The sequence below is a fragment of the Collinsella sp. AF18-8LB genome (assembly GCF_003459795.1).
Taxonomy (GTDB): domain Bacteria; phylum Actinomycetota; class Coriobacteriia; order Coriobacteriales; family Coriobacteriaceae; genus Collinsella.
Map to the genome: position 1 here is coordinate 365 of NZ_QRWU01000009.1, position 57671 is coordinate 58035.

General features: G+C 59.2%; 47 protein-coding genes and 1 pseudogene. 31 read left to right on the forward strand and 17 right to left on the reverse strand.

Going from position 1 to position 57671, the window contains the following annotated elements; all coding sequences use genetic code 11:
• Nucleotides 1-215: pseudogene (locus tag DWX25_RS08000) on the forward strand (IS110 family transposase); the annotation flags it as partial.
• Between the two features lie 209 nt (nucleotides 216-424).
• On the opposite strand, the gene DWX25_RS08005 reads toward DWX25_RS08000, so the two are convergent.
• The 3 genes from DWX25_RS08005 to DWX25_RS08015 are packed head-to-tail and all read right to left on the reverse strand — an operon-like array spanning nucleotide 425 to nucleotide 4659.
• Nucleotides 425-2344, reverse strand: a complete 1920-nt coding sequence (locus tag DWX25_RS08005; protein WP_117799136.1) for an ABC transporter ATP-binding protein — start codon at nucleotides 2342-2344, stop codon at nucleotides 425-427.
• Nucleotides 2337-4160: an ABC transporter ATP-binding protein gene (locus tag DWX25_RS08010; protein ID WP_233505622.1), complete on the reverse strand. Its 1824-nt coding sequence runs from the start codon at nucleotides 4158-4160 to the stop codon at nucleotides 2337-2339. The genes DWX25_RS08005 and DWX25_RS08010 overlap by 8 nt, the downstream gene beginning before the upstream one ends.
• Complete coding sequence (locus tag DWX25_RS08015) at nucleotides 4153-4659, reverse strand: MarR family winged helix-turn-helix transcriptional regulator (RefSeq protein WP_117746998.1); 507 nt, start codon at nucleotides 4657-4659, stop codon at nucleotides 4153-4155. Before DWX25_RS08015 ends, DWX25_RS08010 begins: the two co-directional genes overlap by 8 nt.
• A 425-nt stretch (nucleotides 4660-5084) precedes the next feature.
• Between DWX25_RS08015 and DWX25_RS08020 the strand changes: the two genes are divergently transcribed.
• Nucleotides 5085-5909, forward strand: coding sequence for a PfkB family carbohydrate kinase (locus DWX25_RS08020; protein ID WP_117743457.1), 825 nt, complete (start codon nucleotides 5085-5087; stop codon nucleotides 5907-5909).
• Nucleotides 5902-6231 (forward strand): TIGR04076 family protein, encoded by a 330-nt coding sequence (locus DWX25_RS08025; RefSeq protein WP_117743458.1) that lies wholly within the window; start codon nucleotides 5902-5904, stop codon nucleotides 6229-6231. The genes DWX25_RS08020 and DWX25_RS08025 overlap by 8 nt, the downstream gene beginning before the upstream one ends.
• 170 nt (nucleotides 6232-6401) lie before the next feature.
• Here DWX25_RS08025 and DWX25_RS08030 read toward each other — a convergent pair whose 3' ends face one another.
• From DWX25_RS08030 to DWX25_RS08070, 9 genes are all read right to left on the reverse strand, one after another.
• Nucleotides 6402-6848, reverse strand: coding sequence for a low molecular weight protein-tyrosine-phosphatase (locus tag DWX25_RS08030; RefSeq protein ID WP_117743459.1), 447 nt, complete (start codon nucleotides 6846-6848; stop codon nucleotides 6402-6404).
• 161 nt (nucleotides 6849-7009) lie between these two features.
• Nucleotides 7010-8215 carry a site-specific integrase gene (locus tag DWX25_RS08035; RefSeq protein WP_199407132.1) on the reverse strand — a complete coding sequence of 402 codons (1206 nt, stop codon included), beginning with the start codon at nucleotides 8213-8215 and terminating at the stop codon, nucleotides 7010-7012.
• Nucleotides 8216-8287: 72 nt separating this feature from the next.
• Complete coding sequence (locus DWX25_RS08040) at nucleotides 8288-8893, reverse strand: hypothetical protein (protein ID WP_117734894.1); 606 nt, start codon at nucleotides 8891-8893, stop codon at nucleotides 8288-8290.
• 63 nt (nucleotides 8894-8956) lie between these two features.
• Entirely contained in the window at nucleotides 8957-9478 is a 522-nt protein-coding gene (locus tag DWX25_RS08045; protein WP_117743461.1) for a Rep family protein, read from the reverse strand.
• Between the two features lie 169 nt (nucleotides 9479-9647).
• Entirely contained in the window at nucleotides 9648-11039 is a 1392-nt protein-coding gene (locus DWX25_RS08050; protein WP_117743462.1) for a hypothetical protein, read from the reverse strand.
• Nucleotides 11040-11255 (reverse strand): hypothetical protein, encoded by a 216-nt coding sequence (locus DWX25_RS08055; RefSeq protein WP_117743463.1) that lies wholly within the window; start codon nucleotides 11253-11255, stop codon nucleotides 11040-11042.
• 154 nt (nucleotides 11256-11409) lie between these two features.
• Nucleotides 11410-11733, reverse strand: a complete 324-nt coding sequence (locus tag DWX25_RS08060) for a hypothetical protein (protein WP_117734898.1) — start codon at nucleotides 11731-11733, stop codon at nucleotides 11410-11412.
• A 361-nt stretch (nucleotides 11734-12094) separates the two neighbouring features.
• Nucleotides 12095-13633 carry an ATP-binding cassette domain-containing protein gene (locus DWX25_RS08065; protein WP_117743464.1) on the reverse strand — a complete coding sequence of 513 codons (1539 nt, stop codon included), beginning with the start codon at nucleotides 13631-13633 and terminating at the stop codon, nucleotides 12095-12097.
• 825 nt (nucleotides 13634-14458) lie between these two features.
• A complete protein-coding gene (locus tag DWX25_RS08070) occupies nucleotides 14459-15208 on the reverse strand; it encodes a MurR/RpiR family transcriptional regulator (RefSeq protein ID WP_158557586.1) in 750 nt (249 codons plus the stop codon).
• Nucleotides 15209-15506: 298 nt separating this feature from the next.
• On the opposite strand from DWX25_RS08070, the gene DWX25_RS08075 reads away from it, so the two are divergent.
• Both DWX25_RS08075 and DWX25_RS08080 read left to right on the forward strand, forming a co-directional pair.
• A complete protein-coding gene (locus DWX25_RS08075; RefSeq protein ID WP_089573127.1) occupies nucleotides 15507-16832 on the forward strand; it encodes a 6-phospho-alpha-glucosidase in 1326 nt (441 codons plus the stop codon).
• Between the two features lie 82 nt (nucleotides 16833-16914).
• Nucleotides 16915-18477, forward strand: a complete 1563-nt coding sequence (locus DWX25_RS08080; protein ID WP_117734901.1) for a PTS transporter subunit EIIC — start codon at nucleotides 16915-16917, stop codon at nucleotides 18475-18477.
• A 191-nt stretch (nucleotides 18478-18668) separates the two neighbouring features.
• Here DWX25_RS08080 and DWX25_RS08085 read toward each other — a convergent pair whose 3' ends face one another.
• The 4 genes from DWX25_RS08085 to DWX25_RS08100 all read right to left on the reverse strand — a co-directional run bounded on the left by DWX25_RS08085 (nucleotide 18669) and on the right by DWX25_RS08100 (nucleotide 23952).
• Entirely contained in the window at nucleotides 18669-19469 is an 801-nt protein-coding gene (locus DWX25_RS08085) for a MurR/RpiR family transcriptional regulator (protein WP_117743849.1), read from the reverse strand.
• Between the two features lie 77 nt (nucleotides 19470-19546).
• The gene (locus DWX25_RS08090; RefSeq protein WP_117799134.1) at nucleotides 19547-21127 is read right to left on the reverse strand and encodes a PTS transporter subunit EIIC; all 1581 of its coding nucleotides are present in this window, start codon (nucleotides 21125-21127) and stop codon (nucleotides 19547-19549) included.
• A 24-nt stretch (nucleotides 21128-21151) separates the two neighbouring features.
• A complete protein-coding gene (locus tag DWX25_RS08095) occupies nucleotides 21152-22477 on the reverse strand; it encodes a 6-phospho-alpha-glucosidase (RefSeq protein WP_117763852.1) in 1326 nt (441 codons plus the stop codon).
• Nucleotides 22478-22713: 236 nt separating this feature from the next.
• Nucleotides 22714-23952 carry an MFS transporter gene (locus tag DWX25_RS08100; RefSeq protein ID WP_233505621.1) on the reverse strand — a complete coding sequence of 413 codons (1239 nt, stop codon included), beginning with the start codon at nucleotides 23950-23952 and terminating at the stop codon, nucleotides 22714-22716.
• Nucleotides 23953-24202: 250 nt separating this feature from the next.
• On the opposite strand from DWX25_RS08100, the gene DWX25_RS08105 reads away from it, so the two are divergent.
• The 9 genes from DWX25_RS08105 (at nucleotide 24203) to prfA (ending at nucleotide 41831) form a co-directional block, all read left to right on the forward strand.
• Nucleotides 24203-25072, forward strand: a complete 870-nt coding sequence (locus DWX25_RS08105; protein ID WP_117807935.1) for a hypothetical protein — start codon at nucleotides 24203-24205, stop codon at nucleotides 25070-25072.
• 113 nt (nucleotides 25073-25185) lie between these two features.
• Nucleotides 25186-26079: an aldose 1-epimerase family protein gene (locus DWX25_RS08110; RefSeq protein WP_117763854.1), complete on the forward strand. Its 894-nt coding sequence runs from the start codon at nucleotides 25186-25188 to the stop codon at nucleotides 26077-26079.
• 84 nt (nucleotides 26080-26163) lie between these two features.
• Complete coding sequence (locus DWX25_RS08115; RefSeq protein ID WP_233514246.1) at nucleotides 26164-26985, forward strand: transporter substrate-binding domain-containing protein; 822 nt, start codon at nucleotides 26164-26166, stop codon at nucleotides 26983-26985.
• A 9-nt stretch (nucleotides 26986-26994) separates the two neighbouring features.
• On the forward strand, nucleotides 26995-28143 hold the full coding sequence (locus DWX25_RS08120; protein ID WP_117807931.1) for an amino acid ABC transporter permease: 1149 nt from the start codon (nucleotides 26995-26997) through the stop codon (nucleotides 28141-28143).
• 22 nt (nucleotides 28144-28165) lie between these two features.
• A complete protein-coding gene (locus DWX25_RS08125) occupies nucleotides 28166-28951 on the forward strand; it encodes an amino acid ABC transporter ATP-binding protein (protein WP_117793868.1) in 786 nt (261 codons plus the stop codon).
• A gap of 72 nt (nucleotides 28952-29023) precedes the next feature.
• Nucleotides 29024-30451 carry a M20/M25/M40 family metallo-hydrolase gene (locus tag DWX25_RS08130; RefSeq protein WP_117807929.1) on the forward strand — a complete coding sequence of 476 codons (1428 nt, stop codon included), beginning with the start codon at nucleotides 29024-29026 and terminating at the stop codon, nucleotides 30449-30451.
• A 297-nt stretch (nucleotides 30452-30748) separates the two neighbouring features.
• A complete protein-coding gene (locus DWX25_RS08135) occupies nucleotides 30749-38935 on the forward strand; it encodes a Spy0128 family protein (RefSeq protein ID WP_158558447.1) in 8187 nt (2728 codons plus the stop codon).
• 283 nt (nucleotides 38936-39218) lie between these two features.
• Entirely contained in the window at nucleotides 39219-40532 is a 1314-nt protein-coding gene (locus DWX25_RS08140) for an ATP-binding protein (RefSeq protein ID WP_158558442.1), read from the forward strand.
• 231 nt (nucleotides 40533-40763) lie between these two features.
• Complete coding sequence (prfA, locus tag DWX25_RS08145; RefSeq protein ID WP_006235697.1) at nucleotides 40764-41831, forward strand: peptide chain release factor 1; 1068 nt, start codon at nucleotides 40764-40766, stop codon at nucleotides 41829-41831.
• Nucleotides 41832-42325: 494 nt separating this feature from the next.
• Here the strand turns inward: prfA and DWX25_RS09560 are convergent, their stop codons facing one another.
• Nucleotides 42326-42589: a hypothetical protein gene (locus tag DWX25_RS09560; RefSeq protein WP_147336105.1), complete on the reverse strand. Its 264-nt coding sequence runs from the start codon at nucleotides 42587-42589 to the stop codon at nucleotides 42326-42328.
• Between the two features lie 36 nt (nucleotides 42590-42625).
• Here DWX25_RS09560 and DWX25_RS08150 point away from each other — a divergent pair, with 36 nt between their 5' ends.
• The 17 genes from DWX25_RS08150 (at nucleotide 42626) to DWX25_RS08230 (ending at nucleotide 57574) form a co-directional block, all read left to right on the forward strand.
• On the forward strand, nucleotides 42626-43876 hold the full coding sequence (locus DWX25_RS08150) for a HemK/PrmC family methyltransferase (RefSeq protein WP_117843244.1): 1251 nt from the start codon (nucleotides 42626-42628) through the stop codon (nucleotides 43874-43876).
• A gap of 68 nt (nucleotides 43877-43944) precedes the next feature.
• Nucleotides 43945-44130, forward strand: a complete 186-nt coding sequence (locus tag DWX25_RS09820; protein WP_117843243.1) for a type II toxin-antitoxin system HicA family toxin — start codon at nucleotides 43945-43947, stop codon at nucleotides 44128-44130.
• Nucleotides 44097-44588, forward strand: coding sequence for a type II toxin-antitoxin system HicB family antitoxin (locus DWX25_RS08160; RefSeq protein ID WP_117743856.1), 492 nt, complete (start codon nucleotides 44097-44099; stop codon nucleotides 44586-44588). The genes DWX25_RS09820 and DWX25_RS08160 overlap by 34 nt, the downstream gene beginning before the upstream one ends.
• Nucleotides 44589-44722: 134 nt before the next feature.
• The gene (locus tag DWX25_RS08165) at nucleotides 44723-45466 is read left to right on the forward strand and encodes an L-threonylcarbamoyladenylate synthase (protein ID WP_117858898.1); all 744 of its coding nucleotides are present in this window, start codon (nucleotides 44723-44725) and stop codon (nucleotides 45464-45466) included.
• A 13-nt stretch (nucleotides 45467-45479) separates the two neighbouring features.
• A complete protein-coding gene (gene glpK / locus DWX25_RS08170) occupies nucleotides 45480-47021 on the forward strand; it encodes a glycerol kinase GlpK (protein ID WP_117858901.1) in 1542 nt (513 codons plus the stop codon).
• Between the two features lie 123 nt (nucleotides 47022-47144).
• Nucleotides 47145-47792 (forward strand): uracil phosphoribosyltransferase, encoded by a 648-nt coding sequence (gene upp / locus DWX25_RS08175; RefSeq protein ID WP_117858904.1) that lies wholly within the window; start codon nucleotides 47145-47147, stop codon nucleotides 47790-47792.
• Nucleotides 47793-48073: 281 nt separating this feature from the next.
• Nucleotides 48074-48385 carry a hypothetical protein gene (locus tag DWX25_RS08180; RefSeq protein ID WP_117734915.1) on the forward strand — a complete coding sequence of 104 codons (312 nt, stop codon included), beginning with the start codon at nucleotides 48074-48076 and terminating at the stop codon, nucleotides 48383-48385.
• Nucleotides 48386-48388: 3 nt separating this feature from the next.
• Complete coding sequence (gene atpB, locus DWX25_RS08185; protein WP_022094263.1) at nucleotides 48389-49192, forward strand: F0F1 ATP synthase subunit A; 804 nt, start codon at nucleotides 48389-48391, stop codon at nucleotides 49190-49192.
• Nucleotides 49193-49316: 124 nt separating this feature from the next.
• Complete coding sequence (locus tag DWX25_RS08190; RefSeq protein WP_022094262.1) at nucleotides 49317-49511, forward strand: ATP synthase subunit C; 195 nt, start codon at nucleotides 49317-49319, stop codon at nucleotides 49509-49511.
• 15 nt (nucleotides 49512-49526) lie between these two features.
• Complete coding sequence (gene atpF / locus DWX25_RS08195; RefSeq protein WP_117858907.1) at nucleotides 49527-50129, forward strand: F0F1 ATP synthase subunit B; 603 nt, start codon at nucleotides 49527-49529, stop codon at nucleotides 50127-50129.
• Complete coding sequence (locus tag DWX25_RS08200; RefSeq protein WP_006235713.1) at nucleotides 50119-50595, forward strand: FoF1 ATP synthase subunit delta; 477 nt, start codon at nucleotides 50119-50121, stop codon at nucleotides 50593-50595. The genes atpF and DWX25_RS08200 overlap by 11 nt, the downstream gene beginning before the upstream one ends.
• Nucleotides 50595-52193: a F0F1 ATP synthase subunit alpha gene (gene atpA, locus DWX25_RS08205; RefSeq protein ID WP_117734916.1), complete on the forward strand. Its 1599-nt coding sequence runs from the start codon at nucleotides 50595-50597 to the stop codon at nucleotides 52191-52193. Before DWX25_RS08200 ends, atpA begins: the two co-directional genes overlap by 1 nt.
• A 5-nt stretch (nucleotides 52194-52198) precedes the next feature.
• Nucleotides 52199-53107 carry an ATP synthase F1 subunit gamma gene (gene atpG / locus DWX25_RS08210; protein ID WP_117734917.1) on the forward strand — a complete coding sequence of 303 codons (909 nt, stop codon included), beginning with the start codon at nucleotides 52199-52201 and terminating at the stop codon, nucleotides 53105-53107.
• Nucleotides 53107-54561: a F0F1 ATP synthase subunit beta gene (gene atpD, locus DWX25_RS08215; protein ID WP_117858910.1), complete on the forward strand. Its 1455-nt coding sequence runs from the start codon at nucleotides 53107-53109 to the stop codon at nucleotides 54559-54561. The genes atpG and atpD overlap by 1 nt, the downstream gene beginning before the upstream one ends.
• 3 nt (nucleotides 54562-54564) lie before the next feature.
• Nucleotides 54565-54957, forward strand: a complete 393-nt coding sequence (atpC, locus tag DWX25_RS08220) for an ATP synthase F1 subunit epsilon (RefSeq protein WP_006235718.1) — start codon at nucleotides 54565-54567, stop codon at nucleotides 54955-54957.
• Between the two features lie 88 nt (nucleotides 54958-55045).
• Nucleotides 55046-56329: a UDP-N-acetylglucosamine 1-carboxyvinyltransferase gene (gene murA, locus DWX25_RS08225; RefSeq protein WP_117734918.1), complete on the forward strand. Its 1284-nt coding sequence runs from the start codon at nucleotides 55046-55048 to the stop codon at nucleotides 56327-56329.
• A 12-nt stretch (nucleotides 56330-56341) separates the two neighbouring features.
• Nucleotides 56342-57574 (forward strand): LCP family protein, encoded by a 1233-nt coding sequence (locus DWX25_RS08230; protein WP_117793860.1) that lies wholly within the window; start codon nucleotides 56342-56344, stop codon nucleotides 57572-57574.
• The last annotated feature ends 97 nt before the right edge of the window (nucleotides 57575-57671 follow it).

Here is a 57671-nt window from a genome sequence, read left to right on the forward strand (position 1 = left end):
CGACGTCGCCGCAGCGCGGCGGGAACAGGCAGCTCAAGAACCTGCTCATATTCAGCTGCAACTCCCTCATCGGCACGGACAACAGGTTCGGGAGGTACTACGGGGAGTGCAGGGCGAGGGGGATGAGGCACAGCAAGGCGCTGAAGGCGGTCGCGAGGAAGAGGCTCAAGGTCATCTACGCGATCATGCGAGACGCCGTCCCGTACGCGGCCTAGCGGACGGCGAGGTCAACCGAAGAGGGAGAGGGGGCGCGAGGCGCCCGGATGCGCCATGCCGAAATGTCGCGAAGCAGGCGGTTGACAAAACTATAGAGACACGTCCCAAATGAGCTGCTTTGGGCACAAAAAAGCCGCCGACCCGATGGGGTCGGCGGCTCGTGTGACAAAGGGACTGTCCTTTGTCACATTCGGCGGGCGAAGCGGCTTTACTCCAGCTCAAACGCACCCGTGTACAGCTGGTAGTAATACCCGCGCTTGGCGATCAGCTCGTCGTGGTTGCCGCGCTCGATGATGCGGCCGTGGTCCAGGCAGATGATCGCGTCGGAGTTGCGCACGGTGCTCAGGCGGTGTGCGATGACAAACGTCGTGCGACCCTCCATGAGCTTGTCCATGCCTGCCTGCACGATGGCCTCGGTGCGGGTATCGATGCTCGATGTGGCCTCGTCCAGAATCATCGCCGGCGGATCGGCGACGGCGGCGCGCGCGATCGAGATCAGCTGGCGCTGGCCCTGCGACAGCTGCGCGCCGTTACCGGTGAGCATGGTGTCGTAGCCGTCGGGCAGGCGGGTGATAAAGTCGTCCGCTCCCGCGAGCTTGGCCGCCTTGATGCACTCCTCGTCGGTGGCGTCCAGGTTGCCGTAGCGGATGTTGTCCATGACGGTGCCGGTGAACAGGTTCACGTCCTGCAGCACCACGCCGAGCGAGCGACGTAGATCGGACTTGCGAATCTTGTTGACGTTGATGCCGTCGTAGCGGATCTTGCCGTCGGCAATGTCGTAGAAGCGGTTGATGAGGTTGGTGATGGTCGTCTTGCCGGCACCGGTGGCGCCGACAAACGCGACCTTCTGGCCCGGCTTGGCGTACACAGACACGCCGTGCAGCACCTCGTGGTCGGGCGTGTAGCCAAAGTCCACGTTGTCCATGACCAGGTCGCCACGCAGCGGCACGTACTCGATCTCGCCGGTCGCGCGGTGCGGGTGCTTCCAAGCCCACATACCGGTGTGGTGGTCGGCCTCCTCGAGCTGCCAGGTGTCGGGATTCACCTGTGCGTTGACAAGCGTCACGTAGCCCTCGTCGGCCTCGGGCTCCTCGTCGAGTAGCTCAAAGATACGCTCGGCGCCGGCAAGGCCCATGACCACGGCGTTGATCTGCTGCGAGATCTGGCCGATCTGGCCGCAGAACTGCTTGGTCATGTTGAGGAACGGCACCACGACGGCGATGGAGAGCGCCATGCCCGAGAGGCTCAGGTTGGGCACGCCCAGCGCCAGGAAGATGCCGCCGGTCAGCGCGACCAGCACGTAGAGCAAGTCGCCCAGGTTCCCGAGGATCGGCATGAGGATGTTGGCGTACATGTTGGCCTTCTGCGAGACCTCGAAGAGCTTCTCGTTGCGCTCGTCAAAATCGGCCTCGGCGGCGGACTCGTGACAGAACGCCTTGACGACTTTCTGGCCGTTCATGACTTCCTCGATATGGCCCTCGACCACGCCGAGCTCGGTTTGCTGCGCGATAAAGAAGCGCGCGGAGTTGGAGCCGAGCAGCTTGGTCATAAAGGTCATAAAGGCGATGCCGGCAATGATGACCAGGCACATCCACACGCTGTAATACAGCATGATGAAGAACACGGTGACGATGACGATGATCGTCATGAGCAGGTTGGGTAGCGACTGGCTGATCATCTGACGCAGCGTGTCGATGTCGTTGGTGTAGTGGCTCATGATGTCGCCGCGCTGGTGCGTGTCGAAGTAGCGAATCGGCAGGTCCTGCATGCGGTTGAACATCTTTTCGCGCAGCTTCTCGAGCGAGCCCTGCGTGATGACGGCCATGGCGCGGTTCCAGAAGAGCGAGGAGGCGACGCCCACGGCGTAGATGCAGCCGAGGGTGGTCACGAGCTTCAGAATCTTGGGCTGCGCGGCCGTCCAGTCGCCCGACTGCCACGATTCGCTAATGACCTGCAGCGCGCTCTGGAGAAACGTCGCGCCGATGGAGTTGATGATGGCGCAGAGCACAACGCCGGCGACGACGAGGGGCAAAAGCACCGGGTAGAAGCCAAAGAGCATCTTGATCAGGCGCGTCATGGTGCCGCCCTTGCGGCTGCGCGCGCGCTCGGCGGTAGCGGCCTTACTCATGTGCCTCGCCTCCTTCCTGGGTCTGAGCTTGCGGTGCGGATGCCTCGGTGTCGGCTGCGGCGGTCTCGCCCGCGTCCTCGCCTTCGGCACTCATCTTATTTTGCGAGGTAAAGGTCTCGCGGTAGATCTCGCTCGTCTTGAGCAGCTCATCGTGGTTGCCGATGTCCTTGATGCGGCCGCCCTCCATGACGATGATGCGGTCGGCGTCCTGCACGGAGCTGATGCGCTGGGCGATGATGAGCTTGGTCGTGTTGGGCAGGTAGCTCGCCAGGCCCTCGCGGATCTTGGCGTCGGTCTTGGTGTCGACGGCGCTCGTGGAGTCGTCCAGGATCAAGATCTTGGGGCGACGCAGCAGGGCACGCGCGATGCACAGGCGCTGCTTCTGGCCACCGGAAACGTTGGAGCCGCCCTGCTCGATCCAGGTGTCGTAGCCCTTGGGGAAGCCGTCGACGAACTCGTCGGCGCAGGCCAGATGTGCGGCCTCGCGGACTTCCTCGTCGGTGGCGTTCGGGTCGCCCCAGCGCAGGTTCTCGGCGATGGTGCCGCTAAACAGCACGTTTTTCTGCAGGACCATGGCTACCTGGTGGCGCAGCGCGTCCAGGTCGTAGTCGCGCACGTCTACGCCGCCGACGCGCACGGTGCCCTCGGTGACATCGTACAGGCGGGCGATCAGGTTCACGAGCGTCGACTTGGCCGAGCCGGTGCCACCGATAATGCCGATGGTCTCGCCGCTCTTAATATGCAGGTCGATATCGTCGAGCGCCTGGCGGCGGGCATACTCGGAATACTTAAAGCTCACGTGATCGAAGTCGATGGAGCCGTCGGCAACCTCGTGCACGGGCTCGGTCGGGTTGGCGATCGTGGGCTCGGCGGCCAGCACCTCGGTAATGCGGTGCGCCGACTCGTCTGCCATGGTTACCATGACAAAGATCATCGACAGCTGCATTAGGCTCATCAGAATCTGGAAGCCGTAGGTAAAGATGGAGGAGAGCTGGCCCACGTCGAACAGGGTGCCCTGGCTCGTGATGATGAGCTTGGAGCCCAGGTAGATGATGACGACGAACGCGCCGTTGACGCAGATGTTCATCATGGGGTTGTTAAAGGCAAGGAGCTTCTCGGCGCGGGTGAAGTCCATCTGGACGTCGCGCGCAGCGGTCGCGAACTTCTCCTTCTCAAAGTCTTCGCGCACATAGCTCTTGACCACGCGCATGCCGGTGACGTTTTCCTCGACGGATTCGTTGAGGGCGTCGTACTTGTGGAACACGCGGGCAAAGATCGGACGTACCTTGTAGATGATAAAGAACAGGCCAAAGCCCAGCAGCGGAATGATGACCAGGTAGACCATGGCGACGCTGCCGCCCATGGCGTATGCCATGGTAAAGGCAAAGACCAGCACCAGCGGCGAGCGCACGGCGATGCGGATGAGCATCATAAAGGCCTGCTGCACGTTGTTGATGTCGGTGGTGAGGCGCGTGACGAGCGAGGAGCTCGAGAACTCGTCGATGTTGGCGAAGCTGAACGTCTGGATCTTGTAGAACAGGTCGCGACGCAGGTTCTTGGCAAAGCCGCAGCTGGCATGGCTGCAGGTGATGCCCGCGGCGGCGCCAAAGGCGAGTGACGTCAGCGCGATGAGTACGAGAAGGCCGGCGGTGGGCAGCATCTCGGTAACGGCAGTGCCGTCCTTGATGGCATCGATCATGTCGGCGGTGATAAACGGGATCATCATCTGGCAGATTACCTCGCCAAGCACCAGCAGCGGCGTGGCGATCGTGACCTTCATGTAATCGCGGATGCTGCCCATAAGGGTTTTAATCATCCAGTTCCTCCCAGGTTACGCGGATTTTCTCGAGCATCTCGGCGAGCTGTTCACGCTCGTCGTGGTTGAGGGCACTAAAGGCCTGCTCTCTAAAGCGGATGCGGGCGGCTTGGTCGATGCGGGCCTTCTCCCAGCCGATCTCGGTCAGGCGAATGGTGAGCTGCCGGCGATCTTTTGGATTGCGGCTGCGCTCGATGATGCCGGCGCACTCGAGCTTGGACAAGATTTCGGAAAGCGACCCCGGCTTGAGGTCGAAGTGCATGCCGAGTTCCTGCTGCGACATCTCGCCGTTTTCCTGCTTGGCAAGCAGGCAGACGATGGGCGCCTTGCCGGACACGCCGCCGCCGTGAAAGTGCATGTAGTGGCCGCAAAAGCCTAGGCCGCTCAGGATGCGCTTGGCGAGCTTGTCTTCGCCGTTAACTGCTTCGGGCACGTCTGCCGGTTGCGACGGGTCGCCGCCGGGCTCGTGCGGACGAAGGTTAAGGGGTTCATCGCACATGAATTCGTATCGCTCCTTTCTTTAGTTAGGTAGTGGGATTGTTTTGTGCCTAACTAATCTAGGAGTGCCATACAGAAATGTCAAGGTACCAAACTTATTTGGTTACGGCGTTTTGCCAAACGCCGTAACCGCTCGACGCTGCAAACGTACCTAAGCGGCAATCTGGCGTTCAATCGTCGGGCATGGCCACAAGGCCTATGCCCTCCTCTTTCACGCCACCTTGCTCGCTTAGGAACGTTTTCGCTGTCCGTCCTCAACCTGCAGCGTTGCCCTGGTTGGCACTTGGGGACGTTCCTTTTCTGACGGCACCTAGGGACACTCCTTGTCAAGGCTTTGGTGCAAACTTCCGTCTGCAGCGTTCCCTGCGCTACACTTAGTCGCACTGTGGCGACTTTGCGCCGCTCCCGACCCAAGGGGGGACTCTCATGAAGAACACTCAGCTGCTGCTGATCAACGATATGTGCGGCTACGGCAAGGTCGCGCTTTCCGCCATGCTGCCGGTGCTGTCGCATATGGGCTACCGCATCCACAACCTGCCGACGGCGCTTGTGTCCGATACGCTCAACTACCCCAAGTTCTACATCCACGACACCACGGAGTACGTGCGTCAGAGTCTCGCCATCTGGGAAGAGCTCGGCTTTGAGTTCGACGCCATCTCCACTGGCTTTATCGTGACCGAAGAAGAGACGCGCATCATCTCAGACTTTTGCCACCGCCGCGCGCAAAAGGGCACCAAGGTATTCGTCGACCCCATCATGGGCGACAACGGCAAACTTTACGCCGGTGTGCCCGAGTCCACGATCGGTCTCATGAGGCATCTGCTCGAGTGCGCCGACTATGCGGTGCCCAACTATACCGAGGCGTGCCTGCTCACCGACACGCCCATTGCCGAGCAAATCACGCCTGACGAGGCCCACGCCCTTGTGGACGCCATGCGCGCGCTGGGCGCCAAGTCGGTGGTCATTACGAGCGCTGTGGTCGACGGCACGAACGCCGTCATCGGTTACGACCACGTGGCGGGGGAGTACTTCACGATTCCCTTCGACCTGATCCCGGTCTATTTCCCGGGCACCGGTGACACGTTCTCGGCGGTGCTCGTCGGTCGCGTTATGGCTGGCTGGAGCCTGCAGCACGCAACGGCCGATGCCATGCGTGTGGTGGCCGAGCTTATCGAGCGCAACGCTGACCAGGAGGACAAGTCTGCCGGCCTGCCCATCGAGGCCTGCCTGGATGTGATCGACCATGAGTAGCGCCAGCGAAAGCGGCCCCGAGCCCGCGAGCGAGGGCAAGTTGCTCGGCGCGCCACGCGGCAAGCGCCCACGTATCCGCATTAGCTGCGTGGACCAGCTGGGCACGTGCCGCTGCCACCATGGCCACAAGCCCGGCGACGTCTTCGACTTCGACCGCGATCGCGGCAAGATGTGCTCCATGGCCTGCCATGTGGGCTTTCCCTATATCGACATCCTGCGCTACGGCGGAACCGTGCCCGGCAACGAGCCCGGTACGGCAAAGTTCTGCTGCCCCGAGGTCGATACGTTGAACGTCTGGCTCGCCGAGATCGTCGACGAGTAATCGAGCGTGGATTTTCTCCCACCAAGATAATGAGCGTGGATAATCTCCCGTTTAGAGCGCCGTTTTGCGTTCAAAGTGGGAGATTATCCACGCTCAATTTGTATGCGGGAGATTATCCACGCTCATTTTATGCCGATGGCGTGGCTCACGCATCCGCGCCGCCCGGGCGCCTACAGTTGCTCGAGCATGGCCGTGCAGCCGGCGAGCACATCGCGGTAGGTGGCATCGAAGTTGCCGGTGTACCAGGGATCGGCGACGTCGCCGGGGCGATCGGTCCAATCCAGCAGCCGCGAAATCTTGCCGTCGGCATCGTCGCCGAAGATGCGACGCAGGCCGCGCGCGTTCTCGGCATCCATATAGACGATGTGGTCCCAGTCACCATACTCCGCGCGACGAACCTGGCGCGCGCGGTGCGCAACGACGGGAATCCCGACCTCGCGCAGCTTGGCGACGGTGCCATGATGCGGAGGGTTGCCAATCTCCTCGGTCGAGGTCGCGGCAGAATCAATGACGAACTCCGCCTCGCGCCCAGCACGGCGCACCAGCTCGGCAAACACCGACTCAGCCATCGTCGAGCGACAGATGTTCCCATGACAGACAAATAGGATTTTGCGCATTGGCTAAAACCTCTCGAATATCAGAGTTTTCGCAGATAATCGCACTGCTTTTTGATCCCTCGTCAAGGACAGAATATCAAATTGATTCATAAATGAGCGGATTATTCTTCTTTCCAGCGTCGTAAGAATTGTCGTAAAGAACGAGGGTTTACGACTTGTTGTCACAATGTTGACCGTCCTTTGCATCCAATTTTCAGCATATCCTCTCTGACGTCGTCGAAATCAAGATGGGTGTATGTGTTAAAAGTCACGTTGATGTCGGAGTGGCCCATGATGCATTTTAGCTTCGCAGGGTTCATTCCCCTGCGTGCCATCTTCGAGCAGAAGGTATGTCGGCAGACATGTGGTGTGATTTTGGGAAGCTCATCCTTGTAGATGCGATTATGTTTCTCTATCGCGTGGTGGAAGTACTTCTCCCAGTGCAGGGCAACACGCGGCATCTCGTTTTTATCAAGAAACAGAAAACCGCTAACACCGTCAACGACCGGCTCACTCGAAGGCTTTAGACGTTGCGCAAGGATACTCCTGAAACACTCTGTCACGGCTTGAGTCATGGGAACATAGCGGATCCCGCTCTCCGTCTTGGGACGTTCGATGTAGTATCGCATGTTGCTGGTCCGCTGAAGTTGCTTGTTTACCCGAATGCTTCCGTTTTTGAAATCAAGGTCTTCGACGGTAAGACCGCAGAATTCAGAAATGCGCAGGCCCGTATTTAGAAGGATGTAGATGGCGTCACGATAGCGGTGAAAGTGTTCATCGCCCTCCACGAAAGCAAGAAATCTGCGTTCTTGGTTAGTGGCCAAGGCCTTGCGTGTAACCATGTCGTTTGTCAGTATCGTTGCGAGCTCGAAATAGAAGGGATTTCGGCGAATCAGGCTGTTCTCCTCTGCCAGTTGAAACGCCGGTCTCAGAACACCACGGATGCTATGGATTGTGCTATAGCGCTTGCCGTGGATTTTTTGCAGGTTGATGAGCCATTCCTTGGCATCAAGGGAGGTGACACCGCATATTCGTCGCGAGCCGAATTCATCTGTAGCAAGAAAATTGAGGATTGTCTTGTAGGCGGCTCGAGTGGATTGTTTCACGGCAGTCTTTGTTTCAGTGTAACGAGATGCGAGTTCGTAGACTGTCATATTGTTCGGCGCGACCTTATCAAGCAGATCGCGCTGGATCTCATGCTCCAACGCGCGCAAGCACGGACTGGCTTTCTTCCCCTTCGGAGTTAGATCATGAGTTGTCAAGGTCCACGAGTAGACGCTCCGCGTTTTACCTCTTGCATCCACATACTTGAAGCAGTAACGGCCGTTTTTTCTCTGGCTTTCCCCGCGTCTGAGGATTCGCCCTTTGCTGTCTTTTCTCACAGTCACTAGCAGGCTCCTTCCTGTTCAGAAAAGAGCCCCGATGCGATATTTCAAGATTATCGCACGGGGCCCGATTGGTTAAGCTGTCAAGTGCGAAACGGTGTCGAGAAGCTCTTTATAAAGAGCGTTGGCGCAGGACGAGGGGGCGAGTCCTCGCGCATAACTCGAATATGGGTTTGTACGAGAGGAACCTTCGACCGGCCAGTATCCGTCGAGATCGTGCCTAAACTCAGAGAGACAGATCTCCCTCGTCTGCATCTCCGCAACGACGGAGAGGCGCCTCTCAAGTTGACCAAATCCGTCGACATCGTTTTGCGGACGATAAGTCGCGGATCGGCGCATCTGTTCTCCATAGAATTCCAAGGGGCTGTAGGGCGTCGTGACGATTACGAGATCGGCGGCTATCGCTTTGTCGGAATATCGGGACGGTGCCATCACCTCATGCTCCATCGCATAGGGATCCGTGATGCGAAGCAGGTCGGCGTAGGGGATGGATGAGGGACGAAGTTCGTCAAGAATCACCGTGTGCTTGCCCTCATACCCCTGAAAGATGTCTCTCGTAGATCCAGAGACGAAGAACGGTTCGCCCTTCCGCTTCGCATAGAGCTTTGCGAGGGTGGACTTCCCCGTTCCAGCAGGCCCGAAGATCCAAACTGATTCCACCCTTCTTTCGCCCTTGAGCATCAACCCCCGCCATTCCCGGGCCTGAACCTGAAGGCGGCGTGCATAAACGTCTTCGATCTGACGCTATGTCCGGGCATATTCGGATCCGGAGAGCTGAGAGATCAAGGACTCCTTGTCGATACGACCTTCGAGAAGGTCATCGAGAAGGACTTTGATGCTGCTATGGGACCTCGTTCGAGCAACGCGCGACTCAATAGAAGCAAGTAGCGCTGGGTAATCGAAATTGGAGCGCACGATTTTGGGGTCGTACTGATGCTTGGATCGTGCGCCATCCGTTCTGTGGCACAGGTAGGAAAAACCGTTTTCCACACCTGCCTTCCAAGCCTCGATGCGCTCAGGTTTATCTCCAAGGAGCTTCGCGATGCTATTGAGCGAGCGCGGATTCTGGAACTCCATCATCACGTGAAGATGCGCGGCTGCCGGACGTCCCGCGTCCGTCGTGTCGCTGTCGTGCACGATGCCCGCATAGCGCTTCGGGGCGAGTGTTTCGATTCTTCGGTACATTTCGTCCACAAGACGGGGCAGGTGATCGAGCTGCTGCTCGTACATCATCGCGCGGGTCTTCATGGGCAGAGAATTGGTCATGGTTCCGAGTCCTTTCTCGTAAATGAGCTATTTCGGGACGATTTTGGAACGCGCCCGAGGGTGCGCCTTGGGATAACAAGCTCCCCAAGGCGCATAAATGAGCAGAATTTCAAGTAATGGAACAATCGACGGGGTCCGCTTTTGCTGCGCGAAGCGGACCCCGCGGTGGTTATTCTCTGAAGTACAGGTCAAGGAGCCGCCCAAGCTCGCGGTACACGGGGAAGTCCATGATCGGAAAATGCACAAAGCCGATGCGGTCGTGCGCCCCGTCCGTACTGCTGAACCAAGCGTCGCCCGGGGAGAAGGTGCGAGGTGCACCGAGGTCGAGCAGGCGTTCCGCGCCCCATATGAGCCGCGCCTCGGGAAGCGTCGGCTTGAAGAGGACGCGGGTGCTGCACGCCGAGCGCAGCATCGACGGCAAGCCCCCCTCCTCAACAGACGCCTCGGCGATCGAGATGATGGCGTAGCAGCCCGCGCTCGCCCCCATCGTTACGATGCGCTTCACCAGCCCATCAAACGTCGCGAGGCAGTAATCGGGGTCCTCCTTGCTCGCGCGCTTGGGAAACAGCGTGCGGAGTGCCACGTACTCATCCATGAAGAGAAGCGAAACGTGAAGCCCCGCATCCCACCAGTGCACGGCGTCTCCCGTCTCTGTCGACCTGTCGTTGAGGAAGCTCTGTCGCTCTTTGATGCTGTCGGCGAACCGTGATAACGCAGACAGGATTGCGCGAGCGTCCCCGTCAGCATTCAGTGAAACCACGCGAGGAAGTCGGGAGGGCTCGGCCTGCTTGGGGTCTATGATGAGGACTTGCGATCCGTGTCCGTCAGGACCAGCCAACAGGGCTTGGAGCAAGAGGGCGATCACGCCCGTGGTCTTTCCAGCGATGAGCATGGAACCGGAGGTGCGGAGGTCGATGCTCGTGCCGTTTTGAACGCGGAATTCGTAGGCGTTCGCCGGGCACAAATCCTCGACACGCGATGCCTTGATCTCTCGATGCAACGTCACATCTTCAAGGAAGAAGGTCACTTGATTGCATGCGACGTCTGCTTCGGCAAGTACGACGGCGTAGCGGGAGAACCTTCCGCGAAGTCGGGAGCTAATGCTAGGTCCCATCTTCGATATTTCTTCTGCCGTTGAGGATGAGGTTGAGATGGCGAGCTCGAACTGTCCAGGAGCCGTCTCTTTGCAAGAGATGTCGGGAAGAAGCTCGCCTTCTCGCAGGTGTAGAGGATTCCCGTAACGTGGATCAAAGAGCCCCTTCCTAATGCGTGCATGCAACCGTGTTGATTCAGATAGCATGACGTAATGTGTGATCCCTCCCGCAAACAACATGGTCCCAGCGAGGCTAAGAGTGGCCGCTGCGGAGGTAAGGTTGCCGCCAAACGCCATCACCGTACTGGGCTCTATGGCGATGGGCGCAAGAATGGTGTTCACGAATAGCCCGATGCAATAAACGCACGCGGCGACCGCAAATAAAGCGACCCCCAGCACACAAAGCTTTGCGCTGGGGGTCGAATACACGATCGCCGGTGCGCCACTGGAGTAACGCACCACAATCACCTAGCCCTTCGCGGGGATGACGGTAATGCCGTCCGCCGTGATGGACAACTGGTTGCGATAATCACCGTAAACCTTTGCGACCACGCCGGTGGGAATGACGTGCTGATTGACGGGAATCTCGATATCGTTCGAAACCTTGATGGAAAGCTTCTCGAAACGATTGCTGACCACCTCGCCTTCGTTTTGGTGATACTGCGTGTTATCGGTTGTGATCACCACGTCGATCTTGGTGCCGCGATGCTCTTTGGTGTTTTAATCAACCCATTTACCACCTCCGACACAAAGGAAACGCTTGCCTTTCGCAAAAGCTTCCCAATCGAACTTCATAAACTGATTCAATTTCCTCATACTCGAACTCCTCTCAATCCAATTATTTGCTGACTCCGCGTTGCGGCTCGCCGTGGACATCGAGATAGAGGCGCAGGACGTTGCGCAAGATCTCCTCGACATTTCTTGTTGCGGCATGAAGATCATCGTCCCCAAACATTGCCCCATGGAGCTTCGTGTGGGCACAAAGAATCTGGCGATACATGACGCGAGAGAACATCTCTTCGGCCTTCAGGGCATGTCGAACAGCTCGTTCAGAACAAGTCGGCATGCTCGCCGAAGACTCCTTTATAGACGACATTGCCGTACTGGTTGTTGAGATGGAGCCGCATTCAAACGGTCCGCGCATGATCTTCGGTCGGGTCATACACACCTCTTTCCTAAAATTGGATATTACCGACGATTCGTCAATCGTCATCGAGCATTCGGTGAGCACATCATGCCATAAGCTTCTGAGCTGGGATTATTTCGCAAGGACCTGTCGTTCTCGACGTCCTCTGATGAGAAGAAGTGGGGCGTAATGATGACAAAGTATTCAATCACGGAACAAACACAATTTAATAATCACCCAGATGGGGCAAATATGGACATCCAGATATTGAATCGTCGGTATCGTTGGTGTCGCTGAGCCTTCAGGCTGAGGGGGATGGGCCATTTGCGCTGAGTTGCTTGCAAAACGGGGGAGGGGATATCAGAAGAAGGCGGCTTGCAGAAGACATGCCTGAGCGCTAGAGGAGGGGCTGACCAATAGTGTGCTCCTCTTCTGGGGCCAAATCCAAGCGGAGGGGGCATGAGGCCGAGAGGAACTGCTCGTCATGGCTCACCAAAACAAGCGCGCCGGGAAAGGCGGAAAGCGCTCGCTCGAGTGCCTCCACCGAGTGCAGGTCCAGGTGATTCGTGGGTTCGTCCATGACGATGATTTCGGGGGCATCTAGTATACCGCGGGCGAGCATGAGCTTCCGCAGCTCCCCCGGGCTGATGTTCTCGCCGGACAATATTCGTTCGGGATCCGAATTGAGTTGCGCAACGATCGAAAGCAGGGCTCCACGTTCGGCTTGGGGCAGGTCCTTGATTTCCGAGAGGAATTCAATTGAGGATGAATCGTCGACTTCCTGAGGGATATACAGCGTGCGAATGTCCAATCCCGTGGCCTTGCGGCCTTCCAATATCTCCAGGATATGCTTGACCAGTGTTGTTTTCCCCGCTCCGTTGGGGCCGCTTATGCCCAGATGATCGGTATTTCCCAGATAAATCTCGGGAACCCGCAAAGATTGCCTCGGGCCGCACGGTATGCGATCTGAGCTGACGTGAATCAGTGTTTTGCGCGGGCTGGGTTGCGCTTCCATCCACAAGGTGCTTTCGTAGCGCTTTTCGACATGGTGGGCGTCGACGGCGGCTTGCGCGCGCTGGATTCGGGAGTCCATGCGCGAAGCGAGCTTGCCCGCAACGCCGTCTCTGCCAGTGAGAATGGCGAGTTTGATTCGTGCTTTCGCGTCGTGATCCTTCGGATCGACATGACGGGCGCTTCTCTTGGATGCGGACCGTGAGGCGTTTTCAACGCGCCTGATATACTCAGCCTTCATGCGCTTTTCTTCGGATCGCGCAATCGATTTGGCCCGCGCCGCGCTTTCGCGCTCCAGATTCGCCTGCGAGCGAGCTTGGGAGTAGTTGCCGGGGCGCATGGTGACGTGCCCCGACTCAAAGCACAGGCAGTCCTTTGCCAAGGAGTCGAGCAACGCACGGTCGTGCGAGACGAGGAGGCCAATACCCTTGTACTCGGCGAGTGCTTTGCAAATCTGCCTTCTGCATTCTGCGTCCACATGGTTAGTCGGTTCATCCATTGCCAGAAGATCGGGATTCTGCCAAAGCGCGACGGCTATTTGAATTTTCTTCTGCTCGCCACCGGAGAGCTCGGAAAAACGCCAGAGCATATCATCGGTGATGCGGAGCATCCTTCTGAGGTGCGTGGTCGCCGGGGCGAAGTCGCACGCAAAATCGAAGAGCATGGGCGGTTCGACTCCGGCTTCTTGCGCGCAATATGCGGAGACGAGACGCGGTGAAACGACGCCGCGATCTGGAATCAGAAGTCCGCACGCAATGCGGACGAAAGTTGATTTCCCGCACCCGTTGTCTCCGACGATGCCGTGCCAGCCGGGGGCAAATGTCGCCGACACGTTGTCGAGTGCGGGCATTGCGCTGCCAGGATATGCATAAGTAATATGGGAAAGAACGAGGGTGGTGGAGCTGTTCAAATTGGTTCTTGACATTGTGCCTCCTCGGCATGGGAGGCCGCGTTTTGCCGCATATGCTCTGATTGGCTCGTTCCGACCAACGTGAACGCCCGTCGACTCGAGTCAAGCTGAAAGAAAATGAGTCGACGGCAATGCTCGCAAAGGTAGTGTTTAGGATATACGAGGATCAGTGAAAAGACGATACGACAAATGTGCAGCCAGATTTATTCTTGGATAGATGGCAATTTGCAAATTGGCGTCGATATGTATCGTCTACAGCTTCACGAATCCTTTTCCTTTCCGGGGCGCTGGCTTGGCATATGGGCCTGCGCTGAATTCTTCCGTAGAGTCTAACAAAGCAATAATGCGGACGCAAGGAGGCGTTGCGTCTGAAAGCACGCCATTGCGTTGGACGCTTGAAGGGGTTTGCAAGTCGATTGAAAGAATACTAGTGCATCCGCTTCTTGTAACTAGCATGCGATGGTGGGGCGTCGTGAATGTTGAGCGAGGTCATCGACTTGATTTTTCTGGTGTTTGAGATATTAGCTTTCGCGATTTACCCTCCAAATTGCAGAGGTTTGAGACGACCGGAAAGGAATGCTTATGCTCGATTCTCCGTTCTTCAGCTACTGGGGAAAGGCGAAAGGAGTTGCTTTTCTCCATCACGGCAATATCGCATCGGGGCTCAAAGTCGTAAAAACGTCGTAAGGTACGCGATATGGTTCGCCGGGATCCTAACTAGCTAGGCATTTTTCTGAATCTGCAGATGTTCCCATGACAGATAAACAGTACGCGTTGCATAGAACGATACCTTTCATATAGGAGGCTGCTAAAGAGTCGAAGCCGGGCACATACAGAGTTTTATTTCCTGGCCAGTTTGAAATAGCGCTCAAATATCAATTCGAAAACGTAATAGAACATTAATCGACTGTCGAGGTCCATGCTGCCCAAGCGGATTTCTTTTTGCACGGTGTAGATAGGGTAGTCGGCTAGTTTCGAGAGAGAATTTCGAGAAAAGCCGGTGAGTGTGACGACCTTGCATCCGCGCGTTTTGGCTATCGACGTAGCGTCAATAGACACCTGCGTCTCGCCGCTTACGGAAACGCTGAAGACCAGGTCGTTTTTGCCAAGCAGTTCTGCGTAGTGCCTCATGACGTGGCGTTCACTGAGCGTATCGGTATTCTTGCCCATTATTTTGAGCTTTTCAGCCATCTCGAGGCACGGGTATTTCGAAAAGCCCGAGCAGAAGAACACGATATGCGAGGCGTCCTGGATAAGGCTCACGACCGAGTCGATGACCCGGTCGTTAAGCAGGTCTTTGGTTTGTACGAGCTGGGTGTCGAGCGGAAGTGTCTCGATAGTGAATCGATTGCGGTCGAGCGAGGCGGAATACGATTGTTTGAGCTCCGTAAACCCCGAGAAGCCAAGCTTATGGGCAAGCCTTACGATCGTGTTGGGAGCGACAAAGAACCGTTCAGCAACGCCCTTAAGCGTGACATCGTCAATATCGTCACGCAGCTCGATGATGTAGCGCATGATCTCGCTTTCGAGATCGTTGAGCTTGCTCTCGCCAGCTCGCACATGATCATAAAAAGATTCTTGATCTTTCATAAGATGTTTCAGCCCCTCGCACCTCGCCGTACATATGGTACCGCTTTGTGTAGCCAGGTGAGAAATCGGTAATCGGTCAAGATTGCCTATTACCCATGAACTGGGCAAACGTACGTGTCGGCCTACACATATCTGTGTCGTGAACGAAATCATGTGTCCCCGTTTCGCATTGACCTGCGCAGGGGCTTGCAAATGATCTCAAGTCGCAAAATATCAATCGAAACGAAGCAAGCCGAGGACAACCGCGGAGCCCAAGGTCTTCGAGAACACCGATCAGCCAACCCTGGAGGGACGGAACATGAAGGATAAGCTCAATATTGTGATCGTTGGCGGCGGCTCCACGTGGTGCCCTGGCATTCTTAAAGCCCTGACCAAGCACATGGACATTCTGCCGCTGAACCGCGTGATGCTCTATGACATCGATGCCGAGCGCCAGCGTCCGATCGGCGAGTTTGGCAAGATCCTCTTCGCCGAGGAGGAGCCCGGTGTGGAGTTTGGTTACACCACCGATAAGGACGAGGCATACACTGACGTTGACTTTGTGCTCTGCCAGATTCGTACCGGCGGCTACGAGATGCGCAGCAAGGATGAGAAGATTCCGCTGCATATGGGAATCATCGGCCAGGAAACGGTGGGCCCCGGCGGCATGGCTTACGGTATGCGCTCCATGCATGACATGGTTGAGATCGTCAACGACGTTCGCGCTCATAGCCCGGAGGCGTGGATTATCAACTACACCAACCCGGCTGCTATTGTGGCATATGGTCTCGAGCGCGTTCTGCCCGATGAGCATCGCGTCCTCAACATCTGCGACCAGCCTGTCAACCTCATGCGCTCTTACGGTCGCCTGCTCGGTCGCGATATGAGCAAGACGGAGCCCGTGTACTTTGGCCTCAATCACTTCGGTTGGTTCAAGCACATCTACGATGAAGAGGGTCATGACCTCGTCCCGCAGATTAAGGAGTACACGGAGAAGAACGGCTTCCTTCCTGCCGATGCCGAGCAGCGTGACCAGTCCTGGCTTGATACCTACGCCATGGTCAAGGACATGCTCGAGGACTTCCCCGACTATCTGCCCAACACTTATCTGCAGTACTATCTGTATCCCGAGTACAAGGTCGCTCACCTCGACCCCGACTACACTCGCTCCGATGAGGTTATCAACGGCCGTGAGAAGCGCGTGTTCGCCGAGTGCGAGCGTGTTGCCAAAGTCGGCACCGCAAAGAACTCCTCGGTTGTGCAAAACGACGCTCATGGCGATATGATCGTGGAAATCACCTCGGCCATTTATCGCAACACCAACAAGACCTTCATTGTCATCGTGCCCAACAACGGCATTATCGAGGGGATGCCCGATGACGCCATGGTCGAGGTCGCGGCAAGCGTGGGCGCCAATGGCCCGCAGCCCTATGCTGTTGGCAAAATCGGTACCTTCTATCGCGGCCTTATGGAGAACCAGTACGCCTATGAGCGCCTGACTGTTGAGGCTTGGATGGAGGGTTCCTACGAGAAGGCTTTGCAGGCACTCACGCTTAATCGTCTGGTCGGTGATGCTAAGAAGGCTCGTAAGGTGCTCGACAAGCTCATCGAGGCGAACAAGGATTATTGGCCGGAGCTTAAGTAACTAGTTCCATATCGCTTGATAACTGTTATGGGGCGTGTGGATTGTAGAGCCGCGCGCCCCGTTTCTTTAAGAGGGGTATCCCATGAACAAAGATGAGCTGCTGGCAAAGTTCCAGCGCCTGGGCAAAGTCCTCATGACGCCCGTGCTGATTCTGCCAATTGCCGGCATCCTCCAGGGCTTTGGCAATGCCTTTACCAGCCCCACCCTTACGGCAGCTGTTCCCTGGCTTGCTGCTCCGGGCTTTGCGATTTTCTTTTCGATTCTCAAGGCCGCAGCCGGCATCGTTATGAACAACATCCCGGTTATCTTCTCGATTTGTCTCGCCTATGGCTTCGCCAAGTCCGAGAAGGCTACCGCGGCGCTTTGTGGCTTTTTGGGCTACATGTGCATGAATTCCGTGATGGGCACGTTCCTTACGGCGACTGGCGTTATCGATCCCGCGAATCTTACGACGGGCCAGAGCACGATTCTCGGTATCACCACGCTCGACACTGGCGTTATCGGCGGTCTTCTGGTGGGCGCAATCGTCGCATGGTTGCATAACCGTTACTACAAGATTGAGCTGCCCGCCGTGTTCTCCATCTTCAACGGTACGCGCTTTATTCCGGCGGTAACGCTGCTCTCATGCAGCATCCTCGCATTGGTCATGTCCTTTGTTTTCCCGTTTATTCAGAACGCTCTCGGTGCGCTGTCCGAGTTCATCAAGACTACGGGTGCCTTTGGTGCATTTGTCTACGGCGCCGGCGAGCGCATGCTCCTGCCTTTTGGCCTGCATCACTTTGTCTATTTGCCGTTCTTCTTCACGTCGCTCGGTGGCGTCGAGACCATCGACGGCCAGACCGTTCAGGGCGCTATCAATATCTACAATGCGATCCTGGGCTCTCCCAGCACGCCGTTTAACATCGAGGTCAGCCGTTTTGTCATGAACGGCAAGGTTATCTTCGCCATGTTCGGCCTGCCCGGCGCTGCACTCGCCTTCTACAAGACGGCGCTTCCCAAGAACAAGAAGAAGACCGCGGCGCTCATGATCGCCATCGTGGTGCCTTGCATCCTCTCCGGCATTACCGAGCCGCTCGAGTATTCCTTCCTGTTTATCGCGCCCATCCTCTACGTGTTCCACGCTCTCATGGCTGGTCTTGCCTATGCGCTGACCTATGTCCTGCAGTTCAACGTGGCTGGCTCCGCGTCCTTCGGTGGCCCGCTCTTGTCGTTGATTTTTAACGGCATTATGGGTGCAGCCAAGGGCTCCAACTGGCAGGTTATCCTGTTCCTTGGCCCCATCTACTTCGTGGTGTACTACTTCGTCTTCAAGTTCATCATTCTTAAGAAGGACCTTAAGACCCCTGGCCGCGAGGAAGAGTCCGACGACGAGGCCGAAAAGGCTCCCAAGACCGTGATCAGCGACCTCATTCCCGCCATCGTTGAGGCAGTGGGCGGCGACAACAATATTAAGTCTGTCGAGGCCTGTTTCACCCGTCTGCGCATCCAGCTCAATGACTGTGACAAGGTGGTTGATGACGCCGAGTTTACCGAAAAGCTCGAAGCGCGTGGCATCGTGCATGTCAACGGCGGCGTGCAGATTGTCTACGGCAACATGGCATCTAACTACGCAACTCAGATGCGCGAGCTGCTGGGTATGGAGTAAACGACTCAACCACACGATCAAGATTAATACAGGTCGGCGTCCGATTCTTCAATCGGGCGCCGACCTGTGCTGTTTTGGGGCGAATGGGCAAGTACATGACGTGCTCGCTGCTCTCTTTTGGCACTGCCTATCGTGTATTCGGACGCCTTGCGACGGTGAGGGCGTTCTTTTCAGTTCTAGCATGTTTGCGGCTAGCGCTGCGCCCGAAGTCGATTTGCACAGCTGATATATAGAGCGTTAACCGCGCTTTGTAGGCTCATGCCCTCAACCAAGGCGGTCGAATACTCGCTGAGTGACTCCGTGCTCACGGGTAGCAAGAGCTCACGCGCCCCGTTGTTATCGAATGCCATGTTGCTCGATATCCAAATAACGCGGCAACCTCGCCGCTTGGCCTCAACGTAAAGATTGAAGATATAGCTCGTCTTTCCTGAGAACGATACAAAGATGGTTAGATCGTCGGGTTGGAGCAGACAGAGCGATGTCTCCTGTCCCTTGACGGAGCCGAATGAGAAGCACAGTCGGTTTACGCGGCTCAGCTTTTCGCAGAGTGAGCGGGCGGCGAGATTGGAGAATGAGCTTCCGTATACGTAGACATTTTGCGCATCGAGAAGCCAGTCAACGGCCTGCTCGAGTCGATCCTCAGTGAGCAGGCGTTTTGTTTCAAGCAAAGAGGTCTCTACGATATCGAAATACCAGGGTATATCGATTTGCTTATGCGCCCTTGCCTCGGTTGTCTCACGCTGGAGCCAAGCGTTGAAGTCGTCAACTTGCTCTTTGAACGATCGAAAGCTCGAGCCGTTCACGCGCCTGCAGAAGCGCGAGATGGTCGCGGGCGATGTATTGCACGCGCGGGCAAGTTCTTCTATTGAGAGCTCTGGGACCTCGTCGTGATGGGAGAGGGCGTAGAGTGCGATGTGGGCGTCAAGGCTGCCGCCCTTCTCGACGTCTTCGATACAAGACCTGAGGTTCGAATAGACCTCGTACATCGACATTCAAATCACTCCAAACAATAATGCCCCGGAGCGGATATGCCATCTCCGGAGCATTGTGGTGAAGCTATGGGACGGATTTATTCCATGCCCAAGTATTCTCTCATTTCGACTTTGTAGACAGAAGCTTTATTGCCGTAAACGATCTGAACACCGCCGCCAACGTGCACGATGGCGCTGGCGCCGAGGTCTTTGGTGAAGACGCTATCGTCCTTGACCAGGGCGGTGTCTTTGAGGCTGAGCCTCAGGCGAGTGAAGCAGGCGTTGACACCCGAGATGTTATCGGCGCCGCCCACGGCTTCCACGATCTGCGGGATGAGCTCGCTTACCTGGACAGGTGCTTTGGAGTCGATGGCCGACGTGTCATCCGCTGCCTGCGTGTCATCATCCTCGCGGCCCGGGGTCTTGAGGTCAAATTTCTTGATAAAGGTGCGGAACAGCACGTAATAGATCCCGAAGTAAGCGATGCCGAGCGGAATGAGCCAGAACCAGTTGGAGCCCTTATCGGCGTTCATGATGCCGTTGAAGATCCACGAGAGGAGCGGTCCGCCGAAGGCGGAAGGCCCGGGCACATTGAACTGTACCAGGTAGGTGAGTACATACGCGATGCCGCACAGCAGAGCGTGGACCACATAGAGTACGGGCGCTACAAAGAGGAAGGAGTACTCGAGCGGTTCGGTTATGCCCATGATGGCGGCCGGGATAACGGCGGCGATCATGAGGGAACCGACCTTCTTTTTATTCTCGGGACGGGCACAGTGGTAGATGGCGAGTGCCGCCGCGGGCAGGCCGCACACGGCGAACAGCACCTTGCCGTTCATGACGTATTTTGAGATGTCGATGTCGTACATCATGCCGGGCGTGTTGAGCATGGCGTTGTAGATGTTGACAGCACCTTCGACGGTCTGGCCGTCAACCTGGATGCTACCGCCCAGAGAAGTGAAGAAAAACGGCAGGTAGATGAAATGATGCAGGCCGAAGGGCAGAAGCATGCGCTCGGAGAAGCCATAGATGAACGCGCCAAACACCCCGGTGGAATCGATGAGTGTCGAGGCGGCCTTTAGGCCGGTTTGCACAAACGGAAACACGAAGGCGAGCGCAACGCCCACTAGGCTCGCGAAAACGACGGTGAGGGCGGGGACGCAGCGTGTGCCGTTGAAGATGCCGAGCACCGGCGGAAGCTGCACCTTATAGAATCGGTTGTGGATCCACGCGACTACCAAGCCGATGATGATGCCGCCGAATACGCCGGTGTCGAGTGTGGTTACGCCCAGGATGGCGTTCTGACCGGTCTGCAGGTTGGCGGGATCGATGGTGCCCAGCAGGATAAGCAGCTGACCCATGATCGTGTTCATGGTCATGTAGCCGATGAAGCCTGAGAGTGCGGCGGTCGCCTTCTCGGCCTTGGCGTAACCGTAGGCAATGCAGATCGCAAAGAGAACCGAGATGTTACCATTGATAACGTTGCCGGCTGCTTTGATGAGTGTGCTAAAGATCACCATCGGCTCGGTGCCCAAAAACGGGCAGAGCGAGATGAGGTTAGCATTGGAAAGGGCGGAGCCCAGACCGACCAAAATGCCGGAAACGGGCAGGAGGAGGACCGGCGCCATGAGCACCTTGCCGAGTCTCTGGAACTCGCTGTAGAGCTTGCTTTCTTTCATGATGTTCCTTCGATGCGCGGGGAGTTAGGACAGGGTCGGCCAATAATCGCCGTTCGCTTCGATCAGGTCGTCGAGGATTTGGCGCGCGACGGTAGTTGAAGGGACGGTCTTGTTGATCGCGATGGCTTCGAGTGCCTTCTGGTAGGAATGCTCGTAATATGCGTCGACGGCGAGCTTCTCGCTGGCATTCTGCTCTTCGATAAGCCCCTTGTAAAAGGTGGGGATAGCAGGCTGGCTGATGGGTTCGGGGCCCCAAGAGCGCAGGTAGGCGGGGACCTCGACCATGGCGTCATCGGGCAGATTGGGGATGGCGCCGTTATTCTCGACGATTACGAGATAACGTTCGCACTTGTTGTAGGCGATAGAGGCGGCTGCGTCGACGATAAAGTCGCCAAAGACCGTGAAGCTCTGTACGGGGCTCTTGTAATTGGCGGGATCTGCCAGGTACTTGTCGTGCTCGGCAAACATCTCCTTCTCGCGTCCGTTGATGACGTTGTCGGCGCGCGTCCAGTTGGGGTCCATGTCATCTGCCATGTCTTTGGAGTACAGGTAGTACTGCAGGTAGCTGTTGGGCAGATACTCGGGATAGTCCTTCACAATCTTGACGTATTGACCCCAGGTGTGCATCCAGTCCTTGTCCTTGTGATGCTTGTCGCTCACGGCCATGCCGTGCTCGAGAATCATCTGACGGAGCTCCGGCAGACGATCGCGTCCCTGCTTGTCGTAGATTTTGGTAAACCAGCCAAAGTGATTGAGTCCAAAATACATGGGGTCGATATCGCGCCAGCTGGGAAGTCCGAGCATCTTAGAGTACGAGAGCAAGATAGCCGTGGGCATATCGCAGATGTTAAGGATATGGTCGTTGTTAAACTCGCGACGTGTGGCCTCGGCGACAACTGCGGCGGGGTTGGAATAGTTGAGGATCCAGGCGTCTGGACTGTATTTCTTGGCGTAGCGTACGAGGTCGAAGACGCCGGGGATGGACCTGATGCCATAGGAGATCGAACCGCCGGCGCCGCAGGTTTCCTGTCCTACACAACCGTACTTGAGAGGGATGCGCTCGTCCTGGCGACGCATCTGAAGGCCACCCTGGCGGATTTGTGCGAAGACGAAGTCGACATCGGTGAATGCCTTTTCGGGATCGGTCGTCACGACAACTTCAATGTCAGGAGCTTCCTGCTCGATGAACTGCTTCATGATGTCGTAGACGAGATGCATGCGCTTCTCGTCGATGTCGTACAGGGCGAGTTTGCGCAGCGGCAATTCGTTTTTCTTCTGCAATAGGCTCTGGATGATGCCGGGAGTGTGGGTGCTGCCGGCCCCGGCGATTACAACTGCTTTCTTGTCCATGTGGTAAACCCCTTTCGTGTGGATTGACCACTTCAGACTACGAAAGCTTTACCTGCGATTCTACCGATTTTCAGATTGCGAAAAACGATAGCGGTAATCTTAACAGGATGCGTTTTGCGTGGTTAAATAGCGCCGGGAAAGATGCTGACTTGGGCGACGTGTTGCATGGCTGCGGGAGCGAACGCCAGGCGGTCAAAAGATGGTGGGCGGTGCTGCGGCTTTTGGCTGCAATTGCGCTACCCGCGGCGGCGCTCCCAGCGTGCCAGCTTGATCGTCACCAGCGTGAGCACCCAGGCTACGAGCGAGAACACGGCACCAACGGCGCCCACGTAGGCAATGCCAATGCCGCTTACCACGGCGCCGCCCACCGCGGTGCCAAACGAGATACCGACGTTAAACGCCATGGGTTCCACCGAGCTCGCGAGCACCATCGATTTGGGATGGCGGCTGCGGGCCACGTCCATAAAGTGCGTGATGCACGAGACCGAGAACAGGTACATGAGCAGCGCCAGGCTAAAGACGAAGGCAAGCGCGAGGGGCATGGTGCCGCCAACGGCAAACAGTCCGAGTAACGCCGCGGCCTGGAGCACAAACGTCACGAGCAGCGCCTTCATACCGAAGCGCGCGTCGATCCATCCGCCCAGGATGTTCGAGATCAGGCAGAACACGCCGTAGGCCATAAGGGTGGTGCTGGCCTCGACCGTGCCCATGCCCAGCACCTGCTCAAGATAAGGCGTCACATAGCCGTAGAAAACGTAGACCGACCCCACGCCAAACAAAAAGATGAGCATGCCGGTGATGATGCTCGGCTCGCGTAGCAGCCCCGCCTGCTCGCGGAAGGTGGCGGGCTCATCGGTCTGACCGGAGCGCGGCATAAACGCCACAAGCGCTCCGCAGATCAAAACGGCAAAGGTCAGCGTGCTGTACATGGCCACGTGCCAATCGAGCGTGTCGGCCACAAACTTGCCGATCGAAGTGACAAAGACCATTGCCACGGAAAACGCACCATATACCACCGAGATGGCAAGTGAAGTTTGCTGCGGAGACAGCAGCTCGGGGATGTACGTTACGCCCACGGCGAGCAGCGCGCCCGAGACGGAGCCCAGGACAATGCGCGAGATAAACAGCACCTGGAAGTTGGGCGCCAACGCCATGACCAGGTTGCCGAGCACAAAGACGATGCTGTAGCACACGAGCAGCTGGTAGCGGCGAAAACGCCCCGTGCTGAGCGCAAGCACCGGCGTGGCGATAGCGTAGACGAGCGCGAACACGCTGATGAGATGGCCCGCGGTGGCAAGCGAGATGCCGAGCTCCGTCGCCAGGTCGCTCTCGATGCCGATGACCACGAACTCCGAGCAGCCGAGCGAAAAGCCTAACAACACGAGCAGCGCCAGGCAGAGCTTGGTGCGCGCGGGGGAGAGCGCGGCGGCGGTTGACTTGCTTTTAGGCGTGGTTGCGGCGATCAAGGTTGTCACTCCAATGTCGCATGAATAAGCGGGATTCAATCCCTGCAACTCTAACAGAATGTGACAAAGGGACAGTCCCTTTGTCACATTCGCGGCGTGGCTGCCGCCCAAACCGTCACAACATTCGATGAAAAGCTCGAAAACGAGGAAAAGCGTCGAATGTTGTGATGGTTTTCCTATCTGTGCCGGCGAGCCGCCGTGCCGTCTGGGGGTATAAAACTAGCAAGTGTTTATTTGCGAGGCCTAAGGGGCGCCCCGTATGGATATCGATAACTTTGAATGGTGGTACAGCGAGGGTGAGGCTCCGGACGAGGGGTGGGACGAGCCTGCGTCGCGTGACGTGTCGATCGACGAGGACGAGACTGGCAACGACGTCGCCGCCGACTCGGACGCCGCCCTCGGCCCTGTCGATCCCCTGACCTTCGAACAAGCTTGGGCCCAGGCCGAGGCAGACGAGGCCAAAGCCGATGCTACGGCCACGCTCGGCGAGCCAGCCGACATGTCGATCTCGCCGGCAAAGACCCCGCAGCCGCGCCACACCATCGACCCCGACAGCACGGCATCCTTCAGCATTCTCGACGTGCCCTCGCAGGGTGCCCAGGCGCTCGCGCCCACACGTCGCCCCAATCTGTCTCACGAGGAAGATGCGGGACGTCGCTCGCCGCTCGGCCCCATCCTTATCGCCTTTATGGCCGGCGTTATCGCATGCTCGGTAATTGGTAGCGTTTGGAGTCATGTTGAACAACAGCGAAGAGACGCCGCCAAGGTCGAGATGTCTGTCGAGCAATCGCTCGGCCGCACGCGCTCGGTACATGTGTCGGTCGAGGTCAAGGACGGCGCGACGTGGGACACTGCGCGCGGCGACAGCCAGATGCTCGTCCATATTGTGGGTCGCACGCTCAAGGGGCAAGCGGTCGACGAGTACCAATACGTCAATTCCGAAGGTGACGGTATCGAGCTCAAGCCTGGTGACTACGAGCTCACGGTCGATGAGCCGCCCGTCGCCACCGACGGTACGCGTTTCCGCGCCTCAAAGCGCATGGTTCCCGTGAGCTTTAACTCGCAGGCGCCCGATACGGTCGACACCACGCCGCAGGGCGGGTTCGACCTTTACGTGGATACCCAGTAGGCGTTTGCCGCTCATTCCGCTATGGCTACTCAATAATCGCCTGCCGTCCCGTCCCGCCGCCAAGAGTGGGACAATAGCCCTCGACACTATTGTTTATTTTTGGAGGAAGTAGCATGTCCACCGTCACTACCATCAAGCGCGGCGGCCTCACCGCGGCCATCGATTCCATGGGAGCCCAGCTCACGAGCCTTGCTCTCGACGGCAACGAGTATCTGTGGCAGGGCGACCCCGCCTTTTGGGGCAAGCATGCGCCCATCCTGTTCCCCATTGTGGGCTCGCTGCGCAACAACACGGCAACGTCTGCGGCCGGCACCTGCGAGATGCCGCGCCACGGACTCGCGCGCATTGTCGAGCACAAGCTGGTCGAGGTCTCTGAGGATGGCTCGTCTGTCACCTACGAGATTACCGACACGCCCGAGTCGCTCAAGGCGTTCCCGTTCCACTTTAAGCTCAACATGACCTATGCCCTGACCGGCGACGCCACCCTCACGCAGACCTTTGCCGTCACCAACACCGGCGACATGGACCTGCCGTTCTCGGTGGGCGGCCACCCCGCATTTAACGTGCCCGCCCCCGGTGCCGAGGACGAGGCGTTCGAGGATTACGAGCTGGCGTTTACCGAGGCCTGGACTAACGAGGCCCCCGTCATCACGCCCGATGGCCTTATGACGTTCGAGGGCAGCTACAAGGCCCCCGATAACTCGGACGTGCTGCCCATCACGCACCGCAGCTTCGATAACGACGCCATCATGTTCACCGATACCCCGGGCTCCACGCTCACGCTGCGCGGTTGCAAGTCTGGTCACGGCGTCAAGATCGACTTTGAGGGCTTTAAGTACATCGGCGTGTGGTCTGCCGCCAACGACGCCCCGTTTGTGGCGCTTGAGCCTTGGACCGGTCACACCACCATGGACACCGAGGACGACGTCTTTGAGCACAAGGTCAACACCATCGTCGTGGCCCCCGGCGCCACCGACGAGCGCTCCTTTAGCGTTACCCTGCTCTAGAGGTTCCGCCGTTCTAGCGAACGGCGGGCCGGTCGACGCTGCGCGCCACCCAGAGCGAACAATTTGTCATTCAAAAGGCAAGGCATGACCAGAAGGTCTACGCCTTGCCTTTTTCATGCCAACTTGTTCGCTCTGGGCGGCGGTCGCGACGACCTGTCCGATTCCGTGATCGGCAAGGACAAGATCCGCATCGGCATGGAGGCGGCCTACGCCCCATACAACTGGCAGGTCTCCGAGGCCAGCGAGTTCACGATCCCCATCGATAACGTGCAGGGCGCCTATGCCGATGGCTACGATGTTCAGATCGCAAAGATCCTCTGCAAGGCCCTTGGCGGCGAGCCCGTTGCCGTCAAACAGAGCTTCTCGGGTCTCATCGATTCGCTCAACAACGGCCAGATCGACCTCATCATCGCCGGCATGAGCGCCACGACCGAGCGCGAGGAGTCCGTCGGCTTTTCCGACCCGTACTTTATCGGCTACTTTGGCCTGTTCGTAAAAGAGGGCTCGCCCTACCAAAATGCGACCAAGCTCAGCGACTTTAGTGGCGCCACGGTGCTCGGCCAAAAGGACACGATGCTCGATACCGTCATCGACGAGATCCCGGGCGTCGTCCACAAGAATCCGGTCGATTCGGTGCCCACGGTGTTTTCGAACCTGCTACAGGGCACCTGCGACGCCGTGACCTACAACACCGAGAACGAGAAGGGCTATATGGCCCAAAACCCGGGCATTGTCCCCATTCATTTTGCCGAGGGCGAGGGCTTTAAGCAGGAGGTCGCGGCAAACGTCGGCTGCCGCAAGGGATCGGACAAACTGCTTAAGCTCATCGACAAGACACTCAAGGGTGTCAGCCAGGAGGAGCGCGACCAAATGTGGGACGCGTGCCTCGACCGTCAGCCGGCATAGGGAGGCAGCATGAAAACCATCAATCGTCTGGCCTCCTTTATCAAGGCCGACCACCGTTATGTGTACCTGGGCACGAGCGTTATCGCGGCGCTCGGCCTGGCGTTTAGCCAGCGCAACCCCACGCCGCTGAGCTTCTTGGCGCCCACGGGTGTGTTCCAGGACTGCCTCTGGGCGATTCTGTGGGCTTGGATTGTCGTATCGGCGGCAGCGCTCGTCACCAAGCTCATGCATTGGAATGACTATCGCCAAAAGTCGCCGTTTGCATCCGAGCGTTGCCGCCGCGGCGCGCGCCTGGGCAGCTATGTCGTGGTTGCCATCGCGGCGATCTTCTTTATCGACCGTTGCGTCATGTCGTTTATCGACCTGGTGCAGGTGAGCATTGTCTCGGACTCCAATCCCAGCGACTTTCTGTCGAGCTTGGTCTACATGACCTACAAGAGCGGCGACTTCTTTATCCGCGGTATCGAGATCACCATCGCGCTTGCCACCTTCGGCACCGCCATCGCCTTTTTCCTGGCACTGCTCTTTGTGTTCCTGCGTATTCAGACGTTCGACCGCGTGGATAACGACCTGGTGCGCTTCTTTAAGAGCATCGGCCGCGGCTTTACGACCGTCTACTCCACCATCGTGCGCGGCACGCCCATGATGGTCCAGGGCCTGCTCATCTATTACGCGGGCTTCACCGTTTTGCGCGGCATGGGCTTCGAGACTGCCCAGGCCAACCAGATCTGGAGTACCTTCACCGCCGGCCTCGTCACCATCTCGCTCAACTCCACCGCCTATATGATGGAGGTCCTGCGCGGCGGCATCGAGTCGATCGATCCCGGTCAGGCCGAGGCGGCGCGCTCGCTGGGTCTGTCGCAGTGGCAGGCCATGCGCAAAGTTGTGTTTCCCCAGGGCATTAAAAACGCGATCCCGGCGCTCACCAACGAGCTCATCATCAACATCAAGGACTCGTCGGTGCTCTCGGTCATCGGCGTGTTCGACCTCATGTACGCCACCACTACCGTCGCCGGCGTGTACTACCGCCAGATGGAGGTCTACTGCGTGGCGCTTGTGGTCTACCTGATCCTGACGCTCGTGGCGAGCCGCCTGCTCGAGGCCTTTGGCAAAAAGCTCGGCGCCGAGGCCCCGGCAACGCTGCCCAGCTCCAACTAGGCTCAAGACGAGGAGAATCATCATGGCAGATACCGCCACTACCGGCGTTGCGGCCGCCGCACAGACAAATGAGCCGCTTATCCGCGTCGAGGGCCTGCGCAAGAGCTTCGGCTCGCTCGAGGTGCTCAAGGGCATCGACCTGTCCGTTAATCCCGGCGAGGTCGTCACCATCATCGGCGCCTCGGGTTCGGGTAAGTCGACCTTCCTGCGCTGCTTCAACCTGCTCGAGACCCCGGACGCGGGCCATATCTGGTTCCATGGCCAGGACCTCACGGCCGAGCGCTGCAACATCAACAAGCTTCGCGAGGACATCGGCATGGTGTTCCAGGGCTTTAACCTTTTCAACAACATGGATGTGCTCGACAACTGCACGCTCGCGCCCGTTACGCTCAAAAAGATGAGCGAGACCGAGGCCGAGAAAGTCGCGATGGAGCATCTGGCGAGCGTGGGGCTCGAAAAGTTCGCGCACGCCGCCGTGGGCCGCCTGTCCGGTGGTCAAAAACAGCGCGTGGCCATCGCCCGTGCCCTGTGCATGAATCCGCAGATCATGCTGTTCGACGAGCCGACCTCCGCACTCGACCCCGAGATCGTGGGAGAGGTGCTCGAGGTCATGCGCAAGCTCGCTGCCGACGGCATGACCATGGTCGTCGTCACGCACGAGATGGCCTTTGCCCGCACGGTGTCCGACCGCGTGGTCTTTATGGACCAGGGCGTGGTGCTCGAGGATGCGGCACCGGCCGAGCTCTTCGGCAACCCCAAACACCAGCGCACCCGCGAGTTCCTCTCGCGCTATCTTGAGGACAAATAACCGATCGCAAACGCTTATGTGGCAGGGCCGCTCCGGTGGGGCGGCCCTCGTCACCACAATCGAAAGGATGTCATGGCCGAGGTTTGGCGCTTCTTTGCGCATGAGGATGATTATGCCGATTTGGACGAAGCTGGCGCGAGCGAGCGCTTGGGTCGCGTGCTGTCGTTTCCGACCATCTCGAGCATGGATGCCCAGACGGTGGACTGGCAGGCGTTTGCCGACCTGCGCGCCTATATGCAGCAGGCCTGGCCGCGCGTGTTTGCGGCGGGCGAGGTCGAGCTCATCGACCATTCGCTGCTCGTGACGCTTGCCGGCATCGACCCCGCCCTCAAGCCGGTCATGCTCATGGGCCACATGGACGTGGTTCCCGTGGTGCCGGGCACCGAGACAGACTGGACGCACAATCCCTTTAGCGGGCACGTGGACGACACCTATATTTGGGGTCGCGGCGCCATCGATATGAAAGACCAGGTCGCAGGCATCCTGGAGGCCGTTGAGTATGCGCTGGCGCACGGCTGGCAACACGAACGAACCCTGCTGCTGGCCTTTGGCCAGGATGAGGAGACCACGCAGTGCGGCGCGGGTGCCATTGGCCGCGTGCTCGAGGAGCGCGGCGTTGAGCTTGAGTACCTGATTGACGAGGGCGACTATCGTATCGTTGAGGCTGCCGAGTACGGCGCAGGCGAGGGTTGGCTTATGCATGCCGATCTAGCCGAGAAGGGCTATGCCGATATCGTGCTCAGGACGAAGAGCGAGGGCGGGCATTCTTCCAACCCTTACGGTGGCACGTCGCTCGAAGTGCTCAGCCGCGCTATTGCCGCGATTTGCGATATTGAGTGGCCGGCGCGTGTGACCGATCTGCTTGCCGCGCAGCTCGTCGAGCTGGGGCTTTATACCGCAGACGAGATTGCTGCCAGCAAGGATGCCATCGTGCGCGACTGCCTTGCCAGCAAAAAGCTGTACCCGCTTGTGACCACCACCTGTGCGCCCACGCAAATCGAGGGCGGCAGTACCGGTGCCAACGTAATGCCGCAAGATATGTGGGTCAATATCAACTTCCGCATGCTCGAGGGTACGAGCGTGGCCGATGTCGTGGCCTGCTGCCGCGAGGCCGTTGCCACCGCTGGGCTCGCCGGCCGAGTCGAGGTCGAGCTGGGCCCCGGCAGCTCTGAGCCCTCGCCGTCCCCGCGCGTGGGCGGTCCGGGGCTCGAGGCCGTCCGCGCCATCGCCGCCCGCTATTTCCGTGATCCCAAGCCGACGGAGGAAAACGGATCGTCTGCGGTGGGCCAAGAGCCGATGAGCATCGTGCCCTCGACCGTGATTGGTGCAACCGATGCCGCCAACTACCAGCGCATTTGCCACGAGTGCATCCGCTTCTCCGCCTTTGTGGTCGACGATGACGAATGCGACCGCGGCGTCCACGGCACCAACGAGCGCATCACCCGTCGCGCCTACCTCCAAGGCATCCGCTTCCTCATCGCCCTGCTCCACACGCTCTAGCATGCGACAAAGGGACTGAGCCGATTTCATCGGTAATGAGACAAAAACTGTCATAGAATAAGACTAAGATATCTTAAGAGACATATGCTGGGGTTGGTATTCCTTGAACGACTGCGGGCATGTGCCAGACTGCCTCGGCCCCCGGGGAGCGCCCGGGCAGGTCGCCGTGCGACTGGGGAGGAAATTATGCAGGAGCTCAGAGAGACGACGTCTCGACTCGTGAATATTGCTACCGGGGGGGGGTGTCTAAGCAGGGAACTTCCTGGTGAACACCGGCCGCGCGAGCGGTGGTCCGTCATGTCTTGTGGCCGTCGTCGCGGGCTGCGCTCGGTCTCACCATATGCGATTGTTCTGGCCCTCGCCATCGCGCTGACGGCGAGTTTCTTCCTGCCGCTTCGTGCCGAGGCGGCAATTTCGGACCACACGGTTCCGACGATTTCGCCTTCGGGGACAACAATCAACCTGTTTGATTACTGGGTGAATCCCGATAACCATCTGTCGGTTTCCGGCAACGGCGGCATCAACAAGAACCACCGCTTCCAGTTCAAGGATCAAGGAGCCAGCGAGGAACTTAACCAGTATACGGGTGGCTCCCGGGTCCGCACCGGCATCGTGAACAATGTTCTTGCCGGTGGTTACCCGAAACTCACCGACCGCTGGGAGGGAGAATCCCTCGGCTACCTGTTTGATTCCTCCGTCCAGACGGGCAAGATATCCCATATGGGTGTGACGGGTCTGTTGCAGGCCAAGGGTGGCTACTACGAGTATGACAGCTCGCGGAACTACGCGGCGTACAACGCTAATAAGAATGCATTTGATGTCTACAATGCTGCCGGCGTTATGCAAGCGGGGGCTGAGCCTCATTCAGTAGGCCAGTTCTTCCCCTTCGATGCGGCCGATGAGGTATTCAAGGAAGAGGACGGCAAACTCGTCCCGAACGGCATTACGTCGCAGAACAACGGACCCCTCAACCATTATTTCGGCCTCTCCATGTCGTCGCGCTTCGTGCAGCCGAAGGATGGCAAAACGAACGCTGACAAGCCCATGACCTTTGAGTTCGCCGGAGACGACGACGTCTGGGTGTTCATTGACGATGTCCTCGTGGGCGACATTGGCGGTATCCACACCAGTGCTGATCTGACCATTAACTTCCAAACGGGCGACATCAGCGTTAACAATTCCGCAAATGGCACGCTGAAAAGCAAGTTCAAGGATGCGGGGCGGGATATTTCGGGCTTCAACGGCAACACCTTCGCTGGCGGCACCAACCACACGCTCAAGTTCTTCTACTTGGAGCGTGGCGCCGCCGACTCCAACATGAGGCTCAAGTTCAACCTCGTGACGGTTCCCGAGTCCGACATTATCAAGTTCGACCAGGATGGCGGTCTGGTGGAGGGTGCTCAGTTCGCGCTGTACAAGACAGGCGAGTGGTTCGCTGACACGACCACTAACCCAGAAAACCTACTTGGCTCCGGCACCACGAACGCGAATGGACAACTGACGCTCACGAATGACGTGGACAACGGCGTTATCAACTTCGATGACCTTTATAAAGAGCATGGTTACCAGTACTACCTCCTGAAGGAAACAAAGGCGCCTAACGGTTACCGCTCGAGTCTCACGGCGACGCATGGCAGTATGCAGCTCGAGTACGTGCCCGCGAGCGCTGAGAACGGCGCGGGCGGCGTCATCATCAACCGCGGCGGTATGGACGCGGGCAGCGTCGTGTGGAAGACCGGTGCGTTCGCCGCCGCGAAGGTGACCATCACCGCGCCGTCGACCGTGTACAAGGCAAAAAATGACCTGACGAAGTCCGACAAGACCGTCAAGCTAGACTCCGGCATACTGTTCGCTGTGGTGTTCAAGCACGATAAAAGCGCAGGCACGGATATCAAAGATCAGAACAATTGGTACGCCGTGTCGGGCGATCCATCGACGGGAGCGGGATACACCCTCGCCAAGGAGCCGAGCAAAGCCGGCGCTATCGGGGCGGCGAAGAAGGACCTGCACGCCTTCACGCTCAACACGAGCGGCCAGTACCAGGTAGAGATTCAAAATCTGCCCGGCGACATCTCCAAGTACTACTACCTGCTGAGCGGTAATGACCGCAAGGATGCCGAGTACACGGTGGCCATCTACCACACAACGGCGAGCTCGATCGGCGACGCGACGCCCGAGAACACCGTCCACGTGTACAGCGACGACATCGCAGACGGCACGAACTTCAAGCGACAGTTCGCCACGCGCTTGCTCGTCACGAACATCCAGAACCGCCTGTTCGTGCAGAAGACCGATACCGAGGGCAACCCCGTAGACGGCGCGAAGTTCGGCTTGTACACGGACGGTCAGGTGACAACAGACGAGAACGGCAAAGTCGTGCTCAACGGCGACCAGATCCCCTACGACACCTTGACGACGGGGCAGGTCAGCAACCCGATCCAGCTCGAAGGGGCGGGCATATTCCCGTGTACGAGCGACGGCAACAAGCCGCTCGTGAAGGGCGCCTACTTCCTAAAGGAGGTCTCGGCGCCCAAGGGCTTCCTGCTTAACGACACGCTCACCAAGGTGATTGTGGACGATTACGGCGTCCATGCCGATGCTGGTACGGCCGATGACGGCGTCTCGACGTTCGTGGGGCCGGGCACGCTTATGAAGAGTCTGGGCCAGTTTGGCGCAGAGGGCGACATCGACAACACACTCACGTGGATCAAGGGTATGCGGCAGACATCGGATGGCGTGACCGATGGCGGTAATCTTTCGTGGAGCGATGTCGATTCCGCCGGTGCCGGCGACACGGTACACCTCAAGTACGGCGCCAACGGACGTATCTACCAGTATGGGCCCACCAAGGCGGGCGAACCCTACCGCCTGGAGACCGAGACGGGCTGGATACGTATGGGCATCACGCAGGATGAACCTGGTGTCACTAATGCGAAGGGCGCCCGCGCCGATCTGGGCGACATGAACCTGAATGCCCTGTTCACGGGCACCACCTGCGTGCGCGTGGCGAACGAACGCGAGGCGAGCCTCGAGGTGACGAAGAAGGTTGACGTGCCCGATGGCCTGACGGGCAATAAGGACGCGAAGTTCACCTTCAAGTTCACCGTGCCCGAGGGGAAGACCTACAAGGCTGCAGTGTTCAAGAACGCTGGGGCCGGAAAGCAAGCCGGCGACGTGTTCGATTTGAAGAACGGCGACACCCATGCTATCAAGGCCGACGAGACGATTCGCGTGTACGGTCTTGGCGAGGGCGACGAGTACGCGGTGCAGGAGCTGACCGGCGCAGACAAGATGCCCGCGGGCTATAAGCTGACCGGCCGCAAGCAGGGTACCACGAATCTGACCGGCGCAGGCGATAGTATCACCGGTGAGATCGAGAAGCAAAAACCCGACGGCACGTTGGCCGAAGCCAACAAGCTGGTGTTCACAAACACCTACAAGGCGGAAGCTAGCGACGAACTGACCCCGCAGGTAACGAAGAAGGTCTCCGGTGTTGAGAGCACGGAGAAGGCGTTCTCGTTCACGCTGACCGCCACGGAAGAGACGCAGAAGCAGATCGATGATGATGACCTCAAAGTCTCGGATGCTCTGGCGGGCAATGAGCATGCCGAGTCCAAGGCCACGAGTGGCAAGATCATCAAGGACAAGGGCCAGACGGTCGACTTCTCCGGCATGAAGTTCAACAAGGCCGGTACGTACACGTTCACGCTCACCGAGGCGCACGACGCCGACGACGACGCGGCGGTGGACGGCGTGCAGAACTCCGGCTGGACGATGGACGCCTCGACCTATACCGTCACGGTGAGGGTCGAGGATAAGAACGCCAAGCTGACTGTCACAGGCGTGACGGTGGAGAAGAGCGGCGATGACAAGCGCGAGACGCTTGAGGTCAAGAACGGCAAGGTGAACCTCGCCACCTTCAACAACAGCTATGCTGCGAAGGGTTCCGTGACCCTGGCGGCGAAGAAGCAATTTACGGGCGGCACCCTTGAGAACCAGCAGTTCTCATTCCAGGTGAAGGAGGGCGATAAGGTTGTCGCCGAAGAAAAGAACGATGCCAATGGCGACATCACCTTCCCGGCCATTGATTACACCGAGGCTGGTGAGCACGACTACGCCATCAAGGAGGTCGAAGGCTCCGACCCGACTATCGTTTACGACGGCAAGACGGTGAAAGTGCGCGTTAGCGTCACCGATAACAAGAACGGCACGCTGAGCGCGACCGCCACCTACGACGGCAAGGCCGACGCTCCGACCTTCACCAACTCGAAGCCGACGGCCGACGCCACTATCGAGGCGACGAAGACCCTCAAGGGCAAGGACCTGACGGCTGGTGCGTTCACTTTCGGTCTATATCAAGGCGACACGACTACGGTTGATCCCATCCAGACTGTCCAGAACGACAAGGACGGCAAGATTAAGCTCATCCTCACCGGTCTGACCATAGGCGAGTACGACTACACGCTCAAGGAGGTCGCTGGCGGCGATTCGACCATCACCTACGATTCCGCGGCGGTGAAGGTCCACGTCTCGGTGAAGGCGGACGGTGACAAGGCAAAGGCGACTGTCACCTATGACGACAAGAATGCCGCCCCGACCTTCACCAACAAGTACCAGCCTGCCGAGACCTCGGCTACACTCACGGCGAAGAAATCGTACGTGAAGTCCGACAACACGCCGATCGTACTCAAGGGCGGCGAGTTCACCTTCGATGTGTACGAGGGCAACCTGACGGCTGAGCAGCTGAAGGGCAAGCAGCCCATCCGGGCCGCTGAGAACGGCGAGGGCGGCACCGTCACCTTCCGGGTCATCAACTACACCAAGGCCGGCGAGTACAAATACACTATCGCGGAGCAGAAGGGCGACCTGTCCCACGTGACCTACGACGATACGGTGCACCACGCTGTGGTGAAGGTCGTGGACAACGCCGGGCAGCTGGAAGCGAGCGTCACCTACGACGACGGCAAGACGGATGCCCCCACCTTCAAGAACACCTATACCGCAAAGGGATCCGCGGAGCTGACGGCGACCAAGGTCGTCGCGGTCGCGCCGGGCTTCACGCACGACACCACGCTGAGGGGCGGCGAGTACACGTTCGAGCTGAAGGACGCCGACGGCAAAGTGCTCGATACCATGAAGAACAAGGCCGATGGCACGGTGAAGTTCACGCGCAAGTTCACGCTCTCCAACCTGGGCGGCACTGCGAGCAAGGACTTCACCTACACCATCGCGGAGAAGCCGGGCACGGAGCCGGGCATGGTCTACGACACCCATGCGCTCATCTACAAGGTGACGGTCGCGGAGGATGGCACCGGCTCGCTGACGGCCACACCGCAGGTAACGAGTGGAGACAAGACCTTCACGAACACGTACCACCCGAAGGAGACCTCGGTAACGCTCAAGGCGACGAAGCGCTTCACGGGTGGCGAGCTCGCAGGGGGCGACTTCACGTTCCAGCTGCTCGACAAGGATGGCAACGTGATCCAGACCGTCCAGAATGACAAGGACGGCAAGGTCGCCTTCCAGGCAATCAGCTACGACACGCCGGGCGATCACGACTACACCATCAAGGAGGTTGCCGGCAACGACCCGACCGTCGTGTACGACACGAAGGACGTGAAGGTCCACATCAAGGTCTCCGATGAGAAGGGCGAGCTAAAGGCGACCGCCACCTACGACGGCGAGGCCGACGTTCCGACCTTCACCAACTCGAAGCCGACGACGGACGTTACCGTCGAGGCGACGAAGATCCTCACGGGCAAGGACCTGACGGCCGACGCGTTCACCTTCGGCCTGTACGACCAGGCCGGCAACGAGGTCGCCAAGGGCACCAACGACCGGGGCGGCAAGGTCGAGCTGGCCGTCAAGAACCTGAACCTGGGCGAGTACGACTACACGCTCAAGGAGGAGAAAGCCGGCCAGACCGTCGACGGCGTGGCCTACGACGCCAAGGAAGTCAAGGTCCACGTCAAGGTAGAGCAGAACCAGGGCGACAACAACAAGACGAAGGTGACCGTCACCTATGACGGTGCCGCTACGGCTCCCACCTTCAACAACACCTACGACGCAAAGGGTTCCGTAACCCTGACGGCGACCAAGACCATCAAGGTTGCGGACGGCTTCGACCACACGACGAAGCCCGCGGACGGCGAGTTCACCTTCGACCTGAAGGACGCTGCCGGCAACGTGCTCGACACCGCGAAGAACGATGCAAACGGCAAGGTCAGCTTCACGCGCGAGTTCCAGCTCTCCGACTTGGACGGCGCCGCGAGCAAGGACTTCACCTACACCATCGTGGAGCAGCCGGGCGCGGAGCCGGGCATGGTCTATGACAGCCATCCCCTCACCTATACGGTGACGGTCACGGACGGCGGGAACGGAGCACTGAATGCGAAGGCGATCGTGACGAGCGCATCCGGCTCGGATACCTTCACCAACACCTACCAGCCGGCCGCGACCGGCCTGGCCCTTGGTGCGCAGAAGAGCTATGTGAAGAAGGACGACAACACGCCGATCGTCCCCAAGTGCGGCGAGTTCACCTTCGATGTGTACGAGGGCAACCTGACGGCTGAGCAGCTTGCCGGGGCCAAGCCCGTCCGGACCGCGACCAACGGCGCGGACGGAAGTGTTAACTTCGACGCCTTCTCCTACGCGAAGCCGGGCACGCACGAGTACACCATCGTGGAGCGGAAGGGTGATCTGGCCTACGTGACCTACGACGCCGCGGTGCACCATGCCGTGGTGACGGTTGCGGACAATGCCGGCACGCTGCAGGGGAGCGTCGCCTACGACGGCACGAATGTCACGAAGCCCAGCTTCACCAACACCTATGAGGCACAGGCGACGGACTCCGGCGCGATCGCCCTCACCAAGAGCGTTGACGTGCACGACGGCAGCTATCAGCTAAAGGCGGGAGACTTCGCCTTCGAGCTGGTGGGGTCTGACGGCTCGGTGATCCAGACCCAGAAGAACGATGCGCACGGCAAGGTTGCCTTCGACAAGCTGACCTTCGACCATGCGGGCACCTTTACCTACACGGTCCGCGAGGTGCAGCCGACGGACGACGCGCCGGGCGTGCCGGGCGTGACCTACACCGGCAAGACGTACACCCTGACCTATGTGGTGGCAGACAACAACGACGGCAAGCTGGTGGTGGAGAGCTCCACGGCGAAGCCGAGCGAGGGCACCGAGAACGGCGTAACCCCCAACACCATGACGTTTGCGAACAGCTACCAGCCGCGCGCGATCTCCTACCAGATCTCCGGCACCAAGGTGCTTAAGAACGCCGACCCGGCCACCACGCGGACGCCCGCCAATGGCGAGTTCACGTTCGCGCTGATTGACGTGGCCACCGGGCAGGAGATTGACCGGACCACGAACGTGGGTAGCGCGTTTACCTTCAAGGCCATCTCGTACACTGCGACTGGTTCGCATGCGTACCAGGTGAAGGAGGTTGCGGGCCAAGATGGCACCATCACTTACAGCGATGCGGTGTTGGATGTGACGGTGAGCGTGACCGACGACGGCAGCGGCCAGCTGACCGCGACGGCGAACAAGACGGCTGCAGATCTGACCTTCACCAACGCCTACACGCCGACGGCAACGACGGCGACGATTACCGGAACAAAGGCTCTGACCGGCCGCGACCTGGCCAAGGGTGAGTTCTCCTTCGACCTGAAGGACGCCGACGGTAACGTGGTGCAGACGGTGCAGAACGGCGCCGACGGTACGTTCGGCTTCGCGCCGCTGCAGCTGGACAAGGTGGGGACGTACGTCTACACCGTGTCCGAGCGGGCAGGGGCGACGGCGAACGGCGTCACCTACGACACGACGGTCTTTACCGCGACGGTGACGGTGACGGAGGATGCGGAGACGCACGCGCTGGAGGCGCAGGTTGCCTACAGCACGGGCGGCAAGGCTGCGGATGCGGTGACGTTCAGCAACAGCTACGCGCCGGCCGCGACTGAGGTGAAGCTGGGGGCTTCCAAGGTGCTGAGCGGTGAGGACCTGAAGGAAGGGCAGTTCTCCTTCCAGCTGAAGGATGCCGACGGCAAGGTGTTGCAGACCGCCAAGAATGCGGCGGACGGCACGGTGGGCTTCAAGGCGATCTCGTACGACAAGCCCGGGGCGTATCGCTACAGCATCTCCGAGGTGAACGACGCTCAGAAGAACGTGACGTACGACGCGGCCGAGCACCGGGTAACGGTGACGGTGACGGACGACGGCGCGGGCCATCTGGTGGCGACGGTAACCTATGACGGTGACGTGGCGCCGGTGTTCAAGAACACGTACACGCCGCCGACCACCCCGCCGGTCAACCCGCCGACGGAGCCGCCCACCAACCCACCGGTGTCGAAGGAGGAGAAGCCGGGTCTGCCGAACATGGGCGATACCAGCTTGTCGCCGATGGCCCTGGGTGGCATCGCGGGCGGCGCAGTGGTGCTGATCGCCACAGGTGTGATCCTGCGGCGCCGGAACCGGTAGCTGCGGCGGCCGAGAAGGGCTTTGATTGAGGGCGGGTGGTCGCAGGGCGCGGCCGCCCGCCCTTTTCGGTGAAAGGCTATGTTAGCCCGCCGTTTGCACGCGATTATGATTCTGCAGCTCCTAAGCGCGTCGCGCCCTCTAGAAGTCCGGAAAAGCTGCACGAAGCGGCTATCTTGACCCGGAAAAGCTGCAAATCTAGGCCAAATACACCCGGAAAAGCTGCAAAAGTTGGTAAAATCCATCCTGAAAAGCTGCAAACAGCAGGTGAAGGATGGTGCGTAGTGTGCTGAAGCGAAAGATACTCGACACCCTCCGTTCGTGGCGGGCGGAAAAGGGCGCCGAATGCCTTCTCATCAAGGGCGCGCGACAGGTTGGCAAGTCGTACATAGTCGCCGAGTTCGGGCGGCAGGACTACGAAAGCTTCATCTCCATAGACTTCATTGGGTCCCCGGACCTTAAGCGGGTGTTCGATGGCCCAATCGATGCCGACTCGATCTACCGGCAGATATCGCTCGTCGTGCCCGGCGTGCGCTTTGTTCCAGGACGAACGCTTCTTTTCCTCGACGAGATTCAGGAGTGCCCGCGTGCTCGCGCTGCGCTTAAGTATCTCGCTCTCGACGGCAGGTGCGATGTCGTTGCGTCGGGCTCGCTTCTGGGCATTCGGTTCAAGGAGGAGGCTGCGCTCGCCTCCATTCCCGTTGGGTACGAGCGAGAGGTCGAAATGGGCCCCCTCGATTTCGAGGAGTACCTTTGGGCGCGCGGGTATGGGGAGGACGATATCGCCAATTTGCGGGAATACTATGAGTCGTTGATGCCCGTGCCCGTTGCGGTGAATCAGAAGATGATGCAGATGCTGCGCGAGTACCTCGCGGTCGGCGGTATGCCTGCGGTGGTGGACGCCTTTGCGCGGACGGGCAACTTCGCCGTTGCTTTCGACGAGCAAAGCAGGCTGCTCGCCTCGTATCTCGACGACGTGGCTCGATACGCGCAAGCCCCCGAGCGCGTGCGTGCGCGGGCGTGCTTTGAATCGTTGCCGCGCCAGCTCGCAAAGGAGAATACGAAGTTCCAGTATTCCGTGGTCGAGAACAGGGGAACGGCGCGCAAATTTGGCTCGTCCGTGGATTGGCTCGTGGGAGCAGGTATGGTGCGACGGTGCCAGTCGGTGAGCGCCGCCCAATTCCCTCTTGCCGCCTATGAAGACGGGACGAAGTTTCGCCTCTATGCTGCCGATACGGGCGTGCTCATGGCCATGTACGGCTTCGAAATGCTGGAGGCGGTGGTGAACAACAAGCTCGCGGGTCCCATGAAGGGCGGCCTCTACGAGAACCTGGTCGCCTGCATGCTTTCGGCGCGGGGTGTGGCTCTGCGTTATTGGCGGTCGCAGAAGGGCGATAGGGAAATAGAGTTTCTCGTCGACTCGCCCGACGCGAGCGTTGTGCCCATTGAGGTGAAGGCCTCGCGCGGATCTACGGTATCGCTCAACGACATGCTCGAGCGGCAGGACGTGAACCTTGGGTACAAGCTGATAGACGGTAACGTCGGCCGAGACGGCAAAAAGGTGACGCTTCCGTTATATATGGCCATGTTCTTAAAGTAGAGCCTTACGTTGGCGGACTGACCCTGTGTCACATTCCGTGCGGGTTATATGCAGGTTTGCCTGCGCACGCTATCATGTATGGGTTAGACCGCAACTATGTACCCCATACGCGAAGGGATGCGCATGTATCTGAAGATCGACATGTTCTAGCCGGGTTTACCCCCGCAGCGGCGCCCCGCGTCCCATCAATTCTGCCGATTTTCACCTTCACGCATATAAAGGAGTCCCGCCATGCGCGACAAGCTCGAAAAGATTATCAAGGCCTACGAGGAGCTCGAGAAGAAGCTCTCCGACCCGGCCGTCGCCTCCGATATTAAGGAGTTCACGCGTCTCAACAAGGAGTACGCGCACCAGTCCGACCTCATCGCCGCCTCGCGCGAGTACATCGGTGCGCTCGATGACATCGAGGCCGCCAAGGAGATGCTCCGCGACACGACCGACGCGGACGAGAAGGAGATGCTCCAGATGGACATCTCCGAGAACGAGGAGAAGCTTCCCCAGCTCGAGGAAGACATCAAGTACATGCTCATCCCGAGCGACCCCAACGACGACAAGAACACCATCGTCGAAATCCGCTCCGCCGCCGGTGGCGACGAGGCCGCCATCTTCGCCGGCGACCTGTACAAGATGTACCAGCGCTTTTGCGAGTCGCGCGGCTGGAAGACCACCGTGCTCGACTCTAGTCCCAGCGAGGCCGGCGGCTTTAAGTCCATTGAGTTCAAGGTCGAGGGCGACCGCGTCTACTCCGTCATGAAGTTCGAGTCCGGCGTGCACCGCGTCCAGCGCGTTCCCAAGACCGAGTCCCAGGGCCGTATCCAGACCTCCACGGCGACCGTCGCCGTGCTTCCCGAGGCCGAGGAGATCGACGTTCAGATCAACCAGTCCGACCTGCGCATCGACACCTACTGCGCCTCCGGCCCTGGCGGTCAGTGCGTTAACACTACCTACTCCGCCGTGCGCATCACCCACCTGCCCACCAACACCGTGGTGCAGTCGCAGGAGCAGCGTTCCCAGATCCAGAACCGCGAGGTCTGCATGCAGATGCTGCGTGCCCGTCTGTACGAGATGGAGCTCGAGAAGCAGCAGGCGGAGCTCGGTGCCGAGCGCCAGAGCCAGATCGGCCACGGCAACCGTTCCGAGAAGATCCGTACCTACAACCAGCCCCAGGACCGCGTGACCGATCACCGCATCGGTTTCAACTCCACCTACAACGGCGTCCTTCTGGGCGATCAGCTCGGCACCGTCATCGAGGCGCTCGCCGCCGCCGAGCGAGCCGAGAAGCTGGCACAAGCTGTGTAGGTTCCGCCGTTCTACCGAACGGCGGACCAGCCGACGCTGCGCGCCGCCCAGGGCGACAATTTGTCATTCAAAAGGCAAGGCATGACCAGAAGGTCTATGCCTTGCCTTTTTCATGCCAACTTGTTCGCTCTGGACGTCGCTCGCTGTCCGTCCTCTACCTGCAGCGTTGCCTTGCTCCGGATGCGGTATGCTCAACCTGCGGGGTTTCCAAGGTAGTCATTGGGGACGTTCTTAAATGACTAGTCAAAAGGGACATTCTTGCGGCACCTGGCAGTTGGGGACGCTCCTTTTGTGCCGGCAGTTGGGGACTGTCCCTAAAGGCCGGCAGATGGGGACGGTCCTTCGCGGCTGGCTGCGAAGACTGTCCCCGATAGCTAGTCGTTTAAGAACGTCCCCAATGACTGGGTTGGGCACATTGCTTTGAGATGTTATTCAATCGGCTTTGATGGCCATTAAGCCAGCTACCTGCTCAAAGAAATTGCGACGTTCATCTGTTATTGAAAATATTGCTCAAAAAATCGTCCAAGAAGCTGCAGTGCATTTTTTGATGCGTCGCGCGTCAAGTGATTTGGCAAGTTCTTGGTTAGATATTGGTCAGTTTTGGGGCAACCTTGCCAAAAACTTGACGGATGCAGATTTAGACGTCGACGAATGAACACTTCGGGCAGGTTCCAAGTAAAAATCTGGGCTGATTCTCGATAATCGCCTTCAATCGTCCCTTGCCAAACGCTTGCCTCGCGTACAATCTGCTCCGACATTCGCGCGCCGCCCGGCGCTTAAGAGGGGAGGGCCCCATGGCAAACGAGATCTGGACCATCAAGCGTTGTCTCGAGTGGACCAAGGAGTACCTAGCCGAGCGTGGCGAGGAGCACCCCCGTCTTTCTGCTGAGTGGCTGCTGTGCGCTGCCACGGGTTTGGCACGCATCGACTTATATATGCGCATGGACGAGATGCTTAACGCGGCCCAGCTCGAGACCATGCACGCGGCCGTTGTCCGCCGCGCTAAGGGCGAGCCGCTGCAATACATCACGGGCAGCACGCAGTTTCGCATGATCGACGTCGCGTGCGCCCCCGGTGTGCTCATTCCGCGCCCCGAGACCGAGATGCTCGTCGAGGAAGTTCTCAATTATCTGGATGCCGAGGTGCTGAGCCCCGAGGCTGCTGCCCGTCAGCGAGTTGAGCTGCCTTGGAACGATGAGGTCGAGCAGGCCCGCAAAGCCGAGGCCGCGCTGGCAGACGAACGCGCGACCGCCGAGCGCCGTGCCGCTAACCTGACGGCTGCCGATGAGGCGGCGCTAGGCAGCGACGTGCTGGGTAGCCGTGCCTATGCCGAGGAACTGGCCGACCGCGAGGCCGAGGAAGCCGCCGCGCAGGCAGCGGAAGCCGAGACTGCGGAAGCTGCTGAGCCCGAGCTCGACGAATACGGCATCGCCATCGAGGGTGCCGACCAGGAGACGGCTTCAGCTCAGGATGCCGCTGCGCCTGCCCCAGCCGAGCCCCGCACTGCTCGCGTTCTCGAGGTCGGCTGCGGCACGGGCTGCATCTCGCTCTCCCTTGCTTGGGAGCGCCGCGGCCACGTTACCTGCACCGCTACCGATATCGAGCCGCGTGCCATTGATCTGGCCACCAAAAACCGCGACGCGCTCGGCCTCACGGCAGATGAGGTTGCCTTCAGCCTCACCAACCTGGTGAGCTCCATTCCCCACGACGAGTGGGGCACCTTCGACGTGCTCGTCTCCAACCCGCCTTACATCCCGACCGACGTTATGCGCTCGCTGCCGCACGAGGTCAAGGACTTCGAGCCCGATTTAGCGCTCGAGGGCGGTGCCGATGGCCTGGACATTTTCCGCCGCCTGCTCAATGCGGCACCCTATATGCTGCGTGCCGGCGGACTCTTTGCCTGCGAGCTCTACGAGGGTGCCCTCGACGCCGCCGCCGAACTCTGCCGCCAGGCGGGCCTTTCGGATGTGCGCGTCGTCCGCGATCTCACCGATCGCCCCCGCATCGTTCGGGCCATCGTCACCGAGCCCAAACAGCGCCAGTAATATTTATTAACTGGTTAGCAAAAATTATAAAGTAGTTTATAATTAGGACGGCTGACAGAGGTCGGCCCATGCAACCTCCTACCTTTCGGGAAATCATTGCCCTACTCAAGCACGATGGATTCGTGAAGGTCGCGCAAGTTGGTAGTCATGCTAAGTATGTTTCTGGTGGCCGTGTTGTCGCCGTGAACGGCTCTGGTGGTGATCGACCAAAGAAGGGCACGTGGGCAAGTATTCGTCGCCAAGCTGGATGGTAGTTGGAGGCAAAATGAGGCATCGATTTACCTATGATTGCGTTCTCATAAAAGAAGACGACGGTTACTGTGCCAGCTTCCCGCAGATTCCCGGCGCCTTTGCCGATGGCGATACGCGCGAAGAAGCGATTGCCCATGCCACCGAGGCGCTGATGGCGTTTTTAGCCGACGACCTCAACAACGGTTTGACTCCGGCAGGGTACGAACGCTCGGCCGAGGTCGTGGCCCTTTCAGTCGAAATCGACCACGAGGACGCTCGGGAAGCGGCGTGCCGAACATTTAAAGACGCAGCGCTGGACCTCAAAGTCTCCGCTCCGCGGATCACCGCGCTGGTCAAAGCCGGAAAGCTCGATGTTGAACTCGTCGACGGCCGTCGGATGATAACGATAGACAGCATCGAGCGCTACGCCGCCCAAGAACGCCATGCCGGCAGGCCAAAGAAGTTCGTCGCAGTCCAATAACCCCCTCACTTTCACCGACTACTAGAGCCGCTCACCAAACCAACATGCGCTCTGGACAAATAGGTTGAACGTTTCGTGCGAGAATGCCCCACAGTAAACAAACTTGCACCAGAGCGTAAGGGGCTGGCATACACATGCAGACGGTCTATCGGGTATACGAGGGAGCGCGCGAGCCGCATCGGCTTGCCGTCGAGCGCACTGCCGAGGTGCTCGGCCGCGGCGGCCTGGCCTTGATCCCGACCGAGACTGTCTACGGTGTCGCCGTGGCAGTTAAAGCCTTCTCCGATGCCGTCCCCCAAGATACAAGCGAGTTCCCGTCGTGGTCATGCGACCCGCAAGCCACCGTCAATGGCGCCGCGGTCCCTGCGCTCGGTACCGGCTACCGCCGCATCTTCACTCTCAAGCAACGTGAACTCACGCAAACCGTCGCTTGGCTGGTCGATGGCGTCGAAGCGCTCGACCGCTATGGCGTGGATATCCCGGAAGATGCCCGCGTACTCGCGCGACGATGCTGGCCGGGAGCCCTGACTATCGTGATTAAGGCAGCCCCCTGCGTGCCGACCTTTATGCGCGCTGCCGACGACACCGTGGCCCTGCGCGCTTCGGCCTCTCCCGTGGTCCAGGCGCTCATCCGCGCCTGCGGCAGTCCCCTTGCCTGCACGAGCGCCAATACGCACGGCGCGCCCTCGCCGGCAAGCTTTGCCGCCGTCGAGGGTCGCATCCTGGAGGGGGTCGATGTTGCCGTCGACGCCGGTGAGACCCCGTGTCGCGACGCCTCGACCATCGTGTCGTTCCAGCACGGCGGGCTCCAGATCCTGCGCCAAGGCGCACTTCCCGCATCAGAGATCGAACGGGTCCTGTCCGACCCGATGCAATAGAAAGGTGTAAGCGATGTCGTTGAATCTGGGCAGCCTGGGCATGGAAGATGCTTCGTTTAACTTTGGCGGTTCCTACATCATGGCGCTCGACTGCGGCACCACCTCGGTACTTGCGACCATCGTCGACGAGTACGGATGCATCGTCGCGCAGGCGCGTCGCAGCGTCAAAACCAGTTTTCCGCGTCCCGGTTGGGTAGAGCAAGACCCCATGGCGGTCCTCGCCAGTCAAATCGCCGTCATGATGGAAGTCCAGTTTAAGAGCGGCATCCACTCCGACCGCATTGCCGCCATCGGCATCTCCAACCAGCGCGAGACCACGGTGGTCTGGGACCGCGTGAGCGGTCAGCCGATCTATAACGCCATCGTATGGCAGTGCCGCCGTACCGCGCCGGCAATCGCCGCGTTGGTTGAACAGGGTTGCGAGGAGTTGGTGCGCTCCCGCACGGGACTCACGCTCGACCCGTATTTCTCGGCCTCCAAGGTGCAGTGGATTCTCGACAACGTCGACGGCGCACGCGAGAGCGCGGCGGCGGGCGACCTCATGTTTGGCACCATCGACACCTGGCTCATCTACAACCTCACCGGCGGCCAGGTCTTTGCCACCGACTACACCAATGCCAGCCGCACGGCGCTCTTTAATATCCATACGCTCGACTGGGACGACGACCTGCTGGCGCTCTTTGACGTTCCACGTTCCATGATGCCCGAGGTTCGCTGGAGCTCGGGCGACTACGGCCGCGTCGCGAGCGACATCATGACCAACACGCCGCCCATCATGGGCGTGGCGGGCGACCAGCAGGCGTCGCTGTTCGGTCACTGCTGTTTCCGTCCCGGCCAGACCAAAAACACCTATGGCACGGGTTGCTTTATGCTCATGAACACCGGCGACGAGATCGTCGAATCCAAGAACGGCCTGGTCTCCACCATCGGTATCGCTGCGAACGGGAAGATCAGCTATGCACTCGAGGGCTCCATCTTCGCTGCCGGCTCCACCATGAACTGGCTTCGCAACAACATGGGCATCATCTCGAGCGTGAGCGAGTCGGCACAACTCGCCGCTTCGATTAACGACAACGAGGGCTGCTACTTCGTTCCCGCCTTTGCGGGTTTGGGTGCTCCCTGGTGGGACCCGCATGCCCGCGGTATCGTGTGCGGTCTGACCGGCGCCTCGAGCCGTGCGACCATCGTACGTGCCGCCTGCGAATCCATGGCATATCAGAGCTACGACGTGCTGCGCGCCATGGAGCAGGACGTGGGGCTTTCGATCGAGCGCCTGTCTGTCGATGGCGGTGCCTCGCGCAACGAGTTCATCATGCAATTCCAGGCCGACCTGCTGGATATCCCCGTGCTGCAATGCGAGACGGTAGAGACCACGGCAATCGGTGCCGCGTACTTGGCGGGTCTTGCCGTCGGCTATTGGGAAGACCTAGAAGAGCTGGAGCAAAATGCCCAGATCGTTAGGACCTTCCTTCCCCACATGTCTGCCGAGCGCCGCGAGCAAAACCTTGCGGGCTGGCGTGATGCAGTCAAGCGCTCGCTCAGTACCGCACAGTAGGGCTGCGATGGGCTGCTCGATACAATAAACCGCTAAACTAATGCATGGCGTTCGGCGGCAACATTGCTGCGCGCCTTGTCAGCAAGGCCGTTTTGCGGCCGCAACGAAAGGGGCAATCAACCCATGACCGTCACCTACGACGCGTCCCGTGTGACGCTTGTCGATCACCCGCTCGTCCAGCACAAGCTGTCGATCCTGCGCGACAAAAACACCGGCACCAACCAGTTCCGCCAGCTCGTGCGCGAACTCGCGCTTTTTAACGGCTACGAGGCCATGCGCGACCTGCCTATGGAAGACGTCGAGGTCGAGACCCCCATCACTACCGCCACGTTCAAACAGCTCGCCGGCAAGAAACTCGCCATCGTGCCCATCCTGCGTGCTGGCCTTGGCATGGTCGACGGCATCCTCGACCTGGTGCCCTCCGCTCGCGTGGGCCACATCGGCATGGAGCGCGACGAGGTTACCCACGAGCCGCACGAGTATTACTGCAAGATGCCCAAGGATATCGACCAGCGCACTTGCCTGGTCGTCGACCCCATGCTCGCCACGGGCGGTTCGGCCGAGATGGCCATCAGCTACCTGCGCGAGCGCGGTGTCAAGGACATCCGCATGCTGTGCATCGTCGCGGCGCCCGAGGGTCTCAAGTCGCTGACCGAGAAGGATCCCGATGTGCATATCTATACCTGTGCTATCGACGACCATCTCAATGAGGCCGCCTACATCGTTCCCGGCCTGGGCGACGCCGGCGACCGCATCTACGGCACGCTCTAGTCGTCGGGCCTTGTCGGCTACGGTCACAAATACGAAGAAATGGTGCGCGCGGGCGAGCAAAAGACGTCCACGCGCACTCCTGTTAACGGACGTTTAGCCCAGAGGGGTTCGAGAAAAACGTATTACCTACCTGCGACATAAAGAAGGTCTTAAGAAAACGAACAGGTGAGTATTAACCGATGCTTTTTCGGTTGTACTTTAGCCATTGGCTCGTACAATAGTCACCAATGTTTGGCGGGAACTGTTCTGGGAAGCGTTAAAGAAGGAAAGTGAGGACGCCAGTGTTTCAGATAGCCGATCTGCTTGCTATCGTTGCAGGCGTCATCGCGGGCGCGGTCGCCTTTCTTCCCTTTGTTTTTACGCTCAAGCCGGTTCTTGACGATAAGCAGAATGCGGACATGCTCAAGGGCATGGTGAGTCTGGCGGTCTCGGCAATCGCCCTGCTCGTCTTTACCTTGGTTGTGTTTGTGTTGTTCGGAGAGGCATTTCGCATGTTCCTCCTGGGCGAGGCGATCGGCTTCGTGGCCTTTATGGCCGCCTGCACGGTTCGCGTCGCCAAGGCGCTGCGAGATCCTCATGAGGTCGAAAGGTAAGTCGTGGAAATTTTTGAAAAGCTGCCTGATGAGATTAATCATCTGGTTAGCGAGTTCAGCTCCACTCCTGTCGTGGGCGATCTGAGCTGCGGCATCACGCAGTACTCGTTTTGGCTGATCGTCTCCACGATCGTGCTCCTGATCGTCCTGGCCGTGTTCAAGAAGAAGCAGACCCTAGTTCCCAAGGGCTTCTTCGTCAACGGTTTCGAGTACATCATCGAGTACGTCGAGAACGATATCGGCAAGGGCGTCGTGGGTGAGAACTGGAAGAAGCACTTCCCGTTCCTGTGCTCGCTTTTCCTGTTCATCCTGATCAATAACATGATCGGCCTGATCCCGGGAATGAAGCCCGGCACCGGCGCAATCGGCTCCACCGCCGCGCTCGCCATCTTCGCCTTCGTGTACTTCATCTACTACGGATGCAAGGCTCACGGCGTGATCGGCTACATCAAGAGCCTCGCCCCGCAGGGCGTGAGCTTCCCGATGAACGTGCTTGTGTGGGTCGTCGAGCTTTTCTCGACCTTCCTGCGCCTCATCACACTCGCCGTCCGTCTGTTCTGCAACATGTTCGCAGGACACGTGGTCATGGGCTCGTTCGCCATCATGGCGAGCATGTTCATGCAGCCGCTGCTTCAGCAGGTTTCCGCGGCCCACGCCGTCGGTGCCCTGCCTTCGCTGGCCTGGCTTGCTATCCTCATCCTGATCTATGCGATCGAGCTTGTGGTCGGCGCCATCCAGGCTTACGTCTTCACAGTCCTTACCGCCGTGTATGTCTCTGAGGCAGAGGAGGTCGCGGAGGAGGAGTAGTCTTCCGTTCGCGTCTTAAAGGTAAGGCAATTCGTTAAACCGCCGGTGCCCGTACCCATGGAGCCCGGCAGTTATAAAAAGGTTATCCTGCGTGAAATAAGACACGCACGACAAAGGAGGAATCGTGGGAGTTATCGGTTACGGTCTCGGTGTTATCGGCGCTGGTCTTGCTATCGGCCTGTCTGCTCTGGGTGCTACGGGTGCTATGGCCCGTCAGCCTGAGGTCCAGGGCCGCGTGTTCACCGTCTTCATCATGGGCTCCGCCTTCGGCGAGGCTCTGGCTCTGATCGGCTTCGTTGTCGCGCTGATCGTTAAATAGCACGGAGCGTCAAGTATGAATCTTTCATCCCAGAAGAGCGCGATCGCACTCTCCGCGTCCGCGGCCGCGCTGCTCATGCCGGTTTCCGCGTTCGCCGAGGACGGCGCTGCCGGTGCGGACATCCTCATCCCTAAGATGGCGGAGTTCATCCCGGCGCTTATCGCCTTCCTGATTATCTGGATCGTGCTGGCCAAGGTCGCCCTGCCGGGCATCATGAAAACCATGGAGGAGCGCGGCAAGAAGATCGAGGAGAGCCTCGACGAGGCCGAGAAGACCAAGCAGGAGGCTATCGCCAAGCGTGCTGAGTCCGACTCGATCGTCACCGACGCCCGTCGTCAGGCTGCCGACATCGTTCTCGAGGCCCGTAAGGACGCCGAGTCCGAGCGCGCCCGTATCATCGAGGCTGCTCACAAGGAGGCAGAGGAGATCATCGCTAAGGCCCATACGACTGTCGAGGACGAGCGCAAGTCCATCTACGCCGGTGCCGCGAGCTCCATCGCCGACCTGTCCGTTGCCGTCGCCACCAAGATCGTGGACGAGGCACTCGAGGACGAGGCCGAGCAGAAGAAGCTCATCGAGCGCTACATCCAGGAAGCAGGTAGCCTGAATGCCGACTAGCCGCTATCAGGACAAGGTGCTCGAGACCTATGCGCGCTCCCTTCTGGAAGCCGCCAAGGCCGAGAACCATGTGTTCGAGGACCTCGAGATGATCGAGCGCTTGGCTTCTGCCAGCCCCGAGATCATCGCCGTGCTCGACACCATGTCCAAGCGCGACCAGCTCGACCTTCTTCCCAAGGTGGCAGCTGCCTTTAAGTATGTTGCCGAGGAAGACGAGGATGTAGTGGGCGTGACCGTCACCACGGCGATCCCGCTCGACGACGAGCTGCGTCAAACCATCACTAAGAAATGCGAGCAGGACTTCGGCCGCAAGGTATTCCTTATCGAGCAGGTCGACCCGTCTATCGTGGGCGGCCTGGTGCTCGAGGCCCGCGGCGAGCGTCGTGACATTTCCGTCAAGACGCAGCTGCGCATCGCGCAGGAGACCCTCGCAAACTCTGCTAATTCGTACGGAGGTGAAGCCTAATGTCCGAAACCCTCAATGCCCAGGATATCGCCAAGAAACTGCAGGAGCAGCTCACGAGTCTCTCCGCGACGGTCGATACGCATGAGGTTTCAACGGTCGACGAGGTAGGCGACGGCATCGCGCGCGTCTCCGGCCTCAAGAGCGCCATGGCAGGCGAGCTTCTGGAGTTCAAGAGCTCCGATACCGGTGAGACCGTCTTCGGCCTTGCCCAAAACCTTGACCGTGACGAGGTCGGCGCCGTTCTGTTTGGTGCCGTCGACTCCATCAAGGAAGGCGACGAGTGCCGCACCACTGGCCGCATTATGGATATCCCTGTGAGCCGTGCTATGCTTGGCCGCGTCGTCAATCCGCTCGGCCAGCCTATCGACGGCCTGGGTGACATCGTCGCCACGCACCGTCGTCCCATCGAGTTCAAGGCCCCCGGTGTCATCGACCGTACCCCGGTGTGCGAGCCGGTTCAGACCGGCCTGTTGGCTATCGACTCCATGGTGCCTATCGGCCGTGGTCAGCGTGAGCTCATCATCGGCGACCGAAAGACCGGTAAGACCGCCATTGCCATCGACGCTATCCTCAATCAGAGCGGCAAGGGCATGGTCTGCATCTATGTCGCCATCGGCCAGAAGGCCTCCACGGTTGCCAACATCCGCGAGACCCTCGCTCAGCACGGTGCGCTCGACTACACCATCATCGTTTCGGCCACCGCTGCCGATTCCGCCCCTATGCAGTACATCGCGCCTATGGCCGGTGCCGCTATCGGCGAATTCTTTATGTACAACGGCGAGGATGGTAAGCCCGCCAACGAGACCAACCCCGGCGGTCACGTGCTCGTCATCTACGACGACCTGTCCAAGCAGGCTGTGGCCTACCGTCAGATGTCGCTGACGCTGCATCGTCCGCCCGGACGCGAGGCCTATCCTGGCGACATCTTCTACCTGCACTCTCGTCTGCTCGAGCGTGCCGTCAAGATGTCCAAGAAGAACGGTTACGGCTCCATGACGGCCCTGCCGATCATCGAGACCCAGGACGGCGATGTCTCGGCCTACATTCCGACCAACGTCATTTCCATTACCGATGGTCAGATCTACCTGCAGTCCGAGCTCTTCTTCCAGGGTCAGCGCCCGGCAGTCGACGTGGGCATTTCCGTGTCCCGCGTTGGTGGCGACGCGCAGACCAAGGCCATGAAGCAGGTCGCCGGCAACCTCCGTCTGGACCTCGCTTCGTATCAGGAGCTCGCCGGCTTTACGCAGTTCGGCTCCGACCTTGACGAGGCTACTCAGAAGCAGCTGACCCATGGTGCCCGCATGACCGAGCTCCTGAAGCAGCCGCGTTATAAACCATTTGAGGTTGGCGAGCAGATCGTTGCGCTGTTCGCTGGCAACGAGGGCTTCCTGGACGACCTGGAGATCGCCGACGTGCTGCCTTTCCGTGCCGAGCTCATCGAGTACATGGACAATGGCTTTGGCTTGCTGCTCGACAAGGTTCGCGCCAAGAAGATCGATGATGACACCAAGGCTGAGCTCTTGCGCGTCATCGGCGACTTTAAGCAGCAGTTCATGGCCAAGCACCATTCGGATGTTTCTGGATCAGAGGAGAACTAAGCCCTATGGCCAACCTTCGCGACATTAAGAAGCGAATCTCCTCGGTTACCACGACCAAGCAGATCACGCGCACGATGGAGATGGTCTCTACGGCCAAGATCCGTCGTGCCCTCGATCGCTCCAAGCAGGCCGAGCCCTATAAGGAGGCGCTGACCGACGTCATGTTGACGGTCGCCGGCGACGCCTCCTGTTCGGGCACCGATCCCATGCTGCAGAAGCATGAGAACGTCAAGCATGGCCTGATTGTCGTCATTGCCTCGGACCGCGGCCTTGCCGGCGGTTTCAATACGACAGTGGAGCGTACGGCCGAAAAGCTCGCCGCTTCTTGGGCGAACGACGGCATCGAGTGCGAGATCATCGCGTGCGGGCGCAAGCCGGCCACGTATTTTTGCGACCGCGCAAACGTCATCATGCACTTTGAGGGCAACTCCTCTGAGCCCGATTTCAATCAGGCCCGCATGATCTCCTCTCATATCTGCGATGCGTATCGTGCCGGTGAGCTTGACCGTGTCGAGCTTGTCTACCACCACGCAAAGAACCGCGTGGATCAGGAGCTTCGCGTCGAGCATCTGTTGCCGCTCGACCCCGAGATGATCGCTATGGCCCACGGTCCGCGTAAGAACGAGACCGACGCCCCTAAGCGCATCTCGTCCACGTTCGAGTTCGTGCCCTCTCCCGAGCATGTTCTCGGCAAGCTTGTACCGTCGTATATCCTGACGGTCATCTACCAGGCCCTGATCGATTCGGCGGCTGCCGAGCAGGGTGCACGCCGCAAGGCCATGCACTCCGCGACGGAAAACGCCACCGCGATCATCTCGACCCTTACCCGCACGTATAGTCGCGTGCGCCAGGCTTCGATCACGACCGAGATTAACGAGATCGTCGGCGGAGCCTCAGCATTGGAGGAACAGTAATGGCTAATAACACCGTAAAGCTTGCGGTCGAGGAAGCCACCAAGAAGACGACTGCCGGTGATGGTCGCATCGTGCGTATCATCGGCCCTGTCGTCGACGTCAAGTTTGACGGCGCGGTGCCCCCGATCTACAACGCGCTCACGGTCGAGGCCGAGACCCCGATCGGTCATCTGAGCACGATCCTCGAGGTCGAGAGTCAGCTTCCGGGCGGCGTCGTCCGCACGGTCGCCATGTCCTCGACCGACGGCCTGCAGCGCGGCCTCATCGCCACCGATACCGGTGAGCCCATGAAGATGCCCGTTGGTCCCAAGACGCTCGGCCGCATTTGGAACGTCATGGGCAAGCCCGTCGACGGCAAGCCCATGCCCGAGGTGGAGGAGTTCTACCCCATCCACCATGCAGCGCCCCGCTTTGACGAGCTCACCACCAAGACCGAGATCTTCGAGACCGGCATCAAGGCCGTCGACCTGCTTGAGCCCTACATCCGTGGCGGCAAGACGGGCCTGTTCGGCGGCGCCGGCGTCGGCAAGACCGTTCTGATTCAGGAGCTCATCAACAACCTCGCCCAGGAGCACGGCGGCACCTCGGTGTTCACCGGCGTCGGCGAGCGTACCCGCGAGGGCACCGACCTGTTCCTCGAGATGAGCGAGTCTGGCGTTATCGACAAGACCTGCTTGGTCTATGGTCAGATGAACGAGCCGCCCGGAGCGCGTCTTCGCATCGGTCTGGCCGGCCTTACCACCGCTGAGTACTTCCGCGATCGCGGCCAGGACGTTCTGCTGTTCATCGACAACATCTTCCGCTTCTCCCAGGCAGGTTCCGAGGTTTCCGCACTGCTGGGCCGTATGCCGTCCGCCGTTGGTTACCAGCCCACGCTGGCAACCGAGATGGGCGACCTCCAGGAGCGCATTACCTCGACCAAGACGGGCTCCATTACCTCCGTCCAGGCTGTCTACGTCCCCGCAGACGACCTGACCGACCCGGCGCCTGCCACGACGTTTACGCACCTCGACGCCACCACGGTTCTTTCGCGTAGCATTTCGTCGCTCGGCCTGTTCCCGGCTATCGACCCGCTCGCGTCTTCCTCCGACGCTCTCGATCCCTCGATCGTCGGCGAGGAGCACTACCGTGTCGCCGTCAAGGTCCAGGAGCTCCTACAGGAGTACTTCGACCTTCAGGACATCATCGCCATTCTGGGTATGGACGAGCTGTCCGAGGAGCAGCGCCTTACGGTCAACCGCGCTCGTAAGATTCAGCAGTTCCTCTCGCAGTCCTTCCACGTCGCCGAGAAGTTCACCGGCAACCCCGGTGTCTACGTCCGCGTCGAGGATACCGTCCGCTCCTTCGCCGAGATTGTCGACGGCAAGGCCGATGACCTGCCCGAGCAGGCTTTCCGCTATGCTTCCACGATTGAGGACGTGCGCGAGCGCGCCCGCAAGATGGGGGAGAAGTAGGTTATGCGTATCCGCATCGTGTGCCCCGTGAGCTGCGCCTATGAGGGCGACGCTGCGTTTGTGTCGATTCCGTCCACGGATGGCGAGTTTGGCGTTCTGCCTGCTCACTCCAGCGAGATCTGCACGATCGACCGCGGTTACGTTCGCGTTTCCGATAAGGCCATGGGCACTGTCGACCACACGTTTGCCGTGGCCGGCGGCTATGCCCAGGTTGCGGACGATGTCGTGACCGTTCTCGCCGAGCGCGCTTGCGATCTGGCGACCGTCGATGCCGACAAGCTTAAAGCTGATATTCAAGGTTTTGAAGAGAAGCTGGGTAATTTGTCGGAGGATGATGCACGCCGCGCCTACCTCTATAATGAAATCGCATGGTGTAAGCTCAAGCTTGCCCAATAGTCAAACGATTTAACGTTCGACCATTTGCGAACACATCATGCCCGGGATGGCCCAGCCACCCCGGGCATGCTTTTTGAAAGGGTAGACCTTGGATATTATCCGCGTTGAGGGTGGCCATGCCATCGGAGGCTCCGTGCCCGTTTCGGGTGCCAAGAACTCCGCGCTCAAACTCATGGCGGCAACGCTTCTGGCGCCGGGCAAGACGACGCTGCAGAACGTGCCCGATATTTCCGATGTCCACGTGATGGGCAAGGTGCTCAAGGGCATGGGCGCTACGATCGATGTTCTCGACGAGCACACGCTCGAGATCGATACCTCTCAGGCCGATTCTTGGGAGGCCCCCTACGAGCTCGTTGCCAAGATGCGTGCTTCCACCGCCGTCATGGGACCCCTGCTGGGTCGCTTCCATCGCGCCAAGATCGCCATGCCGGGCGGCTGCAACCTGGGTGCTCGCAAGATCGATATGCACATTCTGGGTCTTGAGGCCCTGGGCGTAGAGTTTGATACCGCCCACGGCTACATCAACGCCAGCGCGCCTCAGGGCCTGCGCGGCACCACCGTCACGCTCGAGTTTGCCAGTGTCGGTGCGACCGAGAACCTCATCATGGCCTCTGTGCGTGCACAGGGCACCACGGTTATCGACAATGCCGCCCGCGAGCCCGAGATCGTCGATCTCGCCAACATGCTCAACGAAATGGGCGCCAAGATTGTCGGCGCCGGTACGCCTGTCGTGACCATCGAGGGCGTGGAAGAGCTCCATCCCGTTACCCATCGCGTGGTGGGCGACCGCATCGAGGCCGGTACCTTTATCGTCGCCGGTGCGCTGATGGCTGACGATCGCGGTGTCGACGTCACGGGTTTTTGCCCCATCCATCTGGGCATGGTGCTCAAGAAGATGGAGCTCATGGGCATCGATTGCGAGCGTACTGACGACGGCGTTCACGTGAATCGCGCCGAGCGCATCAAGCCGGTCGACATCCAGACGCTTCCGTTCCCCGGCTTCCCGACCGACATGCAGGCACAAATTATGGTGCTCTCCGCCCTCGCCGACGGCAGTTCCGTTATTACCGAGAACATCTTCGAGAATCGCTTTATGTTTGCCTCTGAGCTGGTGCGCATGGGTGCCGACATTCGTATCGAGAGCCATCATGCCATGATTCATGGCGTCAAGGGCTTCTCGGGTGCACAGGTCACCTCGCCCGACCTTCGTGGCGGCGCGGCGCTTGTGGTTGCCGGTCTTATCGCCGACGGCGTTACCGAGGTCTCTGCCATCCATCACATCAAACGTGGCTACGAGCAGTTTGTCGAAAAGCTGCAGGCGCTTGGCGCGCATGTCGAACATGCCACCGTCCCCGATCCCGTCATCTACTAATGCAGGTTGCCTATGTTTAACAAGAAGCCCCTGGCGGATAACACCCGAAGACCCTCGACTGGTGCGCAGGCCAAGATCTACAGCCGCGACAACGTCGCTCGCTATTCCGAGCGCGCCCGCCAGCGCCGTCGTAGCCACACGATTCGTCACGTCGCGCTCATTGTCGTGCTTGGCGTGCTGCTGAGTGCCACTACCGCTGCCGGCCTGTGGTTTGCCACCATTATGGGCAAGCTCGGCGATTCTAATGTCATTACCGACAATCTGCGTCGGGTTCTGGTTGACACCGATGAGGCAAAGGATCCGTTCTACGTGCTGCTTCTTGGCACCGACGGCCGTCCGGGCGAGGATACGTATCGTGCCGACTCGATTATCTTGGCACGCATCGACCCCACGCAAAAGCAGGCGACGCTCATTTCCGTTCCGCGCGATACCAGGGTCGTGTACAAGGGCGAGACCATGAAGATCAACGCCTGCCATACCGTTGGCGGCGCCGAAGCCATGGTCGAGGCGGTCAACGAGCTGTGCGGTGTTCAGATTTCCCACTATGCCGAGGTCAGCTTCGACGGTATGCAGGCGCTGATTGATTCGGTTGGCGGTATCGACATTAACGCAACCGATGATGTTGACGACCCCGAGCACCTGGATATTAAGATTACCGCTGGTCAGCAGCATATGGACGGAGCTACCGCCCTTACCTATGCCCGCTGCCGCTACATCTATGCCGACGGCGATTACACGCGCATGCGCCACCAGCGTCAGGTGCTTGGCGCCCTTGCCAACCAGATTCTCAATAACTTCGATGCCACGAAGATCTTTGGCCTGGTTAATTCGCTGTCCGATATGCTCGTAACCGATATGAGCGTTCAGGATATCGTGTCTACGGTCAACGCCATGCGCGGTATGGATGTCGACGGTATCTACTCGGCCAACCTGCCCTCGTACGCCGACGACAGCACCATGATCGACGGTGTGAGCTACGTCTTTGTCTACGAGGACGAGCTCAAGGAAATGATGGAGCGTGTCGATGCCGGCAAGGATCCCAAGGGTCCCAACACCATGGGTCTTTCCGACGGTTCCAGCTCTACGATTGGCGACCTGAACAACAATACGTCTGACGACTACGCAAACGGTACCGCAACCTCATCGGTCAGCTCTGACAATTCCGATGACTCAAGCGATTCGAGCGATTCGGACTACTACGAAGAGCCCACCGGCGACGGTAACGGCTACGAAGCCAACTACTAAGTTACGGCGTTTTACCAAACGCCGTAACGGCTCGACGCTGCGCGCCGCCCAAGGCGACAATTTGTCATTCAAAAGGCAGGGCATGACCAGAAGGTCA

Excerpts from the sequence above, each read along its gene's own strand:
- DWX25_RS08005 (WP_117799136.1), bottom strand. The coding sequence starts at position 2,344 with ATGAGTAAGGCCGCTACCGCCGAGCGCGCGCGCAGCCGCAAGGGCGGC.
- DWX25_RS08010 (WP_233505622.1), bottom strand. The coding sequence starts at position 4,160 with ATGATTAAAACCCTTATGGGCAGCATCCGCGATTACATGAAGGTCACG.
- DWX25_RS08015 (WP_117746998.1), bottom strand. The coding sequence starts at position 4,659 with ATGTGCGATGAACCCCTTAACCTTCGTCCGCACGAGCCCGGCGGCGAC.
- DWX25_RS08020 (WP_117743457.1), top strand. The coding sequence starts at position 5,085 with ATGAAGAACACTCAGCTGCTGCTGATCAACGATATGTGCGGCTACGGC.
- DWX25_RS08025 (WP_117743458.1), top strand. The coding sequence starts at position 5,902 with ATGAGTAGCGCCAGCGAAAGCGGCCCCGAGCCCGCGAGCGAGGGCAAG.
- DWX25_RS08030 (WP_117743459.1), bottom strand. The coding sequence starts at position 6,848 with ATGCGCAAAATCCTATTTGTCTGTCATGGGAACATCTGTCGCTCGACG.
- DWX25_RS08040 (WP_117734894.1), bottom strand. The coding sequence starts at position 8,893 with ATGCTCAAGGGCGAAAGAAGGGTGGAATCAGTTTGGATCTTCGGGCCT.
- DWX25_RS08045 (WP_117743461.1), bottom strand. The coding sequence starts at position 9,478 with ATGACCAATTCTCTGCCCATGAAGACCCGCGCGATGATGTACGAGCAG.
- DWX25_RS08060 (WP_117734898.1), bottom strand. The coding sequence starts at position 11,733 with ATGACCCGACCGAAGATCATGCGCGGACCGTTTGAATGCGGCTCCATC.
- DWX25_RS08065 (WP_117743464.1), bottom strand. The coding sequence starts at position 13,633 with ATGTCAAGAACCAATTTGAACAGCTCCACCACCCTCGTTCTTTCCCAT.
- DWX25_RS08070 (WP_158557586.1), bottom strand. The coding sequence starts at position 15,208 with ATGAAAGATCAAGAATCTTTTTATGATCATGTGCGAGCTGGCGAGAGC.
- DWX25_RS08075 (WP_089573127.1), top strand. The coding sequence starts at position 15,507 with ATGAAGGATAAGCTCAATATTGTGATCGTTGGCGGCGGCTCCACGTGG.
- DWX25_RS08080 (WP_117734901.1), top strand. The coding sequence starts at position 16,915 with ATGAACAAAGATGAGCTGCTGGCAAAGTTCCAGCGCCTGGGCAAAGTC.
- DWX25_RS08085 (WP_117743849.1), bottom strand. The coding sequence starts at position 19,469 with ATGTCGATGTACGAGGTCTATTCGAACCTCAGGTCTTGTATCGAAGAC.
- DWX25_RS08090 (WP_117799134.1), bottom strand. The coding sequence starts at position 21,127 with ATGAAAGAAAGCAAGCTCTACAGCGAGTTCCAGAGACTCGGCAAGGTG.
- DWX25_RS08095 (WP_117763852.1), bottom strand. The coding sequence starts at position 22,477 with ATGGACAAGAAAGCAGTTGTAATCGCCGGGGCCGGCAGCACCCACACT.
- DWX25_RS08105 (WP_117807935.1), top strand. The coding sequence starts at position 24,203 with ATGGATATCGATAACTTTGAATGGTGGTACAGCGAGGGTGAGGCTCCG.
- DWX25_RS08110 (WP_117763854.1), top strand. The coding sequence starts at position 25,186 with ATGTCCACCGTCACTACCATCAAGCGCGGCGGCCTCACCGCGGCCATC.
- DWX25_RS08115 (WP_233514246.1), top strand. The coding sequence starts at position 26,164 with ATGACCAGAAGGTCTACGCCTTGCCTTTTTCATGCCAACTTGTTCGCT.
- DWX25_RS08120 (WP_117807931.1), top strand. The coding sequence starts at position 26,995 with ATGAAAACCATCAATCGTCTGGCCTCCTTTATCAAGGCCGACCACCGT.
- DWX25_RS08125 (WP_117793868.1), top strand. The coding sequence starts at position 28,166 with ATGGCAGATACCGCCACTACCGGCGTTGCGGCCGCCGCACAGACAAAT.
- DWX25_RS08130 (WP_117807929.1), top strand. The coding sequence starts at position 29,024 with ATGGCCGAGGTTTGGCGCTTCTTTGCGCATGAGGATGATTATGCCGAT.
- DWX25_RS08135 (WP_158558447.1), top strand. The coding sequence starts at position 30,749 with ATGTCTTGTGGCCGTCGTCGCGGGCTGCGCTCGGTCTCACCATATGCG.
- prfA (WP_006235697.1), top strand. The coding sequence starts at position 40,764 with ATGCGCGACAAGCTCGAAAAGATTATCAAGGCCTACGAGGAGCTCGAG.
- DWX25_RS09560 (WP_147336105.1), bottom strand. The coding sequence starts at position 42,589 with ATGTCGGAGCAGATTGTACGCGAGGCAAGCGTTTGGCAAGGGACGATT.
- DWX25_RS08150 (WP_117843244.1), top strand. The coding sequence starts at position 42,626 with ATGGCAAACGAGATCTGGACCATCAAGCGTTGTCTCGAGTGGACCAAG.
- DWX25_RS09820 (WP_117843243.1), top strand. The coding sequence starts at position 43,945 with ATGCAACCTCCTACCTTTCGGGAAATCATTGCCCTACTCAAGCACGAT.
- DWX25_RS08165 (WP_117858898.1), top strand. The coding sequence starts at position 44,723 with ATGCAGACGGTCTATCGGGTATACGAGGGAGCGCGCGAGCCGCATCGG.
- glpK (WP_117858901.1), top strand. The coding sequence starts at position 45,480 with ATGTCGTTGAATCTGGGCAGCCTGGGCATGGAAGATGCTTCGTTTAAC.
- upp (WP_117858904.1), top strand. The coding sequence starts at position 47,145 with ATGACCGTCACCTACGACGCGTCCCGTGTGACGCTTGTCGATCACCCG.
- atpF (WP_117858907.1), top strand. The coding sequence starts at position 49,527 with ATGAATCTTTCATCCCAGAAGAGCGCGATCGCACTCTCCGCGTCCGCG.
- DWX25_RS08200 (WP_006235713.1), top strand. The coding sequence starts at position 50,119 with ATGCCGACTAGCCGCTATCAGGACAAGGTGCTCGAGACCTATGCGCGC.
- atpA (WP_117734916.1), top strand. The coding sequence starts at position 50,595 with ATGTCCGAAACCCTCAATGCCCAGGATATCGCCAAGAAACTGCAGGAG.
- atpG (WP_117734917.1), top strand. The coding sequence starts at position 52,199 with ATGGCCAACCTTCGCGACATTAAGAAGCGAATCTCCTCGGTTACCACG.
- atpD (WP_117858910.1), top strand. The coding sequence starts at position 53,107 with ATGGCTAATAACACCGTAAAGCTTGCGGTCGAGGAAGCCACCAAGAAG.
- atpC (WP_006235718.1), top strand. The coding sequence starts at position 54,565 with ATGCGTATCCGCATCGTGTGCCCCGTGAGCTGCGCCTATGAGGGCGAC.
- DWX25_RS08230 (WP_117793860.1), top strand. The coding sequence starts at position 56,342 with ATGTTTAACAAGAAGCCCCTGGCGGATAACACCCGAAGACCCTCGACT.